Annotated in this window: 55 protein-coding genes, 1 tRNA gene and 2 rRNA genes (2 of these 58 cut by a window edge); 36 read left to right on the top strand and 22 right to left on the bottom strand. The window is 67.8% G+C overall.

Features of this window, described 5'->3' with window-relative positions:
• From PIB44_RS01730 to PIB44_RS01775, 10 genes are all read left to right on the top strand, one after another.
• Positions 1 to 2396 (top strand): 23S ribosomal RNA (locus tag PIB44_RS01730) (it extends 385 nt beyond the left edge of the window).
• Between the two features lie 82 nt (positions 2397 to 2478).
• A 5S ribosomal RNA gene (rrf, locus tag PIB44_RS01735) occupies positions 2479 to 2593 on the top strand.
• Positions 2594 to 2650: 57 nt separating this feature from the next.
• Positions 2651 to 2727, top strand: a tRNA-Met gene (locus PIB44_RS01740).
• A 185-nt stretch (positions 2728 to 2912) separates the two neighbouring features.
• Positions 2913 to 3173 (top strand): hypothetical protein, encoded by a 261-nt coding sequence (locus PIB44_RS01745; RefSeq protein ID WP_278070215.1) that lies wholly within the window; start codon positions 2913 to 2915, stop codon positions 3171 to 3173.
• Positions 3174 to 3194: 21 nt separating this feature from the next.
• On the top strand, positions 3195 to 4436 hold the full coding sequence (locus PIB44_RS01750) for a putative DNA modification/repair radical SAM protein (protein ID WP_278070216.1): 1242 nt from the start codon (positions 3195 to 3197) through the stop codon (positions 4434 to 4436).
• Complete coding sequence (locus PIB44_RS01755; RefSeq protein WP_278070217.1) at positions 4436 to 5887, top strand: UdgX family uracil-DNA binding protein; 1452 nt, start codon at positions 4436 to 4438, stop codon at positions 5885 to 5887. Before PIB44_RS01750 ends, PIB44_RS01755 begins: the two co-directional genes overlap by 1 nt.
• A gap of 50 nt (positions 5888 to 5937) precedes the next feature.
• The gene (locus PIB44_RS01760) at positions 5938 to 6966 is read left to right on the top strand and encodes an Ldh family oxidoreductase (protein ID WP_278070218.1); all 1029 of its coding nucleotides are present in this window, start codon (positions 5938 to 5940) and stop codon (positions 6964 to 6966) included.
• Positions 6967 to 7094: 128 nt separating this feature from the next.
• Positions 7095 to 8024: a dihydrodipicolinate synthase family protein gene (locus PIB44_RS01765; protein WP_278070219.1), complete on the top strand. Its 930-nt coding sequence runs from the start codon at positions 7095 to 7097 to the stop codon at positions 8022 to 8024.
• A gap of 12 nt (positions 8025 to 8036) precedes the next feature.
• Positions 8037 to 9035 (top strand): 4-hydroxyproline epimerase, encoded by a 999-nt coding sequence (locus PIB44_RS01770; RefSeq protein WP_278070220.1) that lies wholly within the window; start codon positions 8037 to 8039, stop codon positions 9033 to 9035.
• Positions 9036 to 9119: 84 nt separating this feature from the next.
• Positions 9120 to 9788 (top strand): GntR family transcriptional regulator, encoded by a 669-nt coding sequence (locus PIB44_RS01775; protein ID WP_278070221.1) that lies wholly within the window; start codon positions 9120 to 9122, stop codon positions 9786 to 9788.
• Positions 9789 to 9812: 24 nt separating this feature from the next.
• Here PIB44_RS01775 and PIB44_RS01780 read toward each other — a convergent pair whose 3' ends face one another.
• A complete protein-coding gene (locus tag PIB44_RS01780) occupies positions 9813 to 10691 on the bottom strand; it encodes a sulfite exporter TauE/SafE family protein (protein WP_278070222.1) in 879 nt (292 codons plus the stop codon).
• Positions 10692 to 10789: 98 nt separating this feature from the next.
• Between PIB44_RS01780 and PIB44_RS01785 the strand changes: the two genes are divergently transcribed.
• The 8 genes from PIB44_RS01785 (at position 10790) to mnhG (ending at position 19589) form a co-directional block, all read left to right on the top strand.
• The gene (locus PIB44_RS01785; RefSeq protein WP_278070223.1) at positions 10790 to 11959 is read left to right on the top strand and encodes a M24 family metallopeptidase; all 1170 of its coding nucleotides are present in this window, start codon (positions 10790 to 10792) and stop codon (positions 11957 to 11959) included.
• Positions 11956 to 13206, top strand: coding sequence for an NAD(P)/FAD-dependent oxidoreductase (locus PIB44_RS01790; RefSeq protein WP_278070224.1), 1251 nt, complete (start codon positions 11956 to 11958; stop codon positions 13204 to 13206). Before PIB44_RS01785 ends, PIB44_RS01790 begins: the two co-directional genes overlap by 4 nt.
• Before the next feature lie 295 nt (positions 13207 to 13501).
• Positions 13502 to 16456 carry a monovalent cation/H+ antiporter subunit A gene (locus PIB44_RS01795; protein WP_134582136.1) on the top strand — a complete coding sequence of 985 codons (2955 nt, stop codon included), beginning with the start codon at positions 13502 to 13504 and terminating at the stop codon, positions 16454 to 16456.
• Positions 16453 to 16797, top strand: coding sequence for a Na+/H+ antiporter subunit C (locus PIB44_RS01800; protein ID WP_278070225.1), 345 nt, complete (start codon positions 16453 to 16455; stop codon positions 16795 to 16797). The genes PIB44_RS01795 and PIB44_RS01800 overlap by 4 nt, the downstream gene beginning before the upstream one ends.
• The gene (locus tag PIB44_RS01805) at positions 16794 to 18389 is read left to right on the top strand and encodes a monovalent cation/H+ antiporter subunit D (RefSeq protein ID WP_278070226.1); all 1596 of its coding nucleotides are present in this window, start codon (positions 16794 to 16796) and stop codon (positions 18387 to 18389) included. The genes PIB44_RS01800 and PIB44_RS01805 overlap by 4 nt, the downstream gene beginning before the upstream one ends.
• Positions 18386 to 18883 carry a Na+/H+ antiporter subunit E gene (locus tag PIB44_RS01810; RefSeq protein ID WP_134582139.1) on the top strand — a complete coding sequence of 166 codons (498 nt, stop codon included), beginning with the start codon at positions 18386 to 18388 and terminating at the stop codon, positions 18881 to 18883. The genes PIB44_RS01805 and PIB44_RS01810 overlap by 4 nt, the downstream gene beginning before the upstream one ends.
• Entirely contained in the window at positions 18880 to 19161 is a 282-nt protein-coding gene (locus tag PIB44_RS01815; RefSeq protein ID WP_134582140.1) for a K+/H+ antiporter subunit F, read from the top strand. The genes PIB44_RS01810 and PIB44_RS01815 overlap by 4 nt, the downstream gene beginning before the upstream one ends.
• A complete protein-coding gene (gene mnhG, locus PIB44_RS01820; RefSeq protein ID WP_278070227.1) occupies positions 19158 to 19589 on the top strand; it encodes a monovalent cation/H(+) antiporter subunit G in 432 nt (143 codons plus the stop codon). Before PIB44_RS01815 ends, mnhG begins: the two co-directional genes overlap by 4 nt.
• On the opposite strand, the gene PIB44_RS01825 is transcribed toward mnhG, so the two are convergent.
• The 5 genes from PIB44_RS01825 to chvI all read right to left on the bottom strand — a co-directional run bounded on the left by PIB44_RS01825 (position 19549) and on the right by chvI (position 23062).
• The gene (locus PIB44_RS01825) at positions 19549 to 19845 is read right to left on the bottom strand and encodes an HPr family phosphocarrier protein (RefSeq protein ID WP_029972442.1); all 297 of its coding nucleotides are present in this window, start codon (positions 19843 to 19845) and stop codon (positions 19549 to 19551) included. The two genes, mnhG and PIB44_RS01825, sit on opposite strands and share 41 nt — an antisense overlap.
• On the bottom strand, positions 19842 to 20246 hold the full coding sequence (locus tag PIB44_RS01830; RefSeq protein ID WP_025976949.1) for a PTS sugar transporter subunit IIA: 405 nt from the start codon (positions 20244 to 20246) through the stop codon (positions 19842 to 19844). The genes PIB44_RS01825 and PIB44_RS01830 overlap by 4 nt, the downstream gene beginning before the upstream one ends.
• A 77-nt stretch (positions 20247 to 20323) precedes the next feature.
• Complete coding sequence (locus tag PIB44_RS01835; protein WP_278070228.1) at positions 20324 to 20779, bottom strand: HPr kinase/phosphorylase; 456 nt, start codon at positions 20777 to 20779, stop codon at positions 20324 to 20326.
• The gene (gene chvG, locus PIB44_RS01840; protein WP_025976947.1) at positions 20776 to 22386 is read right to left on the bottom strand and encodes a two-component sensor histidine kinase ChvG; all 1611 of its coding nucleotides are present in this window, start codon (positions 22384 to 22386) and stop codon (positions 20776 to 20778) included. The genes PIB44_RS01835 and chvG overlap by 4 nt, the downstream gene beginning before the upstream one ends.
• Positions 22355 to 23062: a two-component response regulator ChvI gene (chvI, locus tag PIB44_RS01845; protein WP_134582144.1), complete on the bottom strand. Its 708-nt coding sequence runs from the start codon at positions 23060 to 23062 to the stop codon at positions 22355 to 22357. The genes chvG and chvI overlap by 32 nt, the downstream gene beginning before the upstream one ends.
• Positions 23063 to 23271: 209 nt before the next feature.
• Between chvI and PIB44_RS01850 the strand changes: the two genes are divergently transcribed.
• Complete coding sequence (locus PIB44_RS01850; RefSeq protein WP_278070229.1) at positions 23272 to 24996, top strand: hypothetical protein; 1725 nt, start codon at positions 23272 to 23274, stop codon at positions 24994 to 24996.
• Positions 24997 to 25009: 13 nt separating this feature from the next.
• On the opposite strand, the gene PIB44_RS01855 is transcribed toward PIB44_RS01850, so the two are convergent.
• From PIB44_RS01855 to nepR, 10 genes are all read right to left on the bottom strand, one after another.
• Positions 25010 to 25354, bottom strand: a complete 345-nt coding sequence (locus PIB44_RS01855; protein ID WP_278070230.1) for a TFIIB-type zinc ribbon-containing protein — start codon at positions 25352 to 25354, stop codon at positions 25010 to 25012.
• Positions 25355 to 25499: 145 nt separating this feature from the next.
• Positions 25500 to 26723, bottom strand: a complete 1224-nt coding sequence (locus PIB44_RS01860) for a BaiN/RdsA family NAD(P)/FAD-dependent oxidoreductase (protein ID WP_278070231.1) — start codon at positions 26721 to 26723, stop codon at positions 25500 to 25502.
• A 38-nt stretch (positions 26724 to 26761) separates the two neighbouring features.
• Positions 26762 to 27070 (bottom strand): GNAT family N-acetyltransferase, encoded by a 309-nt coding sequence (locus tag PIB44_RS01865; RefSeq protein WP_278070232.1) that lies wholly within the window; start codon positions 27068 to 27070, stop codon positions 26762 to 26764.
• Between the two features lie 27 nt (positions 27071 to 27097).
• Positions 27098 to 29992 carry a DNA polymerase I gene (gene polA, locus PIB44_RS01870; protein ID WP_278070233.1) on the bottom strand — a complete coding sequence of 965 codons (2895 nt, stop codon included), beginning with the start codon at positions 29990 to 29992 and terminating at the stop codon, positions 27098 to 27100.
• Positions 29993 to 30176: 184 nt separating this feature from the next.
• Positions 30177 to 31232: a GTPase ObgE gene (obgE, locus tag PIB44_RS01875; RefSeq protein ID WP_134582148.1), complete on the bottom strand. Its 1056-nt coding sequence runs from the start codon at positions 31230 to 31232 to the stop codon at positions 30177 to 30179.
• Positions 31233 to 31280: 48 nt separating this feature from the next.
• Positions 31281 to 32399 carry an alanine dehydrogenase gene (ald, locus tag PIB44_RS01880; RefSeq protein ID WP_278070234.1) on the bottom strand — a complete coding sequence of 373 codons (1119 nt, stop codon included), beginning with the start codon at positions 32397 to 32399 and terminating at the stop codon, positions 31281 to 31283.
• Positions 32400 to 32538: 139 nt separating this feature from the next.
• The gene (locus PIB44_RS01885; protein WP_025976938.1) at positions 32539 to 32676 is read right to left on the bottom strand and encodes an entericidin A/B family lipoprotein; all 138 of its coding nucleotides are present in this window, start codon (positions 32674 to 32676) and stop codon (positions 32539 to 32541) included.
• A 47-nt stretch (positions 32677 to 32723) separates the two neighbouring features.
• The gene (phyK, locus tag PIB44_RS01890) at positions 32724 to 34487 is read right to left on the bottom strand and encodes a sensor histidine kinase PhyK (protein WP_278070235.1); all 1764 of its coding nucleotides are present in this window, start codon (positions 34485 to 34487) and stop codon (positions 32724 to 32726) included.
• Positions 34488 to 34489: 2 nt separating this feature from the next.
• Positions 34490 to 35098: a sigma-70 family RNA polymerase sigma factor gene (locus PIB44_RS01895; protein ID WP_003169827.1), complete on the bottom strand. Its 609-nt coding sequence runs from the start codon at positions 35096 to 35098 to the stop codon at positions 34490 to 34492.
• On the bottom strand, positions 35095 to 35301 hold the full coding sequence (nepR, locus tag PIB44_RS01900) for an anti-sigma T factor NepR (RefSeq protein WP_025976935.1): 207 nt from the start codon (positions 35299 to 35301) through the stop codon (positions 35095 to 35097). Before nepR ends, PIB44_RS01895 begins: the two co-directional genes overlap by 4 nt.
• Before the next feature lie 198 nt (positions 35302 to 35499).
• Between nepR and phyR the strand changes: the two genes are divergently transcribed.
• Positions 35500 to 36291, top strand: a complete 792-nt coding sequence (phyR, locus tag PIB44_RS01905; RefSeq protein WP_134582151.1) for an anti-anti sigma factor/receiver protein PhyR — start codon at positions 35500 to 35502, stop codon at positions 36289 to 36291.
• 67 nt (positions 36292 to 36358) lie between these two features.
• Here phyR and PIB44_RS01910 read toward each other — a convergent pair whose 3' ends face one another.
• Positions 36359 to 36664 carry a hypothetical protein gene (locus tag PIB44_RS01910; protein ID WP_253122818.1) on the bottom strand — a complete coding sequence of 102 codons (306 nt, stop codon included), beginning with the start codon at positions 36662 to 36664 and terminating at the stop codon, positions 36359 to 36361.
• Positions 36665 to 36984: 320 nt separating this feature from the next.
• Here PIB44_RS01910 and PIB44_RS01915 point away from each other — a divergent pair, with 320 nt between their 5' ends.
• Together PIB44_RS01915 and PIB44_RS01920 are read left to right on the top strand one after the other, a co-directional pair.
• Positions 36985 to 38022 (top strand): NADP-dependent oxidoreductase, encoded by a 1038-nt coding sequence (locus PIB44_RS01915; protein WP_278070236.1) that lies wholly within the window; start codon positions 36985 to 36987, stop codon positions 38020 to 38022.
• A 17-nt stretch (positions 38023 to 38039) separates the two neighbouring features.
• Entirely contained in the window at positions 38040 to 38447 is a 408-nt protein-coding gene (locus PIB44_RS01920) for a MaoC family dehydratase (RefSeq protein WP_278070237.1), read from the top strand.
• Positions 38448 to 38548: 101 nt separating this feature from the next.
• Here PIB44_RS01920 and PIB44_RS01925 read toward each other — a convergent pair whose 3' ends face one another.
• Positions 38549 to 39337 (bottom strand): SapC family protein, encoded by a 789-nt coding sequence (locus PIB44_RS01925; RefSeq protein WP_278070238.1) that lies wholly within the window; start codon positions 39335 to 39337, stop codon positions 38549 to 38551.
• 151 nt (positions 39338 to 39488) lie between these two features.
• Here PIB44_RS01925 and PIB44_RS01930 point away from each other — a divergent pair, with 151 nt between their 5' ends.
• The 3 genes from PIB44_RS01930 to PIB44_RS01940 are packed head-to-tail and all read left to right on the top strand — an operon-like array spanning position 39489 to position 41720.
• Complete coding sequence (locus tag PIB44_RS01930; protein WP_025976929.1) at positions 39489 to 39983, top strand: Fur family transcriptional regulator; 495 nt, start codon at positions 39489 to 39491, stop codon at positions 39981 to 39983.
• 5 nt (positions 39984 to 39988) lie between these two features.
• Positions 39989 to 40876 (top strand): alpha/beta fold hydrolase, encoded by an 888-nt coding sequence (locus PIB44_RS01935; protein WP_278070949.1) that lies wholly within the window; start codon positions 39989 to 39991, stop codon positions 40874 to 40876.
• A 34-nt stretch (positions 40877 to 40910) separates the two neighbouring features.
• Positions 40911 to 41720 carry a hypothetical protein gene (locus PIB44_RS01940; protein ID WP_278070239.1) on the top strand — a complete coding sequence of 270 codons (810 nt, stop codon included), beginning with the start codon at positions 40911 to 40913 and terminating at the stop codon, positions 41718 to 41720.
• A gap of 4 nt (positions 41721 to 41724) precedes the next feature.
• On the opposite strand, the gene PIB44_RS01945 is transcribed toward PIB44_RS01940, so the two are convergent.
• Complete coding sequence (locus PIB44_RS01945) at positions 41725 to 42888, bottom strand: kynureninase/PvdN C-terminal domain-containing protein (RefSeq protein WP_278070240.1); 1164 nt, start codon at positions 42886 to 42888, stop codon at positions 41725 to 41727.
• Positions 42889 to 43011: 123 nt separating this feature from the next.
• Entirely contained in the window at positions 43012 to 45864 is a 2853-nt protein-coding gene (gene secA, locus PIB44_RS01950; RefSeq protein WP_025976925.1) for a preprotein translocase subunit SecA, read from the bottom strand.
• A gap of 276 nt (positions 45865 to 46140) precedes the next feature.
• Here secA and PIB44_RS01955 point away from each other — a divergent pair, with 276 nt between their 5' ends.
• The 4 genes from PIB44_RS01955 to PIB44_RS01970 are packed head-to-tail and all read left to right on the top strand — an operon-like array spanning position 46141 to position 49062.
• Positions 46141 to 47064: a peptidylprolyl isomerase gene (locus PIB44_RS01955; RefSeq protein ID WP_278070241.1), complete on the top strand. Its 924-nt coding sequence runs from the start codon at positions 46141 to 46143 to the stop codon at positions 47062 to 47064.
• Entirely contained in the window at positions 47061 to 48446 is a 1386-nt protein-coding gene (gene argJ / locus PIB44_RS01960) for a bifunctional glutamate N-acetyltransferase/amino-acid acetyltransferase ArgJ (protein WP_134582157.1), read from the top strand. Before PIB44_RS01955 ends, argJ begins: the two co-directional genes overlap by 4 nt.
• On the top strand, positions 48443 to 48859 hold the full coding sequence (locus PIB44_RS01965) for a (deoxy)nucleoside triphosphate pyrophosphohydrolase (protein ID WP_278070242.1): 417 nt from the start codon (positions 48443 to 48445) through the stop codon (positions 48857 to 48859). Before argJ ends, PIB44_RS01965 begins: the two co-directional genes overlap by 4 nt.
• A gap of 26 nt (positions 48860 to 48885) precedes the next feature.
• Entirely contained in the window at positions 48886 to 49062 is a 177-nt protein-coding gene (locus PIB44_RS01970) for a Flp family type IVb pilin (RefSeq protein WP_253122823.1), read from the top strand.
• A gap of 12 nt (positions 49063 to 49074) precedes the next feature.
• Here the strand turns inward: PIB44_RS01970 and PIB44_RS01975 are convergent, their stop codons facing one another.
• A complete protein-coding gene (locus PIB44_RS01975) occupies positions 49075 to 49962 on the bottom strand; it encodes a methyltransferase domain-containing protein (RefSeq protein ID WP_278070243.1) in 888 nt (295 codons plus the stop codon).
• Here PIB44_RS01975 and PIB44_RS01980 point away from each other — a divergent pair.
• The 5 genes from PIB44_RS01980 to PIB44_RS02000 all read left to right on the top strand — a co-directional run bounded on the left by PIB44_RS01980 (position 49961) and on the right by PIB44_RS02000 (position 52968).
• Entirely contained in the window at positions 49961 to 50767 is an 807-nt protein-coding gene (locus PIB44_RS01980) for a ComFC family protein (RefSeq protein WP_278070244.1), read from the top strand. The genes PIB44_RS01975 and PIB44_RS01980 overlap by 2 nt on opposite strands.
• A gap of 35 nt (positions 50768 to 50802) precedes the next feature.
• Positions 50803 to 51060 carry a glutaredoxin 3 gene (gene grxC / locus PIB44_RS01985; protein WP_025976919.1) on the top strand — a complete coding sequence of 86 codons (258 nt, stop codon included), beginning with the start codon at positions 50803 to 50805 and terminating at the stop codon, positions 51058 to 51060.
• Positions 51061 to 51900 carry a carbon-nitrogen hydrolase family protein gene (locus PIB44_RS01990; protein WP_278070245.1) on the top strand — a complete coding sequence of 280 codons (840 nt, stop codon included), beginning with the start codon at positions 51061 to 51063 and terminating at the stop codon, positions 51898 to 51900.
• Positions 51897 to 52346, top strand: coding sequence for a DUF1178 family protein (locus tag PIB44_RS01995; protein ID WP_278070246.1), 450 nt, complete (start codon positions 51897 to 51899; stop codon positions 52344 to 52346). Before PIB44_RS01990 ends, PIB44_RS01995 begins: the two co-directional genes overlap by 4 nt.
• Before the next feature lie 88 nt (positions 52347 to 52434).
• Complete coding sequence (locus PIB44_RS02000) at positions 52435 to 52968, top strand: GNAT family N-acetyltransferase (RefSeq protein WP_278070247.1); 534 nt, start codon at positions 52435 to 52437, stop codon at positions 52966 to 52968.
• Positions 52969 to 52972: 4 nt separating this feature from the next.
• On the opposite strand, the gene ubiG is transcribed toward PIB44_RS02000, so the two are convergent.
• A complete protein-coding gene (gene ubiG, locus PIB44_RS02005; protein ID WP_278070950.1) occupies positions 52973 to 53791 on the bottom strand; it encodes a bifunctional 2-polyprenyl-6-hydroxyphenol methylase/3-demethylubiquinol 3-O-methyltransferase UbiG in 819 nt (272 codons plus the stop codon).
• Between the two features lie 57 nt (positions 53792 to 53848).
• Here ubiG and PIB44_RS02010 point away from each other — a divergent pair, with 57 nt between their 5' ends.
• Positions 53849 to 55138 carry an aspartate kinase gene (locus PIB44_RS02010; protein WP_278070248.1) on the top strand — a complete coding sequence of 430 codons (1290 nt, stop codon included), beginning with the start codon at positions 53849 to 53851 and terminating at the stop codon, positions 55136 to 55138.
• A gap of 55 nt (positions 55139 to 55193) precedes the next feature.
• Positions 55194 to 55242, top strand: partial view of a phosphoenolpyruvate--protein phosphotransferase gene (ptsP, locus tag PIB44_RS02015; protein WP_278070249.1) — the 5' portion only. Its footprint extends 2231 nt past the window's final position; 49 of the gene's 2280 nt are visible here — the first part of the coding sequence; the start codon lies at positions 55194 to 55196; the stop codon falls past the right edge of the window.

Here is a 55242-nt window from a genome sequence, read left to right on the forward strand (position 1 = left end):
AGCAAGAGACTCGAGTAGGGCGGGACACGTGAAATCCTGTCTGAACATGGGGGGACCACCCTCCAAGCCTAAGTACTCCTCTACGACCGATAGTGAACAAGTACCGTGAGGGAAAGGTGAAAAGCACCCCGACAAGGGGAGTGAAACAGATCCTGAAATCGGAAGCCTACAAGCAGTCGGAGCCGCCAAGCGCGGTGACGGCGTACCTTTTGTATAATGGGTCAGCGACTTCATATGTCGAGCAAGCTTAAGCCGTTAGGTGTAGGCGCAGCGAAAGCGAGTCTGAATAGGGCGCTAAGTTCGACGTATGACGACCCGAAACCAGGTGATCTATCCATGAGCAGGATGAAGGTAAGGTAACACTTACTGGAGGTCCGAACCCGTGAATGTTGAAAAATTCTGGGATGACTTGTGGATAGGGGTGAAAGGCCAATCAAACCTGGACATAGCTGGTTCTCCGCGAAATCTATTTAGGTAGAGCGTCCGACGAATACCCTGGGGGGTAGAGCACTGGATGGTTGCGGGCTGCGCGAGCGGTACCAATACTAACCAAACTCCGAATACCCAGGAGTACTATCGGGCAGACACACGGCGGGTGCTAACGTCCGTCGTGAAAAGGGAAACAACCCTAACCATCATCTAAGGCCCCCAAGTCATGGCTAAGTGGGAAACGATGTGGGATTGCTTTGACAATCAGGAGGTTGGCTTAGAAGCAGCCATCCTTTAAAGAAAGCGTAACAGCTCACTGATCAAGCGATCCTGCGCGGAAAATGTAACGGGGCTAAAGCCATGCGCCGAAGATATGGGTTTGCAGTTTACTGCAAGCGGTAGCGGAGCGTTCCGTAAGCCTGTGAAGGTCAACCGTGAGGTTGGCTGGAGGTATCGGAAGTGAGAATGCTGACATGAGTAACGATAAACAGTGTGAGAAACACTGTCGCCGAAAGACCAAGGGTTCCTGCGTAAAGCTAATCTGCGCAGGGTTAGTCGGCCCCTAAGGCGAGGCTGAAAAGCGTAGTCGATGGGAAGCAGGTAAATATTCCTGCACCAGCTGGAAGTGACGGATGGCATAAGTCGTCGGGGCTTATTGGATTGTTCCCGGCGGTGGCGTCGTCCCTGGAAATAACTCCAGCAGAGACCGTACCCGAAACCGACACAGGTGGTCAGGTAGAGCATACCAAGGCGCTTGAGAGAACTGTGCTGAAGGAACTCGGCAAATTGCACGCGTAACTTCGGAATAAGCGTGACTCACCCTGGGCAACCAGGACTGAGTGGCACAAGCCAGGGGGTAGCGACTGTTTAGCAAAAACATAGGGCTCTGCGAAGCATCAATGCGACGTATAGGGTCTGACGCCTGCCCGGTGCCTGAAGGTTAAAGGGAGGAGTGAAAGCTCCGAACTGAAGCCCAGGTAAACGGCGGCCGTAACTATAACGGTCCTAAGGTAGCGAAATTCCTTGTCGGGTAAGTTCCGACCTGCACGAATGGCGTAACGACTTCCCCACTGTCTCCAGCACAGGCTCAGTGAAATTGAATTCCCCGTGAAGATGCGGGGTTCCCGCGGTCAGACGGAAAGACCCTATGAACCTTTACTATAGCTTCGCCTTGGCGTTAGCGACCGTATGTGTAGGATAGGTGGGAGGCTATGAAACCGGGGCGCCAGCTCTGGTGGAGCCATCCTTGAAATACCACCCTTACTGTCGTTGACGTCTAACCGAGGGCCGTTATCCGGTCCCGGGACATGGCGTGGTGGGTAGTTTGACTGGGGCGGTCGCCTCCCAAAGTGTAACGGAGGCGCGCGATGGTTAGCTCAGACCGGTCGGAAATCGGTCGTCGAGTGCAATGGCATAAGCTAGCCTGACTGCGAGACTGACAAGTCGAGCAGAGACGAAAGTCGGCCATAGTGATCCGGTGGTCCCGCGTGGAAGGGCCATCGCTCAACGGATAAAAGGTACTCTAGGGATAACAGGCTGATTTTGCCCAAGAGTCCATATCGACGGCAAAGTTTGGCACCTCGATGTCGGCTCATCACATCCTGGGGCTGGAGCAGGTCCCAAGGGTACGGCTGTTCGCCGTTTAAAGTGGTACGTGAGCTGGGTTCAGAACGTCGTGAGACAGTTTGGTCCCTATCTGCCGTGGGTGTTCGAAGCTTGAGAGGATCTGTCCCTAGTACGAGAGGACCGGGATGGACATACCTCTGGTGGACCTGTCGTGGCGCCAGCCGCGCAGCAGGGTAGCTAAGTATGGAATAGATAACCGCTGAAAGCATCTAAGCGGGAAACTAACCTCAAAACAAGGCTTCGCTGAGGATCGTGGAAGACTACCACGTTGATAGGCCAGGTGTGGAAGCGCGGTGACGTGTGAAGCTTACTGGTACTAATAATCCGATCGGCTTGATCGTTTCTCAGCAAAACTCATTCGATTTTTACGTGTCGAAAACAAAAAACGATATCTTCTCATTTCATTCGTGTGTGTCGGGTTGACCTGGTGGCTCTGTCGGAGGTTCCCCACCCGATCCCATTCCGAACTCGGTCGTTAAGCCCTCCAGAGCCGATGGTACTTCGTCTTAAGGCGCGGGAGAGTAGGTCGCCGCCGGGTCTACCCGACACACATGAATGATATCTCGAACCCTTCTTCCTTTACACGCCGCCTTGCCGCGGGATGGAGCAGCCCGGTAGCTCGTCAGGCTCATAACCTGAAGGTCGCAGGTTCAAATCCTGCTCCCGCACCCAAATACAAAACCCCCGAAGCTCATGCTCCGGGGGTTTTTGCTGATCTATGCCCTCTCTCGACCCGACAGGCTCGATCACAGGGGAGCGCCGCAGAGCTATTCGGGCGTCGGTGGGACGTCCGCTTGGTTTAGCAGTGCAGAACGACCATTCCTGGCGCTGTGGCATCATTCGTTCTGGCGACGGGCATGGAGGCGATCGCTGCGACGGTGTTGCGCGGAGACCGCGTGGCGACGGATTGGGTTCTGACGGCCGAAGGTTGGATCGATTTCGGCTCTGAGGTCGGCCAAGCGAGCGAGTTTTGGGCCCTGCCGCGTTCGACGGCTCGTCGGGCGAAGCCGGTCAGCCAGAGCGGGGCCGAGCTTTTTCAACCATCCTTGCGCGGCGACGCTGCGACGAGTCTTGCGTTCGACCAAAAAAGCGCTGCGGTGACGCTGGACCTGCTCTGATGTGGAACATATCATGAACTCATGGCTCAGATCGATCTTCGACGAAAGCTGGCGGTTCTGGCGGACGCCGCCAAATACGACGCCTCTTGCGCCTCGTCCGGCACCACGAAGCGCAACTCCCTGGGCGGGCGCGGGATCGGCTCGACCGAGGGCATGGGCATTTGTCACGCCTATACGCCCGACGGTCGGTGCGTCAGCCTGTTGAAGATTCTGCTGACCAACTTCTGCATCTACGACTGCGCCTATTGCATCAACCGGGTGTCGTCGAATGTCGAGCGGGCGCGCTTCACGGTGCAGGAGGTCGTCGACCTGACCCTGGCCTTCTACAAGCGCAACTATATCGAAGGGTTGTTCCTATCGTCCGGCGTGATCCGCAACGGCGACTATACGATGGAGCAGCTGGTCGAGGTCGCGCGGCGCCTGCGCGAGGATCATTACTTTCGCGGCTATATCCACCTGAAGCTGATCCCAGAGGCGGACGCGCGGCTGGTGGAGCTGGCGGGCCTCTATGCCGACCGACTGTCCGCCAATATCGAGCTGCCCCGCGACGAGGCCTTGGGCCGTCTGGCCCCCGAGAAGGACGCGCGGACGATCCGCAAGGCGATGGGGCAGGTGCGGCTGAAGCTGGAAGAGGCCAAGCCGGAAAAGCGGGACCGTAAGCGCCCGCCGGCCTTCGCCCCGGCGGGGCAATCGACCCAGTTGATCGTCGGCGCCGACGGCGCGCCGGACACGGAGATCATGGCCCGCAGCGCCGCCCTTTACGGCGGCTATGGCCTGCGCCGGGTCTATTATTCGGCCTTCAGCCCCATTCCCGACGGCTCGAGCCTGCTGCCCCCGACCAAGCCGCCGCTGATGCGTGAACACAGGCTCTATCAGGCCGACTGGCTGATGCGTTTCTACGGCTTCACTGCGCCCGAGATCGGGGAGGGGACCGACGAGGGCATGCTGGATCTGGCCGTCGATCCCAAGCTGGCCTGGGCGCTGCGGCGCCGCGAAGCCTTCCCTGTCGACGTGAACCGGGCGGCGCGCGAGACCCTGCTGCGGGTGCCGGGGCTCGGGGTGAAGGCGGTAGACCGTATCCTGTCCGTGCGGCGCCATCGCACTTTGCGGCTGGAGGACGTGGGTCGGCTGACGCGGTCGATCGAGGCGGTGCGGCCGTGGATCACGGCGCTGGACTGGACGCCCGGCGGTCTGACGGACGCGGCCGACCTGCGCGCGCGCCTGGCGCCACAGCGCAAGCCCGAGCAGTTGAGCCTGTTTTGATGCGCACGGCGGTCCTGGCCGATCCGCTGGACTTCGACGGCTGGCGCGAGGCGGCGCGGCGGCTGCGATTGGCGGGGGTTGAGCCGAGCCGGGTGAAGTTCGCCGTGGGCGCGACTGCGGGCGGCCTGTTCGATGAGGGCGGCGCCCTGCCTGAGGTCGAAGGCGCTTTCACCGCGCCGCGCGCGTTCTTGGAAACGGCGGCGCAACTGATCCAGCATCGGTCCGAGGATCGCTTCGACCTGATGTATCGCCTGCTGTGGCGGCTGAAGGATCAGCCGAACCTGATGGCCGTCCTGTCCGACCGCGACGTGGCCGAGGCGGCGGATCGGGTGAAGGCGGTGCGCCGCGCCGCCCACAAGATGAAGGCCTTCGTGCGCTTTCGACAGGCGCAAGACGAGGCGGGCGAGCGCTGGGTCGCGTGGTTCGAGCCCGCCCATCGGGTGCTGCAGGCGACGGCGCCCTTCTTCGCGCGCCGGTACAGCGCGATGCGGTGGTCGATCCTGACGCCGGACGGGGCGGCGCACTGGGACGGAACGCTTCTGACCTTCGGCCCGCCCGCCGATCAGTCCCAGGCGCCCGCCGAGGACGCGGTGGAGGATTTCTGGCGCACCTACTACGCCTCGACCTTCAATCCGGCGCGGCTGCGGCCTCAGGCGATGCGGTCGGAAATGCCCAAGCGTTACTGGAAGAACCTGCCCGAGGCGGCATTGATCCCGGAACTCACCGCCGCCGCGTCGGTTCGCACGGAGGCTATGGTGAACCAGGCCGCGCACACGCCCAATGACAGGTTCCAGCGCGTTCGCGCGCCGTCGGTGGATCGCGCGGCGACGGATGATCTGGTCCCCGAAGGCCTGGACGAGCTGGCGCGCGGCGTTCAGGGATGCCGCCGCTGTCCGCTGTGGCGCGACGCCACCCAGGGCGTTTGCGGCGAAGGACCGAAACGCGCGGCCTTGATGGTCGTGGGAGAACAGCCGGGCGATCAGGAAGACCTGGCCGGTCGGCCCTTCGTCGGCCCCGCCGGGCGTCTTCTGGATGCGGCGTTCCAAGAGGCGGGACTGGATCGCGGCGACCTCTACCTCACCAATGCGGTCAAGCATTTCAAGCACGAGCCGCGCGGCAAGCGTCGGCTGCACAAGACGCCCAATGCGGGGGAGGTGCAGGCCTGCCGCTGGTGGCTGGATCATGAACGGCGCCTCGTCAGGCCGGAGCTGATCCTGGCTCTGGGCGCGACGGCGGGGCTGGCGGTGCTGGGACGAAAGCCCGCCGTCCAGGCCGAACGCGGCCGCGTGCTCACGACCGAGGACGGCGCGCGGGTGCTGCTGACGGTGCACCCGTCCTACCTGCTGCGCCTGCCCGATCCGGCGTTGCGCGCCGAGGAACGAAGGCGTTTTCTGGCTGACCTGTCCGTCGCCCGAGACGCGCTTAAGAGAACGGACGCTAAACGGGCTTGAAGTTTTTGCCCGCGCCCATATCGTATACGATTGTGTTGCGGGAGAGCGATATGAGCGTGTTTGAGGCCCAGGAAACGGTCGCCTTGTCGATTGACGAGGTGTTCGCCCTGTCGCGACGGGTGCTGACGGGGGCGGGGCTGTCCGTTCCGCATGCCGAGGCGGTGGCGCGCGCCATCACGGCGGGCGAGCGGGACGAGTGCGCCTCGCACGGGCTCTATCGTCTCCCCGGCTGCGTGATGACCATTCGCTCGGGCAAGATGTCGCTGGACGCCGAGCCGGTCATCACCGACGCCTCGCCCGCCCTGGTGCGCGTCGACGCCCGTTACGCCTATTCCCTGCTAGCCTTTGAACGAGCCGCTCCGCTGTTGGCGCAGAAGGCCAAGGAGGTCGGGGTGGCGGCGCTGGTCATCAACAACTGCTTCCATTTTTCGGCCCTGTGGCCCGAGATCGAACACCTGACCGGCATGGGCGTAGCGGCCCTGGCCATGACCCCCAGCCATTCGTGGGTGGCGCCGGCGGGCGGCAAGCGCGGCCTTCTGGGCACCAATCCGATCGCCTTCGGCTGGCCGCGTCCGGGGCCGCACCCCTATGTCTTCGACTTCGCCACCAGCGCCATCGCGCGCGGCGACATGGCGCTGCACGACATCGCCGGCAAGCCGATCCCCGAGGGCTGGGGCGTCGACGCCGAGGGGCGGCCGACGACCAATGCGCGCGCGGCTCTGGACGGCGCCATGCTGACCTTCGGCGGGCACAAGGGCTCGGCCCTGTCGACCATGATCGAACTGATGGCAGGCCCGTTGATCGGCGATCTGACCAGCCGCGAATCTATGGCCTTTGATGACGGCGCCAAGGCGGCGCCGATGCATGGCGAATTGATCCTGGCGTTTGATCCCGACCTGATGGGCGGCGGCGATCCCGAAGCCAACGCGGCGCGGGCCGAGGCTCTGTTCGCCGCCTTCGCCGACCAGGGCGCGCGCCTGCCGTCGCAGCGCCGGTACGAGGCCCGCGCGCGCAGTCTGGCCAACGGCGTGCGCACGCCCAAAGTCCTGTACGACCAGATCATGGCCCTTGGGTTCTGACCGCGGCGGCAGGCCGAGCAGGCGTGGGAGCGGATTTTTTAAAGGTCCTCCAGGGCCTTGATCGGTCACGGCTTCCAGCCTAATCATATACTGTATACGAAATAAGCAAGCTCGGGAGGGAGCAGCACATGGCGGGAATGAAGTTGGATTGGACCGGGGTGATTCCGGCGGCCACCACGCAGTTCAATGAGAGCCTGGGGGTCGATTTCGACTCCACCCAAAAGGTTCTGGACGGCCTGATCCGTGATGGCGTCGACGCCATCATCGTCATGGGCACCGTGGGCGAGAACAACTCGCTGGAGCCTGAAGAAAAGCGCGCTGTCCTGAAGGCGGCGGTCGAGGTCGTGGACGGCCGCGTGCCGATCATCACCGGGGTCAGCGAACTGACCACGGCGCGGGCCGAGGCCTACGCCAAGGACGCCGAAGACATCGGGGTGGACGCCCTGATGGTGCTGCCGGCCATGGTCTATGTGCCGACGCCGGCGGAGCTCGAGGCGCACTTCCGCGCCGTGGCCGCCGCCAGCGCCCTGCCGAACATGCTGTACAACAACCCGCTGATGTATCGTCAGACGCTGAACAACGACGATCTGCGCCGTCTGTCAGACGTGCCGAACATCGTCGCCCTGAAGGAAAGCGCCCCGGACTCGCGCCGCATCACCGACATCTTCAACGAGCTGGGCGACCGCTACTCGGTCATGGTCGGCCTGGACGACGTGGCGCTGGAAGGCATGATCCTGGGCGCCAAGGGCTGGGTCTCGGGTCTGACCAACGCCTTCCCGGAAGAGTCGGTGGCCCTGGTCAAGGCGGTTCAGGCCGGCGACATCGCCCGCGCCCTTGAGATCTATCGCTGGTTCATGCCGCTGCTTCACCTGGATTCGGTTGCGGATCTGGTCCAGTCGATCAAACTGTCCGAGATGATCATGGGTCGCGGTCACGAACGGGTCCGCATGCCGCGCATGCCGCTGGCCGGCGCCCGCCGCGCCGAGGTCATCGCCATGGTCGAAAAGGCGGCGGAAACGCGCCCGATCGGCTCGGGCAAGGCCATCAAGATCACCTGATCCGGAGCCCAGATGCGCGACGTCTTTTTCTGCATCGACGGTCATACCGCCGGCAACCCGGTTCGCCTGGTCGCCGGCGGCGCGCCCCTGTTGTCAGGGGCCAGCATGGCCGAGCGGCGGCTCGACTTCCTGAGCCGCTACGACTGGATCCGCACCTCCTTGTGTTTCGAGCCGCGCGGCCACGACATGATGAGCGGCGGCTTCCTGTATCCGCCGACCCTGCCGGACGCGGACGCGGGCATCCTGTTCATCGAGACCAGCGGCTGCCTGCCCATGTGCGGCCACGGGACGATCGGCATGATCACCTTCGGGCTGGAGCATGGCCTGATCCGGCCGCGCACGCCGGGGCGGCTGAAGATCGAGGTCCCTGCCGGCGTTCTGGACATCGCCTATGAGACTGAGGGCGATAAGGTGACCTCGGTGCGCATCCGCAACGTGCCGGCCTATCTGGCGGCGCAAGGCATCGAGATCGACGTGCCGGGCCTCGGCTCGCTGAGCGTGGACGTGTCCTACGGCGGCAACTACTACGCCATCGTCGAACCGCAGGGCGCCTACACGGGCCTGGACGACCTGGGCGCCAGCCGCATCATCGAACTGAGCGGTCTGGTGCGCGAACGGGTGCGGGCGGCCTTCCATCCGGTGCACCCGGACGAGCCTTCGATCAACGGCGTCAGCCACGTGCTGTGGGCCGACAAGCCCAAGGGCGACGGCGCCGACGGCCGCAACGCCGTCTTCTATGGCGACAAGGCCATCGACCGCAGCCCCTGCGGCACCGGCACCTCGGCGCGGCTGGCCCATCTGCACGCCAAGGGACGGCTGAAGGTCGGCGACGCCTTCGTCCACGAAAGCTACATCTGCAGCCGGTTCATCGGCCGGGTCGAAGCTGAAACGACCGTGGGCGACCACAAGGCCATCGTGCCCTCGATCGAGGGTTCGGCGGTCGCCACAGGCTTCAACACCATCTGGATCGACCGCAAGGATCCCTTCTGGGCCGGCTTCCAGGTCGTCTGAGCGACTGGCCGTCGTAATTGCGCACGGCGCACGTTATGGCTGGGCCGGGCGACCGGCCCAGCCTTTTTCGACTCGATGAACCGCATGGCCGCATCTCCGTTTGAAGTCCGCACCCTGTCCGACCGCCTGATGGAGGTCGTGCGCGACATGATCCTGTCGGGGGCGATCGCGCCTGACGTGCCGATCCGGCAGGACGCCCTGGCGGCCGACCTGAACGTCTCAAAGATTCCTCTGCGCGAAGCGCTTGTGCGGCTGGAGCAGGACGGACTTGTGGTGTCGCACCCCAACCGGGGCTTTTTCGCGCGCGGCATGAGCGCGGCCGAGGTCGAGGAGATCTTCGAACTTCGCCTCAAGCTGGAGCCGGACGCGGCGGCCGAGGCCTGCCTCGTCGCGGATGAGGCCCGGCAGGACGAGGCTCTGCAGGTGCTGGCGCAATTGAATGCGGCGGCGGCTGGGGGGATGCCGACGGTCGGCCCTCTGAACCGCGCCTTCCACATGGCTCTGGTGCAGCCGGGCAAGCGCGCCCTGACCGCGGAAATCACCACCCGCCTCCACGTCATGGCCGACCGCTATGTGCGCAAGCATCTTGAGCACAAGGGGCGCCATCTGACGGCCGAAGCCGAGCACCAGGACATCCTTCAGGCCTGGCTGGCCCGCGACGCCGATAAGGTGCGCCGTCTGGTGGCCGACCACCTGCAGCACACCTTGTCCGACCTGCGCGAGGAGTTCGCGCAGGTCGACGGGCAAGGCTGATCTACAACCTTGCCCGGCGCAGCCTCAGCCCTGTTCGGCCGGGACAGGCTGCTGACGGGCCTTCAGGGCGGTCATCAACAGATTGACGGCCGCGTAGAGCACCACCACCACCACGCCCCAGCGCAGCACCGTCAGCGGCAGGGAGGTGATGACGAAGGCGGCCAGCAGCACCGCCGGTATCCCCCCGATGGCCATCCCCAGCACCAGCCGCAGATCGATGCGTTCGCTCTTGATGAAGTGCAGGCTCGACACCGGCATCAGGAAGGCGCAAGCGCCCATCATGATCGGGAAGGCCGCCGTGGGGTTCATGCCCATCAGGCTGAGCATGATCAGCGAAGGCGCATAAAGGCCGATGCCGAAGCTCATCAGGGCGCCCATCAGCACATGGGCCAGGACGGCGATCAGGAACAGGTTGCCTGTCAGGGCGACCGCCTCTCCGCCCGCGGGCATCAGGTTCAGATTGGTCATGGCGTAAAGGGCGGCGGCGATCAGCAGGGCCGCGCCGACCACGATCTGAACCGCGCGCACCGGCAGACGCAGCACGATGGGCGCGCCGATGACAGCCCCCAGGATGGAGGCGCCGATGCAGGCGATCAGCAGCACCGGATCGACCTGGATCAGCTTCATGAAGACCAGCCCCTGCATGACCGTCGGCAGGCAGTGGCCGGCGTTCAGCACCGCCGGAAGAAAGCTGTCGGGCACCAGTTTGCGGAACCGCAGCCAGGCCGTGGTCGGCGCAAAGGAGCCGATGCCCAGCGCATCGAAGAAGTTGGCGACCGCGCCGATGGCTATGCCTTCGGCCTTGGGTTTCAACGCCCCGCGCGCCTTGGCGGTGCGGACCAGTTGGACGGCGTAAAAGGCGGCCAGCAGCGCCAGCGCCGTCAGCAGAACGGCTATAATCATGATGTTTCCCTCCCCCGAGGTCCTCGCCGCCCTTTACGAGCGATCCGAGGAATGAAAGAAAACATGACTAGAAATCAGATACAATATACATTCGAGCCATGACCTTTCTTCCGCCCAGCGCCCCGCCCATCACCGTCGCCGAACGACAGGACCGCGTCGCCGCCCTGGCCGCGCGATTGAGAGCCGATGGGCTGGCGGCCCTGCTGGTCGGGCCCACGGCGTCGCTGCGTTATTATACGGGACTGGACTGGCATCCGTCCGAGCGGCTGACCGGCGCGCTGATCCATGCTGACGGCCGGGTCCAGTACATCTGTCCCCGGTTTGAGCTGGACAAGGTGGCCGGGCTGACGGCGGGCGCCGTCGCGGGCGACATCCTGACCTGGGAAGAGGAAGAAAGCCCCTACGCCCTGGCGGCGGCCAGCCTTCCCGAGGGCGGCGTGCTGGCGATCGACGATCAGGCGGCGGCCTTCATCTGGCTGGGCCTCAGCCGCGTTCTGGGGGCCGAGCGCGTCACGGACGGCGGCCCGCTGATCGTCGCCCAGCGCAGCATCAAATCGGCGGCCGAGATCGCCCTTCTGACCCGCGCCAAGGCCATCACTCTGGAGGTCCAGCGCCGCACCCGTCACTGGCTGAAAGCGGGCGTCCTCACGTCCGAGGTCAAGGCCTTCATCGACGCCGAGCACCGCGCCCTTGGCGGTGAGGGCGGGTCTTGGTTCTGCCTGGTCTCCTTCGGCGACGACACCTGCCTGCCGCACGGCGGCGAGGGCGACCGCGCCCTGGCGGCGGATGATGTGGTGCTGATCGACACCGGGACCCTGGTGGACGGCTATCACTCGGACATCACCCGCACCTATGTCTTCGGCCAGCCGACGGAGGACTTCCGCCGCGTCTGGGCGCATGAGCAGGAAGCGCAGGCCCGCGCCTTCGCCGCCGCGGCCGTGGGCGCCCCCTGCGCCAGCGTGGACGCCGCCGCGCGGGATTATCTGACCGGCCTCGGGTATGGCCCCGACTACCGCCTGCCGGGCCTGCCGCACCGCACCGGCCACGGCATCGGTCTGGACATTCACGAAGCGCCCAATCTGGTGCGCAGCGATGTTACGCCGCTGGCGCCCGGCATGTGCTTCTCGAACGAGCCGATGCTGGTCATTCCCGGCCGGTATGGCGTGCGCCTCGAAGACCATTTCTATATGACCGAGGCCGGGCCGGTCTGGTTCACCGAGCCGTCGCATAGTCTGGACGACCCGTTCGGAGAGGACGCGGCGGCATGACGACAGCCCGGCGCTGGGCCGTCGTCGGCGGGGGGCTGGTGGGGGCGGCGACGGCGCTTCGCCTTCAGGCGGCCGGTTTTGAGACGACGCTGATCGACCGGGGCGACTCGCGACGCGGCGCCTCCTTCGGCAACATCGGCCACATCGCCGCCGAGCAATGCGAGCCCATGCCCTCGCCTGCGACCCTCAAGGGCGCCGTGGGGCGGCTGTTCGCCTTTGGCGGGCCGCTGGACTTCCGCGCGCGCGATGCGTGCTTGTGGGGGCCGTGGGCGCTGCGGTTCCTGGCCGCGTCGCGTCCGGCGGCGGTCGCTCACGGCGCCGAGGTCCTGGCGCATCTGCTGGACGATCCGGTCGGCGCCTGGATGCGTCTGGCCGCTCTGGCCCAGGCGCCCGAGAGCCTGATCCGGGCGACGGGCCACTCGGTGGTCTGGTCCACGCCCGAAGCGGCCCGGCGCGGGCTGGCCGGTTGGAGCGCCGCGCGCACCGGCGGGGCGCGCTTCCGCGTGATGGAGGCGGAGGAACTGGCCGCCTATGACGCCGTCCTGCGTCAGCGTCCGGCGGGCGGCATCCGGTTCACCGGCACGGGTCAGGTCAGCGAGCCGCAGGCGGTGCGCGACGCCCTACGGGCCGCCTTCGCCGCCAAAGGCGGGCAGACGGTCCACGCCGATGCCGCCGCCATCCGGCACGTGGCCAACGCCGCCGAGGTCGCCCTGTCGGACGGAACAGTCATCGACGCCGATCGCGTCGTGGTCGCGGCCGGGGCCTGGTCGGAGCGCCTGATGCGGCCTCTGGGCGTGCGGGCGGCTCTGATCGGCGAGCGGGGCTATTCGGTGCAGTCGGCCCAGCACGACTGGCCGGACGACCTGCCTCTGACCGTGTTCGAGGACCGGGCCCTGGCGGTCGCCCGCTTCGACGGGGGCCTGCGCGCCTCCAGCCATGTCGAGTTCGGCGCCCCGTCCGCCCGGCCCGATCCGCGCAAGTGGCGCAGCATCGAGGCGCATCTGCGCGACCTGGGCGTGGCCTTCTCGGCCCAGCCTGACCGGTGGTGCGGCCCTCGGCCGACTCTGCCGGACTATCTGCCCGCCATCGGACGGCTGAACGCTCACCCTCAGGTGCACTACGCCTTCGGTCACCAGCATCTGGGCCTGACGACGGCGGCGCGGACGGCGGAGATCATCGAGCAGATGGCGCTGGGCCGCCCCGCGCCTGCCTGGACCGAGGCTCTTAAGATCGAGCGCTTCGGCTGAGATTCCGAGGGCGCCGATGGCGTGGCGAAGGGGCGAGACCGGGCCGTACCGTACAGCCCCGCAGGCGTTCGTCGCCCTGGCTCGAGTCTGTTCCTGGTTGAGGCGATCCACGGCTAAACCGGCCGTGAGGTCGCGGCGCTGCGGCAAGGCGATGGCCGAACCGCTCCTGCTACGGTCACAATCGCGCCAACTCGTCGCTTTGACGCAAGGGCGTCATTTCCCTTAGGAAAAAGTCTGGCAAAACGAAAAGGCGCGATCCGCAGTCTTTCGGGCGCCGTCCCACAACCTATCGGAGATGATCGACACGCCCGTGCCCGCCAGCTTCCTCCTGCTCGTCATTCTCGTCCTGCCCTTCATCGGGGCCATGATCGCCTCGGGGCTGCCGCGTCACGCGCGGACCTCTGCGGCCATTCTGTCGTGGATCATCGCCCTGATCAGCGTCGGCTGTCTGGCGGTGCTCTGGCCGCGGTTCCAGGACGGGGAGGTGTTGAAGCTGACGCTGGCGTGGCTGCCGTCCCTGGGGGTGAACCTCACGATTCGCCTGGACGGCCTGTCATGGGTGTTCAGCGCCCTGATCCTGGGGATCGGCGCGCTCGTGGTGCTTTATGCGCGCTACTACATGTCGCCGAAGGATCCGGTGCCGCGCTTCTTCTCCTTCCTGCTGGCCTTCATGGGCGCGATGCAGGGCGTGGTGCTGTCGGGCAATCTGATCCAGCTGGTGGTCTTCTGGGAGCTGACCAGCCTCTTTTCCTTCCTGTTGATAGGTTATTGGCACCAGAACGCCTCGGCGCGCGAGGGCGCCCGGATGGCGCTGACCATCACGGCCACCGGCGGGGTGGCCCTGCTGGTCGGCATGATCCTGATCGGCCGCATCGTCGGCAGCTATGAGCTGGACGCCGTCATCGCCGCGCGCGACGTCATCCTGGCCAGCCCGATCTACCCGGTCGCCCTGGGGCTGATCCTGATCGGGGCCCTGACCAAGAGCGCCCAGTTCCCGTTCCACATCTGGCTGCCGCGCGCGATGGCGGCCCCGACGCCGGTCAGCGCCTATCTGCACTCGGCGACGATGGTGAAGGCGGGCGTCTTCCTGCTGATGCGGTTCTGGCCCGTCTTCGGCGAGACCGAGATGTGGTATTTCGTGGTCGGCGGCCTGGGCCTGACGACCCTGCTGGTCGGCGCCTGGTGCGCCATCTTCCAGCACGACCTGAAGGGCCTGCTGGCCTATTCGACCATCAGCCATTTGGGCCTGATCTGCCTGCTGCTGGGGCTGGGGTCTGACCTGGGCGCCATCGCGGCCATCTTCCACACTATCAACCACGCCACCTTCAAGGCCTCGCTGTTCATGGCGGCGGGCATCATTGACCACGAGGCCGGGTCGCGCGACATGCGCAAGCTCAGCGGCTTGATCCGCTTCATGCCGATCACCGCCACCCTGGCCATGGTCGCCGCCGCCGCCATGGCGGGCGTGCCCCTGTTGAACGGTTTCCTGTCCAAGGAGATGTTCCTGGCCGAGGCCCTGGCCAGCACTCAGACCTCGGCGCTGAACCAGGCCCTGCCGGTGCTGGCGACCCTGGCGAGCGCCTTCAGCGTCTTGTATTCGCTGCGCTTCATCCACACGACCTTCTTCGGGCCGCCATCGACTGAGCTGGACCGCGTCCCGCACGAGCCGCCCGGCTGGATGCGGCGTCCGGTCGAGGTGCTGGTGGCCCTGTGTCTACTGGTCGGGGTCTTCCCGGCGGTCACCGTCGGCCCCTTCCTGCGCAGCGCGGCCGTGACCATGCTCGGCTTCGACCTGCCCTATTACAGCCTGGCCCTGTGGCACGGCTTCAACCTGCCGCTGCTGCTCAGCGTCATCGCCATGGCGGGCGGCATCGGCCTCTATGTCGTCTTCGGCAAGGCCCTGAACGCCAATCCGCGCGGCGGTCCCTGGGGCATGAAGCGGCTGAACGGCGGCTATCTGTTCGAGCGCTCCCAGGTCATGTTGATGGACCTGTCGCAATGGATCGTGCGCCACCTGGGCGCGCAGCGCCTGCAGCCGCAGCTGCGCCTGATCCTGCTGACGGCCTTGCTGTCGGGGGCCGTGGCGGCGGCGGGCGGCTTCGTGTTGACCTGGCCCGAGTTCCGCGTGCCCCAGGCGCACAACCTGGCCTTCGCCGCCCTGTGGCTGGCGGGGGGCGCCTGCGCCCTGGCCGCCGCCTGGCAGGCCAAATACCATCGCTTGGCGGCCGTCATCCTGATGGGCGGGGCGGGGCTGGCCAGCTGTCTGACCTTCGTCTGGCTGTCGGCGCCGGATCTGGCCCTGACGCAGCTGGTGGTCGAGGTGGTGACGACGGTGCTGCTGCTGCTGGGCTTGCGTTGGCTGCCCAAGCGGCTGGCTGAAATCCATGTCCCTGAGTCGGAGCGGCGCCGCGCGCTTTGGCGCCGTCGTCTGGACCGGGGCATCGCCATCTTCGCCGGGGCGGGCGTGGCGCTGATCTCCTGGGCCGTCATGGTGCGTCCGCCGGTCGAGGGCGTGTCGCGCTTCTTTATCGAGAAGGCCTATGAGGAGGCCGGCGGCCGCAACGTCGTCAACGTCATTCTGGTCGACTTCCGCGCCTTCGACACTTTCGGCGAGATCACCGTCCTGGGCGTCGTCGGCCTGACGGTGCTGGCCTTGCTGCGCCGCTTCCGGCCGGCCAGCGACAGCCTGTCCCAGCCGATACAAAAGCGCGTTCAGGATGCGTCTGACCGCGCCCGCGAGGGCCGCAGCGAGGGCGACACCCTCAGCGACACCATGATGATTCCCGGCGTGGTGATGCGCTGGCTCTTCCCCTTCATCATCCTGTTGGCGGTGCACCTGTTCCTACGCGGGCATGACCTGCCGGGCGGGGGCTTCGCGGCGGGGGTGGCGCTGTCGATCGCCTTCATCCTGCAATATATGGCGTCCGGCGCCCGCTGGGTGGAGGAACGGCTGGAGATCCGCCCCATCATCTGGATCGGCGTCGGCCTGCTGATTGCGGCGGCCAGCGGCGCCGTGGGATGGATCTTCGACCAGCCCTTCCTGACCTCCTATTTCCAATACGCCGACCTGCCGCTGCTGGGCCGCGTCCCTCTGGCCAGCGCCGTCCTGTTCGATCTGGGCGTCGTGGTCCTGGTCGTGGGCGCCACCGTGCTGATCCTGGTCGCCCTGGCGCACCAGTCGCTGCGCCGCGCGCGCATTGAGGAGGCCGAGGCCGAAGCGGACGCCGAGCAGAAGGGAGGGGCGCAATGACCCAGATCGTCGTGGCCCTGGCCATCGGCGTGCTGACCGCCTCGGGGGTGTGGCTGATGCTGCGCCCGCGCACCTTCCAGGTGATCATCGGCCTGTCGCTGGTCTCCTATGCGGTCAATCTGTTCATCTTCTCCATGGGTCGGCTGCGTTCCGGCGCGGCGGCCTTCACCCGCGAGGGCGCCGAGGACCCGGCCCTCTACGCCGACCCGACGCCCCAGGCCCTGGTGCTGACGGCCATCGTCATCAGCTTCGCCCTGACGGCCCTGTTCCTGGTGGTGCTGCTCGCCTCGCGCGGCGAGACCGGCAGCGACCATGTCGACGGCCAGGAGGCGTCCGAATGACTGATTGGCAGGAACATCTGATCATCGGGCCGATCGTGCTGCCGATGGTCATCGCGGCGGCCATGCTGCTGTTCGACGAGCGCCGCCGCCTGCTGAAGGGCGGCCTGAGCCTGTTCGCCATGGCCGCCATCCTGGCCATGGCCCTGGCCCTGCTGCACGAAAGCGCGACCGGGGCGGCGGGCGGGGGCGACACCGCCCGCGTCTACCAACTGGGCGACTGGCCGGCGCCGTTCGGCATCGTCCTGGTGGCCGATCGTCTGTCGACGCTGATGGTGGCCCTGACCAGCGTGCTGGGCGCCTGCTCCATGATCTTCGCGCTGGCGCGGTGGGACCGGGCCGGGCCCCGTTTCCACGCCCTGTTCCTGCTGCTGGTCATGGGCGTCAACGGGGCCTTCCTGACCGGCGACCTGTTCAACCTGTTTGTCTTCTTCGAGATCATGCTGGCGGCCTCCTATGGCCTGGCCCTGCATGGTTCGGGCGAGGCGCGGATCCGCGCGGGCCTGGCCTACATCGCCGTCAACCTGACGGCGTCCATGCTCTTCCTGATCGGGGTCAGCCTGATCTACGGCGTGACCGGCACCCTCAACATGGCCGATCTGGCCGTGCGTATTCCCCAGATCGCCGCGGCCGACCGCGGGCTGTTCCACGTCGGGGCGGCGATCCTGGGCGTGGCCTTCCTGACCAAGTGCGCCATGTGGCCGTTGGGGTTCTGGCTGACCACCACCTATTCGGCGGCCAGCGCCCCGGCGGCGGCCGTCTTCGCCATTCTGTCCAAGGTCGGCGCCTATGTGATCATCCGCCTCAGCTTCCTGCTGTTCGCGCCCGACAGCGGCGCCTCGGCCGGGTTCGGCCAGTTGTGGATCCTGCTGGGCGGGTTGGCGACCATCGGCTTCGGCACGGCAGGCATGATCGCGGCGCGCGACCTGTCGATCGCGGCGGCCTATGCCGTCATCGTCTCTTCGGGCACGGTGCTGGCGGCGGTCGGGACGGGCAACGTCGATGTCCTGGGCGGGGCGGTCTTCTATCTGGTCGGCTCGACCCTGGCCTGCGGCGCCCTTTTCATGCTGGCCGAGGTCCTGAACAGGGGCCAGGACCTGGGCGCCCGCTCGGGCCGCGCCGTCTTCGACGATGAATATTTCGACCCCTTTGACGACGAAGAGCGCAATGAGCCAGGTCTGGTCATTCCCGCGGCGGTGGCGGCTTTGGGCGGAGCCTTCCTGATCTCGACCCTGATGATCGCGGGCCTGCCGCCGCTGGCGGGCTTCATCGGCAAGCTGGCCATGATGGAGGCCCTGTCGGGCCTGGGCGGCTGGGCCGGCTATGGGGTGATCATAGCCCTGTCGCTCGCCTCGCTGGGCGCCCTGATCGGTCTGACGCGGCTGGGCATGGCGGCGCTGTGGGCGCGAGACGACGACGCCGAACCGGCGATCGTGGTCGGCGCCGCCGAGGGCGTGGCCATTGCGGGCCTGCTGGCGGCCTGCCTGTTTTTGGCGATCTTCGGCGAGGCGGGCTTCGCCTATGCCGACCACACGGCCGATTGGCTGGTGCGGCCTGACGCCTATGTCCGCGCAGTGCTGGGAGGCGGCGCATGATCCGGGCGGTTCTGCCTCACCCCATACTGTCGCTGGGACTGTTCGGGGCCTCCCTGCTGCTCAGCGGCTCGACGGCGGCGCCGTCGCTCGCCCTGGCCCTGCTGATGGCCTTGGCGGCGCCGCAGATCATGCGCGTTCTGGATGTTGAGCCGGTGCGGCTTAAAAAGCCGCTGACCCTGCTGAGCTTCGCCGCAGTCGTCGCCTGGGACATCGTTCGCTCGAACTGGGAGGTGGCTCTGGTGGTGCTGGGGCTGAACGCCTCGCGCGACAGCCGCGTCTCGGGCTTCGTCCATATTCCGCTGGAGATGCGCGACCGCTATGGCCTGGCGGTCCTGGCGGTGGTCATCACCAGCACGCCGGGCACCATCTGGGTCGAATATGAGGACGCGACCGGCGTGCTTCTGCTGCATATCCTCGATCTGCAGGACGGCGACGACTGGGCGGAGCGCATCAAGAACCGTTATGAACGCCGCCTGATGGAGATCTTCGAATGAGCGGCGCCGTCTTCTACTGGGCGCTGGTCCTGGCGCAGTTGTTCCTGGCGGCCGCCGGCCTGATCGGCGTGTGGCGCATCGCCAAGGGCCCGCGCGCCCAGGACCGCATCCTGGGCCTCGACACGCTTTACCAGGCGGGCATGTTGTTGGTCGTCGCCTTCGGGGTGCGGACGGGAACCCAGCAGTATTTTTATGCGGCGGTGATCATCGGCATGCTGGGCTTCACCTCCTCGGTCGCCCTGGCCAAATTCTTGATGCGCGGCGAGGTGATCGAATGAGCGGTTTTCCGGCCAACGTCCCGGCCTGGGCGGCCCTGCTGGCGGCGGGGCTGGTGCTGTTCGGCGCCGGGCTGACCTTCATCGGCGCGCTTGGCCTTGTGCGGCTGCAGACCTTCTACGAGCGGGTTCACGCCCCGACGCTGGGGGCGACGCTGGGCATGTTCCTGGTCTTGTGCGGCTCGGTGATCTATTTCACGGGGGCCGAGGGGCGCTTCATGCCGGTCGAACTGCTGGCGGCGATCTTCTTCACGGCGACGACGCCGGTGACGCTGATCATCCTGGCTCGCGCCGCCCTGTTCCGCGACCGGACGGATCGATCCGGCGACGGCGTGCGCGTGCCGCTGGAGGGCGAGTGCGCGGGCGTCGTCCGCACGCCTCCTGACCTGGTTACTGGTCCTCGTCGAAACGACGCGCCACAAGGTCGGTAAGGGCGGCCACGGCCTGGGGCGCGTCGCGCCCTTCGGCCTTCACCTCGACATCGCAGCCGATCCCGGCGCCCAGCATCAGCAGGCCCATGATCGAGCGCGCGTCCACGCTAACCCCGTCGCGCGTGACGTGAATCTCGGATTCGAACTCCGAGGCCAGTTTGACGAACTTGGCCGAGGCGCGAGCATGCAGGCCGCGCTGATTGCAGATGTTCAGGGTCGCCGTGGCGATGGCGGCTGGATCGGCGGCGTCGCTCATTTCTCGCCTGCCAGCACCCAGGAAGCGACCGAGATGTATTTGCGCCCGGCGTCCTGAGCATGGGCCACGCAGGCCTCCAGGCTTTCGCGGCCGCGCACGCTGGCCAGCTTGATCAGCATGGGCAGGTTCAGCCCGGCGATCACCTCGGCGCCGGTCTGCTCCATGACCGAGATGGCCAGATTGGAGGGGGTGCCGCCGAACATGTCGGTCAGCAGGATGACGCCCTCGCCCTCATTGACGGCTGCGGCGGCGTCGACGATGTCGCGGCGGCGCCGCTCCATGTCGTCCTCGGGGCCGATGCAGATGGCGGCGACGCCGCGTTGCGGTCCCACCACATGCTCCATCGCCGACAGGAATTCAGAGGCCAGGCCCCCGTGGGTGACGATCACCAGCCCGATCATATAGGCTTCACCAAAGACATCCCCAGCCCGCCTTCGCGAGCGACAAGCCTTGTTTCATAGGGCAATCGCGGCCCGGATCAAAGAGCGGGCGGCGCCATCTCCGAAACAGCGTTAAGGGCGGCCGCCGCGACGGCCGCCGCCGAGGCCGGCCGCGGATCCAGATCGAGCTGAGGCAGGAGCACGCCCTCGATGACCCGCCACGTCGGCTGGGGCAGGCGCTCGACCGGCTCGCGCGTCAGGCGCAGGGCCAGGGCAAGCCGGGTCGAGGGGCGAAAAGGCCGGCTGACGATGCCGACGCCGCGCACCTCCATCCGCCCGGCGATGGTGTCGGGAACAGAGGCGTAAAGCGCGCCGCGACAGGCGAAGACCTCCACCCAGTCGTCGCCGACCAGCCGCCATCCGTTCTGCATCAGCCGCAGCGCCAGGTCGCTCTTGCCTGCGCCGGACGGCCCCTGGATCAGCACGCCGCGCCATCCCTTCGACGTGCGGGCGGCGACGACGCTGGCGTGGACAGGCTGGCGGGCAGGGGTCATGCGCGCTTGCCGACGGCGGGCAGGCTGACTTCAAAGCGGGCGCCCAGAACGGACCCGTCTTCGCCCTTGCGGTTCTCGGCGCGGACCCGGCCGCCGTGGGCGTCGACGATCTGGCGGACGATGGACAGGCCCAGGCCTGAGTTGGCGCCGAAGGCCGTGCCCTTGGGCCGCGAGGTGTAGAAGCGCTCGAACACCGTCTCCAGGTTTTCAGCCGGGATGCCCGGGCCGTCGTCGTCGATGCGGATGCGCAGCGGCAGGTCGGCCGGGCTGTCGTCGCGGTACAGGCTCACACGGACCTCGCCGCCGGCGGGGCTGAACGAGCGGGCGTTGTCGATCAGGTTGCGGAACACCTGGCCCAGAGGCACGTCGCGGCCCATGACGCGGGCGTTGTCGGTCGCCGTGACGAGCCGAACCGCCGGTTCGTCCGGCTTCCGACCGGCCTCATAGACGCCGATGATGTCGCCCAGCAGATCGTTCAGGTCGATGGCGCGCGGCCGGTCGCGTGACAGTTCGGCGTCCAGGCGCGAGGCGTTGGAGATGTCGGTGATCAGCCGATCCAGACGCCGGACGTCCTGCTGCAGCAGATTGGTCAGACGCGCGCGCTGCTCATCCGTCTTGACCAGCGGCAGGGTCTCCAGAGCCGAGCGGATCGACGTCAGCGGGTTCTTGATCTCGTGGCTGACGTCGGCGGCGAAGCGTTCGATGGCGTCCATCCGGGTCGACAGGGTGTCGGTCATCGACTCCAGGGCGCGGGCCAGATCGCCGATCTCGTCCTTGCGGTCTTCCAGATCCGGCAGGGAGATGGCGCGGGCGCGTTGCAGGCGCACCTGGTCCGCCGCCGCCGACAGCCGCATGACCGGCCGGGCCACGAACAGGTGCAGCACCAGGGACGCCAGCAGGTTCACCGCCAGGGCCACCAGGGCGAAGGGCATCAGAGCCCGCCGCTGGGCGTCCAGGGTGGCGTTGACGTCGCCGGCCTCCAGCGTCAGCACGCCCAGAACCTGTTGCACATGGCGGACGGGCAGGGAGACGGAGACGACCCGCTCGCCTTCCTCGTTTCGGCGCAGGGAGGCCTGGGGCGCGCCGGTCAGAGCCCTCTCGACTTCGGCTGACAGCTCGGCGTTGGCCCGGGCCAGACGCGCGGTCTCGCGCGGCGATGGTTCGGCGGGGGCCAGAGCCGTTCCCGCCGGGTGGGCGGGCGGCAGGGGCGCGCCTGGAATGGTGTCGCTGACCCGGAAGGAGTCGGACACCTCGATCCCGTCGATGTCGAACAGGCGGGCGCGCTGCCCAGCCGGAATGAAGTTGTCGCGCAGCCACAGGGCGGCGGCGCGGTCGTCCAGCATGGGATAGGGGTCGCCTTGGGTGATCCCCAGTTCGCCCAGAACGTTGGCCAGAAGCTCGGCCTGAACGCCGAGGGATTCCTGACGCGCCTCGATCAGCCCTCGCCGCCATTCGTTCAGCAGCAAGGCGCCGCCGAACAGGATCAGCAGGCTGAGAAGATTGAGAGCCAGGATGAACCCGCCCAGGCGCGATCCGCCGAAGCGGAATCGGCGCCGCGCCCGGACGGTTTCAGGTTCAGCTCTCGCGGTAGCGGTATCCGACGCCATACAGGGTCTCGATAGCGTCGAACTCAGGGTCGACCATGCGGAACTTCTTTCGCATCCGTTTCACATGGCTGTCGATGGTGCGGTCGTCGACATAGACCTGATCGTCATAGGCGGCGTCCATCAGATTGTCGCGGCTCTTCACGAAGCCGGGGCGCTGGGCCAGGGCCTGAAGCAGCAGGAACTCGGTGACGGTCAGCTTCACCGGCTTGCCGTCCCAGGTCGATTCGTGGCGCGCCGGGTCCATCGACAGCTTGCCGCGCTTGATCGCCTTGCCGGCCTCAGCGGCGGCCGGGTCGATCGGGTCCAGGCCTTCGACGCCGGCGCGGCGCAGCAGGGCCTTCACGCGTTCGATCAGCAGACGCTGGCTGAACGGCTTGTGGATGTAGTCGTCGGCGCCCAGGTTGAAGCCGAGGATCTCGTCGATCTCCTCGTCCTTGGACGTCAGCATGATGACCGGCAGGCTGGAGGTCTGGCGCAGGCGGCGCAGCACTTCCATGCCGTCCATGCGCGGCATCTTCACGTCCAGGATCGCCAGGTCCGGCGGGGTGGTCTCCAGCGCTTCCAGGCCCGAGGCGCCGTCGTGATAGGCGGTCACCGTGTGGCCATGGCTTTCCAGAGCCAGGGAGACGGAGGCGACGATATTCTCGTCGTCGTCGACCAGAGTGATGTTGGCCAAGGGCTTCTCCTTAGTGCGGGCGGGGAACGTCCGGTCCGCCGTCGTCTGCACAACGCACGGCAAGCGTAACTGTTCTACTCGATCGCGGTGACTTTACGTTCACACAAAATGGAGCGCGTCGTCGCGGCTTTCAACCGCTGGAGGCGAAAGCGAAACCCGAACTTAAGCTTGGGGCCGCAGGATAAGCGTCTGTGCTTGCGAAGGGCGTCATGGCCGGACCTGTTCATTACGAAATCTACATCCGCCGCACGGCGCCGGCCGACTGGTCCCTGCATCAGGCGGTGGAGGATCGTCGTCAGGCCGTCGACGCCGCCGAGGCGCTGTTGCGCGACCGTGAGGCGGTCGCCGTGCGCGTCACCAAGGAGACGCTGGACCCCGACACGATGGAGTTCGCCAGCGTCATCATCCTGACGCGCGGCGCGCCGGAACTGTCGCGCAAGCGTCCGCCCGCCGTCGACCACCGCGGCCCGGCCTGTCGCGGCGTCGGCGACCTGTACGCCCCCCATGCGCGCGAGACCCTTGGCCGCGTGTTGGAGGACTGGCTGAACCGGCAGGGCGCGACCGCCTTCGAACTGCTGCACCGGCCCGACCTGGCCGAGCGGCTGGAGGCGTCGGGGGTCGAGCTTCAGCACGCGATTCAGAAGATCGCCGTGCCCGAGGCGCAGGCCATCCCCGGCCAGTCGGTGCACGACCTGATGCGCCACTATCAGCGCCTGGCCGAACAGGCGATCGAGCGGCTGCTGACCGCCGGGCGCAAGAAGCAATTTCCCAGCTTTGAGGATCGGCCGGTCGCGACGACGGCCCTGGCGCTTCAGGGCGCGGCGGACCGGGCCTTCATCATGGGCGGAGCGGTGGCGGGCGCCCTGCGCGGCCTGCCCGGCGCGCGGGCGCGGGTCGAGCGGCTGATGGATATCTGCGATCAGGCTCCGGCCGAAGGCGCGCCGCGCGCCCTGGTGCTGGTGCCGGTGGAGCAGATTCTGTGCGAGCTTCTGGGCTCCCGTCACGGTCTGACCCAGGTGCTGGGTCCGGGGCTGGATCAGGGCGCCAGCCTGGCGGCGGTGGTGCGCATGGCCGCCCCGCGCGAGGTGGACGCCGTCCTGGCGCAGGATGCGCGCCTCAGCCTGCTGGCCCCGCCGATCGAGGGGCCGGTGCGGCGTCTGGGCGAGCGGCTGGCGGCGGGCGAGTTTCCCCTGCTGGCCGCCTCGCTTGCGCGCATGGTGCTGCGCGAACTGATGAGCCAGCGCCGCCTGCGCCCCGGCGACGCGGTCGGCGAGATCGAGATCCTGCGCGTCCTGGCGATGGCGCTGACGGCCACGGCGGGGCGTCTGCTGACGCTGGAAGAGGTGCAGACCGCCTTTATCGAGCGGTCCAAGGCGCTGGTCGCGGCCGACTTCGTCGCCGCCTATGTCAAGGATTGCGCCAGCGTCCTGTCCGAGGCGGAGCGGCTGACGCGCCTATGCGAAAACGTCACCGGCGGCGCCAACAAGCGGGCGGCCGCGCGCTGGCTGGACGCCTGCGTCGTCTCCCTGCGCTTTGAGACCGAGATGCGGACCCGCATGCCGGGCGCGACGCCGCCCGGGCAGCGGCTGATGGCCCTGGCCGAGCTTCAGCGCGGCGTGCGCAAGGCCGGATTGTCCGAGCGTGAGACGCAAGGGGTGGTCGAAGCCCTCGGCGCCGTTGGCGGCGCGATCGAGGCCGACGCCCGGCTGACGGCGCAACTGGCCCGCGCGCCGGCCCCGGTCCCGCAGAAGCTGGCGGTGCTGCTGCGTCTGGCGGCGGGCGAGACGGGCCCCAGCGGGCCGGTCGCCGAGCGCGCCCGCGCCGAGGCGGTGCGCCTGATGCGCGCGCCCGACGCGCGCGCCGCCCTTAGCGCCGAGCCGCAGGCGCTTCAGGCTCTGCGCCCTTTGATGCAGGCGGCGGGGCTGGCGGCCTGACCGCCCTGTGGCTTCAGTCAAAGATGTCGAAGATATCCAGACGCTTCTTCTTCTTGCGGTACTGATAGTCGTCGTCGCGGCGGCGGTCGTGGTCATAGCGGTCGTCGCGTTGACGCGGCGGCTCGCGATAGGTCGGCTGGCCGCCCCAGGGTTGTTGGGACGGTTGCGGCGGCGGCGCATAGGCCTGGGGCGCGGGCGTGGCGGCGCGCCCCTCGTCACCGGCGGCGGCCATCAGCTTCTCCAGTTCGCCGCGATCCAGCCAGACGCCGCGACAGGTCGGACACATGTCGAACTGTACGCCATGGCGGTCCAGCGTCTGCATCGGCGCATTGTCGTTCGGGCACATCAACAGGGGCATCGTCATCCTCTTTCGTCGTTGAAGGCGGTCCGACATCACGCCGCCGAAGCGCCGCCAGAGGGGCCCGTCCCGCTACGTCAAAGAGGTAGGGCGCGTCCGCGCGCGCGACAACGCGCCGCGTCGCCGCAGGCTCTATTTCACCGGCTCAGCAGCTCTGACCCGCGGCCCAGCCCGACGACCAGGCCCACTGGAAGTTGTAGCCGCCCAGCCAGCCGGTCACGTCGGCGACCTCGCCGATGAAGAACAGGCCGGGGACGGTCTTGGCCTCCATCGTCTGTTGGTCCAGGGCGGCGGTGTCGACCCCGCCCAGCGTCACTTCGGCGGTGCGATAGCCTTCGGATCCGACCGGCTTGACCGTCCAGGCGTTGACCGCCTCAGCCAGGGCCCGCAGCTTCTTGTCGCCGACTTCCGCCAGTTTGCCCGACAGGTTTTCGCGCGCGCACAGGGCCTCGGCCAGACGGCGCGGCACGACGTGGCCGACGGCCGTGTGGACCGCCTGCTTGCCGTTCTCGGTCTTGGCGGCCAGAATTTCAGCCGCCGCTTCGCGGTCGGGGGCCAGGTCCACGGTGATCGCCTCGCCCTCTCGCCAGTAGGAGCTGATCTGCAGGATGGACGGCCCCGACAGGCCGCGATGGGTGAACAGCAGGCCTTCGCGGAAGACGGTCTCCTTGGCCGGACGGCCCGCGCCCGCATCCTTGGGCGCCTTGTGGCGCACCACGGCGTCCACCGACACGCCGGCCAGCGGCTTGAGCTGCTCCAGCAGTCCCGGCTCGAACGTCAGGGGAACGAGCGCGGGCCGGGTGTCGGTGACGCGCAGGCCGAGGCGCCGTGCGACCTCATAGCCCCAGCCGGTGGCCCCCATCTTGGGAATGGACTTGCCGCCGCTGGCCACGACCAGCGACGCCGCCGTCACGCGCGAGCCGTCGTCCAGATCGACCTGAAACCGCTCGCCCGCGCGCTCCACCGTCTTGACGCCGACGCCCAGCGACAGGGCGACGCCCGCCGCCTTCATCTCGTCCGTCAGCATGCGGATGATCTGCTTGGCGCTGTCGTCGCAGAACAGCTGGCCCAGGGTCTTCTCGTGCCAGGCGATGCCGTGGCGGTCGACCATCTTGATGAAGTCGTGCTGGGTGAAGCGCCGCAGGGCCGACAGGGCGAAGCGCGGGTTCTCGCCCAGGAAATTGGCGCCGCTCGTCCCCAGATTGGTGAAGTTGCAGCGGCCGCCGCCCGAGATGCGGATCTTTTCGCCCGGGGCGCGGGCGTGGTCGATCACGCGCACGCGACGGCCGCGCTTGCCTGCCTCGATGGCGCACATCATGCCGGCCGCGCCGGCGCCGACGATCAGGACGTCTATGTCTGAAGACTTCATCGCCCCGCCCTAGCAGGGGATCGCGCGCGAAGCGACCGTCAGAGGCCCAGCATGGCTCGATAGGTCGGATGCACCTGATCGGCGTATTCCGGGTGCTTCTTCAGATAGCTGGAGAAGAAGGTGCACGTCGGCAGGATCAGCAGGCCCTTGTCCTTCAGATCGGCCAAGACGTGTTTGGCCATGCGGCTGGCGATGCCGCGCCCTTCCAGCGGGACCGGCACGAGGGTCTCGGTGATCAGCCGCCCGCCCGCGACCGGGTTGTAGATGACCACGGCGGTCTCGCCGTCGACCTCCAGCTCGTAACGCTTGGCGTCTTCGTTGTCGCGGATTTCGGGGTCCAGGCTCATGTCGTGATCCTTACTTGAAGAAGGGGTTTAGTGCGCGCCGTCCCAGTTCGGGGCTGCCTTGGCCTCGACGTCCAGGGGCACGCTGAGATCGACGACAGGCAGGGCGGCGCCTTCCATGATGCGGCGGATGACGGCGATGGCGCGGTCGGCCTCGGCCTCGGGGGCCTCGAACACCAGTTCGTCGTGGACCTGCAGCAGCATGCGGGTTTGCAGACCCGCCTCGGCCAGGGCGCCGGGCATGCGGATCATGGCGCGGCGGATGATGTCGGCGGCGGCGCCCTGGATCGGGGCGTTGATGGCCGCGCGCTCGCCGAACTGGCGCTCGGCGCCGGACTTGGAGTGGATGGCCGGGATGTGGATGCGCCGCCCGAAGACGGTGGTGACGAAGCCCTGCTCCTTCACCAGCGCCTTGGTCCTGTCCATGTAGGCGCGGATGCCGGGGAAGCGCTCGAAATAGGTCTTGATGTAGGCGCCGGCCTCGCCCTGGTCGATGCCCAGCTGGGCGGCCAGGCCGAAGGCGCTGATGCCGTAGATGATGCCGAAGTTGATGGCCTTGGCCCGGCGGCGCGTCTCGCTGGGCATGCCCTCGACCGGCACGCCGAACATCTCGGACGCGGTCGCCGCATGGATGTCGAGGCCGCTCTTGAAGGCGCGCTTCAGCTCGGGGATGTCGCCGATGTGGGCCAGAAGGCGCAGCTCGATCTGGCTGTAGTCGGCGCTGATCAGCACATTGCCCGGCGAGGCGATGAAGGCCTGGCGGATCTGCCGGCCGGTCTCGGTGCGGATCGGGATGTTCTGCAGGTTGGGATCGGACGAGGCCAGGCGCCCCGTCGTCGCCGCCGCCAACTGATAGGAGGTGTGGACCCGGTTCGTCTGCGGGTCCATCGCCGCCACCAGGGCGTCGGTATAGGTGCCCTTCAGCTTGGACAGCTGGCGCCAGTCCAGGATGGTGCGGGGCAGGGCCTGCGTCTGGGCCAACTCCTCCAGCACGCTGGCGTCGGTGCCCCACTGGCCGCTGGCGGTCTTCTTGCCGCCCGGCAGGTTCATCTCGCCGAACAGGATCTCGCCGATCTGGCGCGGGCTGCCGACGTTGAACGGGCGGCCGGCCAGTTTGTGCGCCTCTTCCTCCAGCTCGGCCATGCGCTGGCCGAAGGTCGAGGACAGGGAGCGCAGACGATCCGGATCGACGCGAACGCCGGCCCGCTCCATGTCGGCCAGAACGGCGGGCATGCCGCGCTCCAGCGCCTCATAGACGCTCGACAACCCCTCGGCCGCCAGGCGCGGCTTCAGCAGGCGATGCAGGCGCAGGGTCACGTCGGCGTCCTCGGCGGCGTAACAGACGGCCGACTTCATCTCCACGTGCTTGAAGCTCTTTTGGCTCTTGCCGGTCCCGGCCACGCTCTTGAAGGTCATCGGCTCGTGGCCGAGGTGCAGCCGCGCCAGCTCGTCCATGCCGTGGCCGTGCAGGCCCCCCTCCAGCACGTAGGAGATCAGCATCACGTCGTCGATCGGGGCGACGCGCACGCCGCGCCGGGCCATGACGGCGAGGTCGTATTTGATGTTCTGGCCGACCTTCAGCACCGATGGGTCTTCCAGCAGCGCCTTCAGCCGGGCCAGGGCCGTCGGCTTGTCGATCTGCTGCAGGGGCGGGCGCGCGTCGCCGCCGTCGCCGAAGTCCAAGCCGCCGTCGCCGGTCGGCTCATGTTCGTGCGTCAGGGGGATGTAGCACGCGTCGTTGGGCCCCACGGCCAGAGACACCCCGCACAGCCCGGCGTGGGTCGAGGACAGGGCGTCCGTCTCGGTGTCGAAGCCGACGACGCCCGCCGCCTTGGCCCGCGCGATCCAGCGGTCGAGGTCTTCCAGGGTCTGCACGCATTCATAGCGATCATGATCGATCGCCTGGGGCTCGGCCGGGGCGGCGACTTCGGTCTGGCCATAGCGCGGCGTAGCCACCGGGACGCTTGGCTGGCGCGCGAAGGTCGAGCCTTCCTTCTGCGGCGCCTTGCCGTCGCCGACGCGGCGGGCCAGCGAGCGGAACTCCATCATCTCCAGGAAGGCGGACAGGGTCTCGGGGTCCGGGTCGCGGATGACGAAATCGTCGATCGGTTCGGGAATCGGCGCGTCGCAGGTCAGCTTGACCAGTTCGCGCGACAGGCGGATCTGATCGGCGAAGTTGATCAGGGTCTCGCGGCGCTTGGGCTGCTTGATCTCGCCGGCCCGGGCCAGGAGCGTATCGAGGTCGCCGTACTCGTGGATCAACTGGGCCGCCGTCTTGGGGCCGATGCCGGGCGCGCCGGGCACGTTGTCGACGCTGTCGCCGATCAGGGCCTGGACCTCGACCACCTTGTCGGGCGTGACGCCGAATTTTTCAAACACGGCTTCTTCGTCCAGGCGGCGATCTTTCATCGGGTCGTACATGACCACGCCGCCCCCGATCAGCTGCATCAGATCCTTGTCGGAGCTGACGATCACCGCCTCGCCGCCCGCGTCGCGCGCCTGGCAGGCGTAGGTGGCGATCAGGTCATCGGCCTCGTAGCCGGCCATCTCGACGCAGTGGACGCCGAAGGCCTTGGTGGCCTCGCGCACCAGGGGGAACTGCGGGACCAGATCCTCGGGCGCCGGGGGACGGTGGGCCTTGTACTGGTCATAGAGATCGTTGCGGAAGGTCTTCTCCGAATGGTCGAAGACGGCGACCAGGTGCGTCGGCCCATCCTCGCCCTTCATGTCGCGGATCAGCTTCCACAGCATGTTGCAGTAGCCCTGCACCGCCCCCACGGGCAGGCCGTCCGACTTGCGGGTCAGCGGCGGCAGGGCGTGGTAGGCGCGGAAGATGTATGCCGAGGCGTCGATCATCCACAGCCGCAAGGGCGGCCCGTCTTGAGTGAGGGGGCGGGCGGGGATTTCGGCGGTCGCGTCGGTCATGGCGCGAACATAGGGGGCGGAAGGCGCGGCGTCATCCGCGCTTCTTTCCTCCCCACGCCGTGGGGAGGGGGACCGCGGAGCGGTGGAGGGGCTTTGCCACAGCCGAACCAAGCAGCCCCTCCGTCACGGACGCTATCGCGTCCGCGCCACCTCCCCATTTGCATGGGGAGGAGAGCTCCCGCGCTTACGGCTGCCAGCCGCCCGGCGTTTCGGGAATGACGTCCGCGCCCTCGTCGGTGACCTCGCCGCGGGTCAGTTTGACCTCGGCCCAGGCGGCGCGCAGCAGTTCGGTCACGCCCTCGCCTGAGACGCCGGACACCAGCATCGGGCGACGGCCCGCGACCGCCTCCAGAGCCGCCGCCTTCTCCTCACGAGCCTCGGGCGTCAGGGCGTCGATCTTGTTCAGGGCCAGGATCTCGGTCTTGTCGGCCAGGCCTTCGCCATAGGCCTCCAGCTCGCCGCGGATGATGCGGTAAGCCTCGACCACATCGTCCTGCGTGCCGTCGATCAGGTGGATCAGGCTGGCCGAGCGCTCGACGTGGCCCAGGAAGCGGGTGCCCAGGCCTGCGCCCTCGCTGGCGCCTTCGATCAGGCCGGGGATGTCTGCGATGACGAAGCGTTCCGACGGGCTCAGGTCCACCATGCCCAGGTTCGGCGTCAGGGTGGTGAAGGGATAGTCCGCCACCTTGGGCCGCGCCGCCGAGACGGCCGACAGGAAGGTCGACTTGCCGGCGTTGGGCAGGCCGGCCAGGCCGATGTCAGCGATCAGCTTCAGCCGCAGCCAGATCCAGCGCTCCTGGCCTTCCTGGCCGGGGTTGGCGTGGCGCGGCGCCTGGTTGACCGGCCCCTTGAAGCGGGTGTTGCCCCAGCCGCCGTTGCCGCCGGACAGCAGCTTCACCTTCATGCCCGGCTCGTCCAGGTCGACGAGCACGGTCTCCTTGTCCTCGTCCAGCACCTGGGTGCCGACGGGGACGCGCAGGACCACGTCCTCGCCCTTGGCGCCGTGCATCTGGCGGCCCTGGCCGTGGTGGCCGGTCTGGGCCTTGAAATGCTGCTGGTAGCGGAAGTCGATCAGGGTGTTCAGCCCATCGGCCGCCTCGACCCAGACGTCGCCGCCCTTGCCGCCGTCGCCGCCGTCCGGGCCGCCGTTGGGAATGAACTTTTCACGACGGAACGAGACGGAGCCCGCGCCGCCGTTGCCGGAGCGAATATAGATCTTGGCCTGGTCGAGGAACTTCATGGGCGCCTTATGGCCCAGAAGCGCGGCGAATTACAGGCGGGTGCGATCTTAGCCGCGCGCCCAGACGCCGAAGGGGTCGCGCCACGACAGGCCCAGCGCCTTGCCGACGGCCGGATGGGTGATCTCGCCCTTCAGCACGTTCAGACCGCGAGCCAGGTGCGGATCGGCGCGTAAGGCCTCCAATCCCCGGTCCGCCAGGGCCAGGCCATAGGGCAGGGTAGCGTTGTTCAGGGCTTCGGAGCTGGTGCGCGGCACGGCGCCGGGCATATTGCCGACGCAGTAGTGGATGACGCCGTCGACCACATAGGTCGGATCATCGTGGGTCGTCGGGCGCGAGGTCTCGAAACAGCCGCCCTGGTCGATGGCGACGTCGATCAGCACGCTGTCCTTCTTCATCGACGACAACTGGTCCCGGCGCACGAGGGTCGGAGCTTCTGCGCCCGGCGTCAGAACGGCGCCGATCACCACATCGGCCTTGGGCAGTTCCTCCTCGATGGCGTGCAGCGAGGAATAGCGGGTGATGACGCGCCCGCCGGTCACTTCGTCGATATGACGCATCCGGGGGATGGAGCGCTCCAGCACCACCACCTCGGCGCCCAGACCGACGGCCATGCGCGCGGCGTTCAGCCCCACGACGCCGCCGCCCAGCACCAGCACCCGCGCGGGCGCCACGCCGGGCACGCCGCAGAACAACAGCCCCATCCCGACCTTGTGCTTCAACAGGGTCTCGGCCGCCGAAAAGACCGCGATCCGTCCGGCCACCTCGGACATGGGCGCCAGCAGAGGCAGCCCTCCATTGGCGTCCGTCACCGTCTCATAGGCGATGGCGGCGCAGCCCGAGGCCAGCAGGGCCTTCGTCTGTTCGGGATCGGGCGCCAGATGCAGATAGGCGAACAGGATGTGGTCCGGCTTCAGCAGGGGGAACTCGGCGGGCTGAAGCTCCTTGACCTTCACGATCATGTCGCTGTCGGCGAAGACGGCCGCGGCGGCGGGGGCGATGCGTGCGCCCGCCTTCTCGTAGTCGGCGTCCGTAAAGCCCGCGCCCAGGCCGGCTCCGGTCTCCATCAGGACGGTATGGCCGTGGGCGACGTATTCACCGGCGGCGGCCGGCGTCAGGCCGACGCGATGTTCATTCGTCTTGGTTTCTCGGGGGGAGCCGACGCGCATTTTTCTTTCACTGTCCTGACCCCTGCGTGGGGCGCGCGGACGCTAAACAAGCAGGCCGTGCGGCGCCAGCGAAAAATAAAACCCCGCGGACACAAATGTCCGCGGGGCGAAAACTCCGGCCTGATGAGGGCTGAAGCGCTTAGTTCTTGGCGTCGCGAGCGGCGCCTTCGACCGCCTGGCCAGCGGCCTGGGTGTCCTTGCCGACGCCCTGAATGGTGTTGCAGGCGGCGGTGGTCAAAGCGGCGGCGGCGACGGCCAGAATGATGATCTTGCGCATAGGAGGCTCCTGTTGGTTCGGGCTCCGCGCCCGTCCTGCATACAACGCTACGCTTGGGGCGGGGTTCCGCTAAGACGAAAGGCTGCGACCTCTCGCACCTGGGCTGCGTCGCGGGCTTCGGGCGTGACAAAGGTCAGCCGCGCGATTGAGCCGCCGCCCGGCGCGGGAATGATCCGGGCCTCGCCGCGCAGTTGCTTGGCGAAGGCCATCATCAGAGTGCGGCCGACGCCCGCCTCGACGGCGTCGTCCAGTCCGGGGCCGTCGTCCTCGACCTCCAGCACGCTGGTGTCGCCATCGACCTTGAAGCGCACCTTCAGCTCGCCGCCGCGGCCGGCGAAGGCGTGTTTCTGGGCGTTGGACACGGCCTCGACCAGCCACAGGGCCAGGGGCGCCAACTTGTCCGGGTCGATGATCAGCGGGTCGGCTTCGATGGACGTCGTCACCAGGGGGCCGCGCACCGCTTCCCCGGCGATCAACTGGCCGACCAGTTCGCGCAGGAAGGTGTCGGCGTCGGCCTCGCGAATGTCCTCGCTCTGGTAGAGGACGCGATAGATCTGGGCCAGGGCGGTGATGCGCTGTCGCGTGTCGCCCAGCGCCGCCCGCGCGCCCAGATCGGTCACCGCCCGTTGCTGCATGGACAGCAGGGACGAGATGATCTGCAGATTGTTTTTCACCCGGTGGTGGATTTCACGCAGCAGGGCGTCCTTCTCCTCCAGCGCATCCAGAATATCCCTGTCGCGACGGGTGATGGTCTCGCCCAACTGGCCCAGGGTGCGGGCCAGGGTGCGGATTTCGGCCGGGGCGTGCTCGGCCTGGAGCGGGCGAATGGAGAAACGTCCTCGGGCATAGATGGCGGCCACCCGTTCCAGATAATCCAGCCAGCGCACCACGATCCGCTCGGACAGCAGCATGACGGCGGCAAAGGCGGTCAGCCACGCCGCTAGCGGTAGCAACAGCGTGCCGAACGGGTTCAGCCGCGCCCAGGACAGCAGTCCCGGCGCCGGCGCCGACAGCAGGACGAAAACATCCTGCCCAGCCAGAGGCGCGCCTCCATAGACATGGCGTCGTCCCTGGGCGTCGCGCGCTTCAAACATGACGACGGCGTCGGCGCGCGCCCGGTCGGTCCAGCCGTTCGCCTCGGCCGCGCGTTTCAGCGCGAACGGCCGCGGATCAGTGGCGATCAGAATGTTTCCGGCGCCATCCGTCAGCGCCGCCTCCGACCCGGCGGGCAAGGCGGGATCGCGGATGTCCGGCTGGAGCACGCTCAGCGGCACCGTGGCCGCCATCGCGCCTTGAAAGGCGCCCATCGGGCGTTCCCAACGGACGGCGACGATCAGGGATTCGCCGTCGGCCGAACGCTGCATCACCACGTCTTCGCCGCGCTTCAGGCGCTGGTGCCAGGTATCCGGCGACACGTTTTGTTTCGTCTGCCCCTCGCTCTCGCTGCGCGAGGCGCAGACCGGCGCGCCCGTGGCGCTGTAGCGCGCCAGGCTGGTGATCCCCTCCATCCGCGCAGCGAGGGCGGTAAGGCGAGCCTCGCAAAAGAAGCCGCCCCCTTCCGGCGTGAGAGCCTGCAGCAGCACCACGGTCGAGCTGATCCGGGCCTTGGCGTCCGAGGCGCTGCGTTCGGCCGCCAGCTGCAGGTCGAGCCGACGCTCCTGCTCCTGCTTGCGGAACTCGGCCTCGGTCTGGATCACGCCGAGCAGCAGTATGGGCAGCAGGCCCAGGGCCATGGCCAAGCCCAGGCGGAATCGGATGCCCTGGACGCGACGGCGCCCGAGCTTGCGGCCCAGAACCCGGCCGACACGCACCGCTATTTGCGCCCGGCGCCGCTTAATCTGTCCGCGTCGGCCAGGATCGAGCGCATGGCGTCGCCCGCCGATTGGCCGTCGCGCGCATAACCGCCGCGCTCCAGCGTGGCCTGCAGGGCCTTGCGCGCGCGCGACACCCGGCTCTTCACCGTGCCGACGGCGCATTGGCAGATTTCCGCAGCTTCTTCATAGGCGAAGCCGCCCGCGCCCACCAGGATCAGCGCCTCGCGCTGTTCTTCCGGCAGTGACTTCAGCGCCTGACGCAGTTCGTCCAGCGCCACCGGCGCCTCGGGGTCGTCTACGGCGATCAAGGTGCGTTCGGCGGCTTCCTGGTCCAGCTGGGTCTGACGCCACGAGCGGCGCTTTTCGGAATAAAACTGGTTGCGCAGGATCATGAAAGTCCAGGCCTTCATGTTGGTGCCCATCTGATAGCTGGCGCGGGCGTCCCACGCCTTCATCATGGCTTCCTGAGCCAGGTCGTCGGCGGCCGTCGGGTCGCCGGTCAAGGTCCGGGCGAAGGCCCGCAGATGAGGGATTAGGGTGACGAGTTCAGCCTTGAACGCGTTGTCGTCTGATGACGAGGGCCGGGCGGCGGGGGTCGTGGTGGTCACTGCCCCTCCTTGGCGGATGCGCCCTGATCGGCGCGGCGAAGGATTTCCAGAAATTCGTCCGGCACGGGCTCGTTGACGACTTCGTCGAACATATGGCGCAGCTTAACGCCGATGGCCTGTTGACGCAGACGGACCTCTTCGAGATCGCGTTCGTCCGAGTTGGACCCGCTGATACGCGCGGGGGTGTCCTTAGGTTCAATCATGGAGTTTCCGGCCGCCGCCCAAGCCTTGTGAAGTCGTTCATAGAGACGCAAAACGCCGCCTCTCCAATAGAGTTCCTACGCCGTTGCTATTTTATGCTCAAGCTGGACGAAGCCCACGGAACCGTGGCGTCTCTGATACGTTAAGGTCCGTCTAAGCCCGTCTCGTCAGTGGAGGCGGGCGCAGTCGGGGATCTACATATGAGCCTTTTGGCCAGACTTGCGCCGCATCTGCCCTATGTTCGCCGTTACGCGCGCGCCCTTACCGGCGATCAAAGCACGGGCGACAACTATGTCCGCGTCGCGCTTGAAGCCCTGGCGGCGGGCGAGCGTCAACTGCCCGCCGACATGACGCCGCGGGTGGCGCTCTACCATGTCTTCCACACCATCTGGTCGAGCACCGGGGCCCAGCTGGAAAGCGGCGGCGTCTCCGAAGCCGACGACGCTTCGCGTCGGCTGATGCGCATCGCGCCCCAGTCGCGACAAGCGTTCCTGTTGACCGCGCTGGAAGGCTTTACGCCGTCCGAGGCCGCCCAGATTTTGGCCGTCGATCCGCGCACGGTCGAGCGCCTGATCTCTGAAGCTCAGTCCGACATCGACGCCGAGTTGGCCACCGACGTGTTGATCATCGAGGACGAGGCCATCATCTCGGCCGACATCGAAAGCCTGGTGAAGGAGCTGGGCCACCGCGTCACCGGCACCGCCACCACCCACGACGAGGCTGTGGACGCCGTTTCGCGTCACGCGCCGGGACTGGTTCTGGCGGATATCCAACTGGCGGACGGCTCTTCGGGCATTGACGCGGTCAAGGACATCCTGCGCAAGTTCGATGTTCCGGTCATCTTCATCACCGCCTTCCCGGAGCGGCTGCTGACCGGGGAACGGCCCGAACCCACCTTCCTGATCACCAAGCCCTTCCAGCCGGAAACGGTGAAGGCGGCGATCAGCCAGGCGCTGTTCTTCCATCCCTCGCGCCAGAAGGCGGCCGCCTGATCCACGGCGGCGCCCCCGACGCCTTTTCAGGGGCTCCGCTGCTGCGGAGCCCCTTTTTGGTGCAAGATCAGGCGGCGGGAGAGGCGTCGACCGGCGGCGGCGCCGCTTCCGGGCCGGCGCTGCGGGCGGTGCGGTCGGCATCCACGACCGGCGGCGGTTCAGGCGTCATGCTGGCCTCCTCGGAGGTTCGACGCAGGCCGGCGTTGTTGACGGCCCATATGCCCAACAGCAACACGGCGGCCGCCCCCGCCGATACGATCAGCAGCATCAGGATGCGACGCCCGCCGCGGCCCTGGCGCACATATTGGGCCTCCACGGGGTGGTGAGTCTCTACGGCGTCGGCCGAGTGCGAATGCGGGTCTTGATGGCTCATGGGCTCGCCTCCTTGTCGCGGTTTGAGAACCTGTAGGGCGAACGTCGCCGTCGCTCGGCCGTTCCTTCGACGCCGGGACGCGAGCCCCTCGCCCGGGTCGGGAACCGAGTCGCAAGTCCGTCGTTATTCGATCGCCGAGGGCTATTCCCCCGGGCCGACCTGACCGTCGGTCTTCGCCCTCGCCTCATTCTCGATGATGCGACTCCTGGCGGATCCTCAAAAAGGGTCCGCCTCTTTTTTGCTGGGCGGTCACGCGTCTGCGTTCGGCGGCTTGCTCTGCCCGCGGGAGGCGCCACTATGGGTCCTGAAAGAAAACCCTGATGAGAGACAGACTGATGAGCTTGCGCAACCGGCAGTGGATCCTGCGTCGCCGCCCGCAGGGGCTGATTCAGGATGGGGATCTGGAACTGGTCGAAAGCGTCGTGCCTGATCTGAAGGACGGAGAGGTCCTGGTCCGCACGATCTATCTTTCGATCGACCCGACGAACCGCACGTGGATGAACGATTCCGAAGGCTATCTGCCGCCGGTGGGTCTGGGCGACGTCATGCGCGGGCTGACGCTGGGGGTGGTCGAGCAGTCGCGCGGCGAGCGGTTCAAGGAAGGCGATCTGGTCACGCCTCTGTCCGGCGCCTGGGCCGACTACGCTGTCGTGCCCGAGGCGGGGCTGCGGCCCGTCCATCGTGCGCCGGGCCTGCCGCTGACCGCCAACCTGTCCGTGTTGGGCATGACCGGGATGACGGCCTATTTCGGCGTCACCGACGTGCTGAAGGCCAAGGCGGGCGAGACCCTGGTGATCTCGGCGGCGGCCGGGGCGGTCGGCTCCATCGCCGGCCAGGTGGCCAAGCAGCGCGGCTGCCGCGTCATCGGCATCGCCGGCGGCGCCGAGAAATGTCGCTGGCTGACCGAGGAGCTCGGCTTCGACGGCGCCGTCGACTACAAGAACGAGGATGTCGGCGACGCCCTGGACCGGCTGGCTCCCGACGGCATCGACCTCAATTTCGAGAACGTCGGCGGCGACATCATGATCGCCGTGTGGAACCGGCTCAAGGTGCACGGCCGCATGGCCGTCTGCGGCCTGATCTCGGCCTATAACGCCACGCGGATGCCGCCTTCGCCCAATTTCTCGCGCATCATCACCCACCGTCTGAACGTGAAGGGCTTCCTGGTCCTCGACTACGCGCACCGCGCCAAGGAGATGATCGCCGAAATGGGGCCTTGGCTGGCCGACGGGAAAATTCAGTGGAAGGTCCACGTCGATGATGGTCTGGAAGGGGCGGTCGGCTCGCTGAATCGCTTGTTCACCGGCGACCATGACGGCAAGCTGATGGTCCGGGTGTCGGAGGAACCGGCGGCCTGAGCGAGGAACGACCGCGCATGACCGAACCTCTGCACGTCCATTTCGAGGATCTTGAGATCGGCCAGGTCATTCCTCTGGGCGCCTGCGCCGTCGATGCGGCGGCGCTGGACCTGTTCGCCGAACGCTTCCTGCCGGGGTGGGACGTCGCCTATGGCGCGCCCGAAGCGATGGTCTACGCCCTGTGGAGCCGCCTGTCCGCCGATCGCATGGGCGGCTGGGCGGGGTCCAAGACCCTAGGGGTCGACGGGCTGCGCTTCCTACGCAATCCGCCGGCGGGCGAACTGCTGCGCGGCCGGCTGACGGTGATGGGCAAGGACCCGGTCGGCGACGAGAAGGGCGTGGTCATCGCCCAGCAGGACATGCTGGACGAGGCCGGGCGGCTGGTCTTCTCCTGCCTGACCCGCGCCCTCGTGGCCCGCCGCTAAACCCATCTCCTGACAAGAAACGCCCCGCCAGCAATCTGACGGGGCGTCTTCATTTCATTGTTCATCGGGCCGTCGCGCGAACGCGCGTCGGCCCGATTTAATCAAGCGTTGGCGGCGACCGGTTGCTGGGCGGCGCGGGTCAGGGCCATGGCGATCAGGCGGTCCCAGCCCAGCAGCGACACCAGGTGGGCGTAGATCTGGCCCAGGGCGCCGTTGTCGCGCAGTTCGGCCAGCTTCTCGACCGGCAGGGCCTTCAGCTTGTCTTCCGATACGGCGAAATATTCGGCGATCTTTTGCGGCGCGCCGGCGGTGCCGTCGGCGTTGCGCGGGGTGAAGGTGGCTTCACGCACCTCGAACAGGTCCAGTTCCGTCAGCAGGTTGATGAAGGACTCGGTGCGCACGCGCTCCTGCTCGAAGTTGTTGCAGAACTCCATGCCGAAGTTGACGTAGCCGCTGGGCTGGCCGTTTTCGAACAGCGGCGTCTCGCCGCCTTCGACCACGAAGGGAGCGGCGCGGTCGATGCACAGCACCATGCGCTTCTGCTCTTCGTCATTGGCGAAGACGAAGGGATAGCGGCGGACATAGGCCGGGATATAGGCGTCGGGCCGGAAGTCGCCGTTCTCGATGAACAGGTTCTCGCCCTGGTTCAGGCCCATGGCGGCGACGGGCTGCTTGGCGTCGCCGACGAAGATGACCGGATAGGACAGGGCGGCCGGGGCGAACTCCGTCACCGTCAGCGGCACGACGTGGGTCTGGGCCACGAAGGCGTAGGGTTTGTCCGCGGGCGTCACGCCCAGCTTGCCGTGCACGTCGGCCGACAGCGGCTCCGGCTGGGAATAGAACAGGACAGTGCCCGACAGGGGGCTGTTCGCTTGGGTGGCGTCGGTCATGAAATAGGGTCTTCTGAACAGAAAGGACGGCTCTTCTAGCCCATGCCCGAGGCCGCCGCAAACGCCGCGGTTTGGCCACAATGGGGCCTGATCGGGCCTGCGGCGCGCGGTCCCGGTTGCGGCGCGGCTCAGGACCCCCTAGCTCTAGCTCATGGGCGACGCCTGCGATCATGATCACATCGACAGCCGACCCGGCGCCGCCGAGGTCGAACGGGCGATCGCCGCCGTCGAGGCGCGCTTTTCGGCCGACGGCGACCGCATGACCGCTCCGCGCCGCCGCGTGCTTGAACTGCTGCTGTCGGCCGCCGAGCCGGTCAAGGCCTATGACCTGATCGCCCGTTATGGCCTCGATGGTCAGGCCGCCAAGCCGCCGACCGTCTATCGCGCCCTCGAATTCCTTGAAAAGCGTGGGCTGGCCCACCGCATCGCCTCCATCAGCGCCTATGTCGCCTGCACGGCCGACGCCTGCGCGCCGGGCGGCCATGCGGCGGCCTTCCTGATCTGCGACTGCTGCGGCGCGACCGAAGAGGTGGCGGTCCCCGGCGCCGATGTGATCGCCCAGGCGGCCGCGAACGCGGGCTACGCGATCGACCGCACCACGATCGAGGGCCACGGCCGGTGCGGCGCCTGCCGCATCGCGGCCTGATCCGGATGGACGCCCTGGCCCTGTCGGCCCCGCGCCGGATCAGCGTGCCGATCGACAATCGCTGGGGCGCGGGCGACATGGCCGTGCTGGACTTCGGCGATCCCAAGCGGCCGGTCGACCTGATCTTCGTCCACGCCAACGGCTTCAACGCCCTGACCTACCGCTCCCTGCTGCAGCCGCTGTCCGGCGCCCTGCGCATCTGGGCGCCGGATCTGCGCGGTCATGGCCGCACGCGTCTGCCCGCTCTCCCCGACGGCCGCCGCAGCTGGAAGGATCATCGCGACGACCTGATCTGCCTTCTGGAGGCGATCGACGGCCCGCCTGTCGCCCTAGCCGGCCATTCCATCGGCGGGACCAGCGGCCTGATGGCCGCCGCCGAGCGCCCGGATCGGGTCTCGCGTCTGTTGCTGCTGGACCCTGTCGTCTGGCGCCGCGAGATGGTGTGGGCGATGAACCTGCCGCTCGCGGGCCTGCTGTCCCAGCGCTTCCCCATCGTCGCCAACACCCTGCGCCGCCGCGCCCTGTTCGACAGTCGTGAACAGGCCATGAGCGCCTATCGCGGGCGCGGCGCCTTCAAGGGCTGGCCGGACATGATGCTGGCCGACTATCTGGCTGATGGTCTGGTCGAGACCGATTGCGGGCTGGAGCTGGCCTGCGCCCCGGCGTGGGAGGCCTCCAACTACGCCGCCCAGGCGCACGACCCCTGGCGGGCCCTGGCGAGCTATCCAGGCGCTGTGAGAATCCTCAAGGCGGAGACAGGCGCCCTGTGCGCCGTCGCCCCGTCGTCGCGCCGCCCGAATGTCGAGGCCGAGACCGTGGCGGGGGGCGGTCACCTGTTCCCCATGACCCATGCCGAGCTGACGCGCGACGCTCTGCTGGACCTGGCGATCTGACAGCCGCGCCATTCGGTGCTAGGCCTTGGCGGCGATGACCTCCGCCGCCCTGACCTCATCCTCTGACACGGACTGGCCGCGCCTGCTGCTGGGGACGCTGATCGGCGCCGTGCTAGGTCTGCTGTTGCTCGGCGTGGTTGTGGCGGCCTGGTGGCTGGGCGTGGCGCGGCACGATCTGCAGCGCCTGACCGCGTCTCAGGGGTTGGAGGCGCGGCTGGAGCAGGCGGCGGGTCCCGCGGCCTTCGGCCTCACACCCGTCTATGTCTACGACCCGGACGGCGCGGGGCGGGACTGGCTGGCGCAGACGGCTCCGCTGTGGGAGGCGCAGGGGCATGAGATCCGCGCCATCCCGGTCGGCGCCGATGAGGCGCTGGAGAGGGATCTGGCCCGCCTGGCCCATCGCTGGGCCGAGCCGCCGCGCCGACCGCTGATCCTGTGGCGCGAGGGCGAGGATCTGGTTCTGTGCCGTTGCGACAGCCCCCGCGCGCGAACCCAGGCGCGTCAGGCGCTCGAGGCCTCGTCGTCTGACGCAGAACCCGCGCTGACCGCCCCGGCTGCGCCGCCGACCGCGCGCCGACCGCCCCTGCCGCCGACGCCGAAATATCCGACGCTGGGCCCGCCGCCCAGGACCGAGGCGAGCGCGCCGCCGCCGCCAGCCGCCGCCGCTCCAGCGCCGCGCGCGACCCCGACGCCGCGGCTGCCGGGCGATCCGGCCCCGGCTACTGCCGCACCGGCCGCGCGGGCGACGCCGCCTGCCTCAGCCCCGGCGCCGCGCGGCGAGCGTCAGCCGCGCCGCACCGATCCGCCTGAGGCCCGCCGCGACGCCGACAGCCTGTTCTTCTAAAGGTTTAGTCCAGCCGGGCGCAGGCGTGGATCAGCCGCTCGACGTCTTCCTGGCTCTGATACAGGCTGAAGCCGAAGCGGATGACGTCGTCGCGCACATCGGCGATGACGTTCATCTCCTGCAGGGCCGCCTTCCAGCGGGGAGCGTCGGCGTGGCGCAGGGCCAGGAAGCGGGCGCGGGGCGCCTCGCCGTGGACCGGATTCAGAATCTCGGCCTGTGACAGGCCGCCCGCTTCTGCGCCTTCAATCGCCGCCTGGAACCGCGCCTGCAGGCCGCGCGCGTGGTCGGCGATCATCGCTGTGGTCAGGCCGTGCTGGTCCAGCATCGCGCGCACCGCGTTGAAGCGGTAAAGGGCGCTGGCGTCGAAGGTGGCGCCCCAGAAGCGGCCGCCGTCGGTGCGGTACTGAACCCCGCCGGGCGGGCCTTCCAGATGGCCGAACTCGGCGAACCAGCCGGTCACGACGGGGCGCGGCCCGAAGCCGGGCGGGGCGTGCAGGAAGCAGGCGCCTTCGCCCGCCATGGCGTATTTATAGCCGCCGGCGAGATAAAAAATCTTGTCCGCCACGGCCGACAGGTCGGTCGGCGTGGCCATGAAGCCGTGGTAACCGTCCACCACGACCCACGGTCCGGCCGGGTCGGCCAGGTCCGCCAGTTCGGCGATCCGCTCGAACAGGCCGCCGGTGCGGAAGAAGACCTGGCTGACGAAGATCAGGTCGTGCCCGCCCGCCCGCGCCGCCGCGACGAACCGCTCGGCGAAGGTCTCGAACGGGGCCAGGGGCACGCGGGTGACGACGGCCTGACCGGCCTCTTCCCAGCGTTCCGACTGGCGGCGGAAGGAGTGGAACTCGCCGTCGGTGGCCAGGATGCGCACCGGCGCCGTGTCGACCGCCGAGACGATGCGCAGCAGGATGTCATGGGTGTTCGGCGCGAAGATCAGGCTGTCGGGCGAGGGCAGGCCCAGCTCGCGCGCGACGTGGCCTTGAGCCTCGGGGATGACCTCGCCGAAGATCAGGTCCCATTTGCGATCAGCGAAACGGTTGGCCTCGGCCCAGGCGCGGACCTGGCCGTCGAAGCTGGCGTCGGGCCACAGGTGGTGGCTGTGGGCGGCGAAATGCAGGCGTTCGGGGTCGAGGCCGAGCGCGCGAGAGAACAGGGGCTTGTAGTTCATGAGGGTACGCTAACCCGCATGGCGGCCGGCGTCACCGGGCAAAGAAAAAGGCGGGCCGCCTTCGCGAACCCGCCTCTCTCAACCCAGTCTTTCGGCGCTCAATCCGCGCGCGTCAGCGCGCCTTTAAACCAAACTACCGTGGCAGTGCTTGAACTTGCGGCCCGAGCCGCAGGGGCAGTCGGCGTTGCGGCTGGTGCGCTCCCAGTCGGCGGGCAGGGCTTCGACCGGCAGTTTCGAACGATCATCGCCGGTCAGCATGCCTTCCGGGTTCTGGGCCATCGGGTTGGCCATTTCGTTCTCGCCGGTGCCGGGGTTCAGGTGGATTTCCTGGAACTCAGGCATTTCCATCGGCGGCGGCGCCTGAAACTGGAACTCGACCGTCATCAGCCAGCGCGTGACGTTGTGGCGCAGGTCGTGCAGCAGGGTCTCGAACAAGTTGAAGGCTTCGGTCTTGTATTCGTTCAGCGGGTCGCGCTGGCCGTAGCCGCGGAGGCCGATGACGCCGCGCAGGTGGTCCAGGTGGACCAGATGCTCGCGCCACTGCATGTCGATCATCTGCAGCATGAACTGCTTTTCGAGGCCGCGCGTCTGATCGGCGCCGATCAGCTCCAGACGTTCGGCGGCGCGGGCGTCGGCGGCGACGGTGATGCGCTCTTCGATCTCTTCGTTGGAGACGCCTTCTTCGGCCGCCCAGTCATGCAGCGGCAGTTCCAGGCCCAGCGTTGAGCGGACCTTTTCGTCCAGGCCGTCGATATCCCACTGCTCGGCATAGGCCTTGGGCGGCATATAGCGTTCGACCAGGTCGTTGATCACGTCGCTGCGGAAGTCGGCGACCAGTTCCGACAGATCGGTGGAGTCCATGAACTCCTGGCGCTGTTCGAAGACGGCCTTGCGCTGATCGTTCACGACGTCGTCGTACTTCAGCACGTTCTTACGCATGTCGTAGTTGCGGGCTTCGACGCGCTTCTGGGCCGTTTCGACGGCGCGGTTCAGCCACGGATGGCTGATGGCCTCGCCTTCGGCCACGCCGAACTGGCGCATGATGGCGTCCAGGCGGTCGCCGGCGAAGATGCGCAGCAGGTCGTCTTCACACGACAGGTAGAATTTCGAGGTGCCGGGGTCGCCCTGACGGCCGGTCCGGCCGCGCAGCTGGTTGTCGATCCGGCGGCTTTCGTGGCGCTCGGTGCCCAGGACGAACAGGCCGCCGGCGGCCAGAGCCTTCTCCCTGGCGACAGCGATCTCGGCCTTGAACTCGGTTTCCTTGGCGGCCAGCGCCTCGGGCGGGACCTCCATCGCCATGTTGCGCTGTTCCTGGACCCAGCGCTGGATCCGCATGTCCAGGTTGCCGCCCAGCTGGATGTCGGTGCCGCGGCCGGCCATGTTGGTGGCGATGGTCACCGCGTGCGGCAGGCCGGCCTCGGCGACGATATAGGCTTCCTGTTCGTGCTGGCGCGCGTTCAGGACATTGTGCGGGATGCCGCGGCCGGTGACGTACTCGATGTCATAGGCCAGGTCGCCGACCTTCTGGGCTTCCTTCTCACGGCCTTCGTATTCGGGCTTCAGCTTGCGCGAAACCTCGACCTGATAGTCGTAGTCCTTCAGCAGGTCGGACAGTTCTTCGGACTTCTCGATCGACACCGTGCCGACCAGGATCGGCTGGCCGCGCACATAGCAGTCGGCGATCTGAGCGGCGATGGCGCGGTTCTTCTCGGCGAAGGTGCGGTAGACCTCGTCGTCGTAATCCTTGCGCAGGATCGGACGGTTGGTCGGCACTTCCAGGACGTCCATCTTGTAGATGTCGAGGAACTCCTGCGCCTCGGTCGCCGCCGTGCCGGTCATGCCGGACAGCTTTTCGTAGAGGCGGAAGTAGTTCTGGATGGTCACCGAGGCCAGGGTCTGGTTCTCGGGCATGATCTTGACGTCTTCCTTGGCCTCGATGGCCTGGTGAAGACCTTCGGACAGGCGGCGGCCGGTCATCATGCGGCCGGTGAATTCGTCGATCAGGACGATCTCGCCGTCCTTGATGATGTAGTCCTTGTCGCGCTGATAAAGGGTGTTGGCGCGCAGGGCCTGGTTGGTGTGGTGGACCAGGCTGACGTTGGCCGGATCATACAGATCGACGGTGTCCTCGGCGAAGTGGCCGCCCTGTTCCAGCATCTGCTCCATACGCTCCGAGCCCAGCTCGGTCAGCAGGGCCTGACGCTGCTTCTCGTCGAGGTCGTAGGTGGCCTTGTCCTTGACCAGTTCCTTCACCAGGGCGTCGACGATCTTGTACAGGTCCGAGCGGTCCTCGGTCGGGCCCGAGATGATCAGCGGCGTGCGCGCCTCGTCGATCAGGATGGAGTCCACTTCGTCGACGATGGCGAAGTGGTGGCCGCGCTGCACCATCTCGCGTCGGTCGTAGACCAGATTGTCGCGCAGATAGTCGAAGCCGAACTCGTTGTTGGTGCCGTAAGTGATGTCGGCCTGATAGGCCATCTGGCGCTGACCCTGCGACAGGCCGTTGACGATCACGCCGACCTCCAGGCCCAGGAAGCGATAGACCTTGCCCATCTGCTCCGCGTCGCGGCGGGCCAGGTAGTCATTGACGGTGACGACGTGGACGCCCTTGCCCGCCAGCGCGTTCAGATAGACCGGGGCCACGGCCACCAGGGTCTTGCCTTCGCCGGTCCGCATCTCGGCGATGCCGCCTTCGTGCAGGATCATGCCGCCGGCCATCTGCACGTCGTACTGACGCTGGCCCAGCACGCGCTTGGAGGCTTCGCGCACGACGGCGAAGGCCTCGTTCTGCAGCTTGTCCAGGCTCTCGCCGGCCTCGATGCGATCCCGGAAAGTCTGCGTCATCATGCGCAGCTCGTCGTCAGAGAAGGCCTCGAACTTAGGTTCTAGGGCGTTGATCTTCTGGACCTGGGCCTGGAAGGCCTTGACCTTGCGGTCGTTGGAGGAACCGAGAAGTTTCTTGGCGAAGCCGAGCATGGGCGATCCGGGTCAGGCGGTCGAGCGGCTGAAGGCTCTGAGAAAGACAGGTTTCGCCCGGTCGGGAGGCCGCGATCACGCCAGCCCCAGGCCTTCCCTGCAGTCAGGGCGCGCGAAGGGCCGCGCATACGATCGAAAATCCCTCGACTTGGGCGCAGGCGGGACTTAAGCACCGCCCTTACCCCTGTCAACGCGAGGGCCTTTTTAAGGCGGCGCCGCGCAGGCGCGAACGGTCGCCCCGGCGACCTGTCCCCAGACCCTTGCCCGGAGCGTCCGATGCGAGCGCGGCGTCCCCTCACCAGCCTGTTTCTGGTCGCCGCCGTCGGGCTGGCGATGGGCGTGGCCGCCTGCGGGCGCGGCGGCGACGAGGCTGCGCCGGAAAAGAACGACCGGGTGGTGGCCAGGGTCAACGACCGCGCCGTCTGGGCCTCGGACGTGCGGCGCGAGGCGGTGGCTCAGGGGCTGATCGGCGAGGACGACCCGCTGGATGTCTCCTCCGAACTGTTTCGCCGGGTGATGGACGAGGTGGTGGATCAGAAGCTTCTGGCCGCCGAGGCCGAGCGTCGCGGCCTGGATTCCAGCCCGGCCGCCCAGCGTCGCCTGCAGGCCGTGCGCGAACGCATCCTGGGCGACATGCTGGTGGAAAAGGTGGTGGCCGGCGCCGTGTCCGAACAGGCGGTTGAACGCCTCTACGCCGAACAGCAGCGTCTGGCGCGCGCCACCGAAGAGGTCCGCGTGCGTCTGATCCTGGCGCCCACCAGGGAGCAGGCCGACGCCGTTCTGGGCGTGCTGGGGCAGGGTGCGGCGTTCGAGGCCGTGGCCGCTCAACGCTCCATCGACGACGCCACCCGCTATTCCGGCGGCGATCTGGGCTATTCGACGCTCGACGTTCTGCCGGGGGCCTATGCGACGGCCCTGCAGGGCAAGACGCCGGGCCAGGTCGTCGGTCCGATCCAGACCGAGACCGGCTGGGCCGTGCTCAAGGTCGAGGATCGACGCGTCGAGACGCCGCCGACGCTGGAGCAGGCCCGTCCCCAGATCGTCCGCTATCTGACCTATGAAGGCGTGCGCCAATTGCTCGAGCAACTTCGCGGCAAGGCCGAGGTGGAAATCACCCTGAACGACGCAAAGGCGTCTTCGCCTGCCTCCACGCCCGCCGATAAAGTCACCGTTCCTCCCGCCGCCGGAAACGCCACATGAGCCAGCCGCCCAAGTCCGCCTCGACCGGCAAGAAGATCGAAACCGTCATCGAGAAGGCTCTGGACCCCCTGGCCTCGGCCCTGAAGCGCGCGGCCCAGTCGGCCGGGTCGACGCCGACCAAGGCCTCTGCGCCCGGCAAGCCGGGACTGATGATCTCGCCGCTGGCCGTGCCCTTTCCGGCCATCGCGCCGATCGGCGGGGTCGAGATCGCGACCGCGCGCGCGGGCTTCTACAAGCATGAGCGCGACGATCTGGTGGTCTTTCACTTTCCCGAAGGCGCGTCGTGCGCCGGCGTCTTCACCCGGCACAAGGTCGGCTCGGCGCCGGTCGACTGGTGCAAGCGCCAACTGGACGCCGACAAGGGCGGCGAAGAGGTTCGGGCGCTGATCGTCAACGCCGGTTGCGCCAACGCCTTCACCGGCAAGGCGGGCGCGGATGCGGCGCGTCGCACGGCCTCGGAGTTCGCCAAGCGCTTCGGTTGCCGCCAGCGCGACGTCATGCTGGCCTCGACCGGCGTGATCGGCGTGGTGCTGGACGACAAGAAGATCACCGCCCGCCTGCCCGAGGTTCAGGCCGGTCTGAAGGCCGACAACTGGGCCAGGGCCGGCCTGGGCATCATGACCACGGACACCTTCCCCAAGGGCTCCTACGCCGAGTGCGAGATCGAGGGCGTCAAGGTGAAGATCGCCGGCATCGCCAAGGGCTCGGGCATGATCGCGCCGGACATGGCCACCATGCTGGCCTTCATCGTCACTGACGCCGACATCGCCCCGCCGGTGCTGAAGGCCCTGCTGAACCTGCACGTCCGCACCACCTTCAATAGCGTGACGGTAGACGGCGACACCTCGACCAACGATACGGCCCTGCTGTTCGCCACGGGCGCGTCCGGCGCGCCGCGCATCGGCCGCGTCGGCGACCGCCGCCTGAAGGAGTTCTCGGCGGCGCTGGACGCCGTCATGCTCGATCTGGCTCACCAGCTGGTCAAGGACGGCGAGGGCGCGACCAAGTTCGTCAAGGTCACGGTGGACGGCGCCGCCAGCCCCGCCTCGGCCCGCAAACTGGCCAAGTCGATCGCCGACAGCCCCCTGGTCAAGACCGCCATCGCCGGCGAGGACGCCAACTGGGGCCGCATCGTCATGGCGGTGGGCAAGACGGAGGAGGCTGTCGACCGCGACCGTCTGGCCATCCGTTTCGGTCCCCACGTCGCCGCGGTCGACGGCGCGCCGTCGCCTGACTACGACGAGGCGGTCATGAGCGCCTATATGAAGAACGACGAGATCGACATCACCGTCCATGTCGGCTCGGGGCGCGCCTCGGCCACCGTGTGGACGTGCGACCTGACCAAACGCTACATCGAGATCAACGGAGACTACCGCTCGTGAGCGAGACGCCTGCCGTTCCTACCGTCCTGGTCGTCGCTGTCGCCCTGATCGATCCGGACGGCCGGGTGCTGATCGCCAAACGCCCCGAGGGCAAGCAGTTGGCGGGCCTGTGGGAATTTCCCGGCGGCAAGGTCGAGCCGGGCGAGCGGCCCGAGACGGCCCTGATCCGCGAGCTGAAGGAAGAACTGGGCATCGACGTGAAGGAGGCCTGCCTGGCCCCCTTCGTGTTTACCAGTCACGCTTACGAATCGTTTCACCTGTTGATGCCACTGTATCTGTGCCGGCGCTGGTCCGGCGTGGTCGAGGCGCGCGAGCATGCGGGCCTGGCCTGGGTGAAGCCGAACAAGCTGTCGGCCTATCCCATGCCTCCGGCCGATGAACCGCTGATCGCCTGGCTGCGCGATCTGCTCTGACGGGCCGACGACAGGGGAGGCCAGGCGTGAAGGGTTTCATTCACCGGCTGCTCCGCGATGAAGGCGGTGCCACCGCCGTCGAATACGGCCTGATCTGCGGCCTGATCGGCATGGTCGTCCTGGCCGCGCTGGGCGCCTTCTCCGGGCGGATGGAGGCGGTCTACGGCAAGGTCAGCCAGTTCGTGCTCGCCGCCGGGGGCTGACGCTCAGCCTTCCTAGCCGGTCTGCTCCCTGACGCCCAGGGCATCGGCCAGACGCGTCTTGGCCGAGCCGCGTTTGGCGGGCTTCTGCTGGCTCTCATGCGGCGCCCATCCGGCCAGATGCACCATCTCGAAGGTGGCGGGGATGCGGCCGTCGGCCTCGGCGTGGCGCTCGGCGTAGAGCTGGGCCGCGCGGGCCAGAACGGCGCGGCTCAGCGGCCGGATCGGCCCGGCCAGCACATTGGTCTCGCCCATCGCCCGCAGGTCGCGCATCAGGGCGAAGGGGTCGCCGTAACGCACCGTCACCCGGTCCACATCGGTCACCGGCAGGGCGAACCCGGCCCGTTGCAGCAGCGCCGCCCCGTCGAAGCCGTCGGCGAAGGGCGATACGCGCGCCTGCGCTCCGCCGTTGACCTCCAGCTCCGCTTCGGTCAGCACCCCGCGAAGTTCCTTCAGCGTCGCCGCGCCGAACAGGCTGGCGACGAACAGGCCGTCCGGTTTCAGCGCGCGCCGAATCTGGCTCAGCGCGCCCGGCAGGTCGTTGGCCCAGTGCAGGCCCAGCAGGTTGACGATCAGATCGGCTGAGCCGTCCTCCAGCCCCAGCGGCCCGGCGCCCGGCGCGGCGCGCTCGGCCGTCGAGCCGACGGCGCGGACCTCAGCCACCCGTTCGCGCGCCGGGCTGTCGGCCAGGGCGCGGGCGAAGACGCCGGGGTGGGGCGACAGGTCGACGGGCGTCTGAAACTCGCGCAGGATCACCTCCAGGCTGTTCACCGCATTGTCGGCGGCGCGCAGGTGCAGGAAGTCGGCGCCCCCGAAGCGTCGCTCGGCGCGGGTCAGGCGCGCGGCGCGTCGGGCGGCGTCGAAGATGATCGGGGGACCAGAGGAAGGGGAGGGGGCGCTCATGTCGGTTCAGGATGGGGGCTGGCGAGGTCGATTGAAAGGCGTCGGGGGGCCTTTAGCATCCGGCGCGCGCGATGCGGGGCGGGGCCTGCTGGATATTTTGTTGCCGCCGCTGGCTCACGACAGCCGCGAGGCGGCGGCGTCGGCCGGCCTTTCGCCCGACGCCTGGAGCCGGGTCGCCTTTCTGGAGGCGCCGGTGTGCGACGGCTGCGGCGCCGCGTTTGAATGCGACGGCGGCGACTTCGCGGCGGATCGGTGCGCGGCCTGCATCGCCAGCCCCTACGCCTTCAATCGGGCGCGGGCGGCCTGCGTCTATGACGACGCGTCGCGCGGGATCATCCTGAAGTTCAAGCACGGCGACCAGCAGCAGTTCGCCCCCCTGTTCGCCCGCTGGATCAGCCGCTCGGCCGCGCCCCTGATCGAGACGGCGGACGCCGTAGTCCCTGTGCCCCTGCATCGCGCCCGCCTGCTGTCGCGTCGCTTCAATCAGGCCGCCGAGATCGCCCGGCCGCTGGCCCGCGCGGCGCGGCTCGACTACCTGCCCGACGCTTTGATCCGCGCCCTGCCGACGGCCAGCCAGGGCGGCAAGTCCGCGCGCGGGCGGCGGCTGAACGTCAAGGCGGCCTTCGCTGTGACCGAGGCCGGACGGCGACGCATCAAGGGACGGCGCCTGCTCCTGGTCGACGACGTGCTGACGACGGGGGCCACCGCAGAGGCCTGCGCGCGGGTCATGATGGAGGCCGGAGCGCGCGCCGTCGACCTGGCCGTCATCGCGAGGGTGAAAAACGCGCGAGAACCGCCTAAATGAAAGAGAACCTTCCCCTCAGCCTTTAGGAGTCTCCCTTGGCCGAAGTCGTTCTCTACACCAAACCCGGCTGCCCCTACTGCATCCGCGCCATGGCTCTGCTGGACAGCAAGGGCGCGGCCTATACCAACATCGTCGCCTCCAACGACCCTGAGAAGAAGGCCGAGATGGTCCAGCGCTCGGGCGGCGCCGCCACCTTCCCGCAGATCTTCATCGACGGGAAACACGTCGGCGGCTCGGACGACATCCACGCCCTGGACCGCAAGGGCGAGCTGGACGCCTTGCTGGCGGCCTAGGTGACCGACACGCTCGACATTGCGCTGATCCAGACGCGGACGCCGGCGACGGCGGCCGCAGGGCTGGCGCATGTCGAGCCCCTGATCCGTCAGGCGGCGGCCGGGGGCGCGCAGCTGATCCTGACGCCTGAGGGGACCAATTTCCTCGAACAGCGCCGGGCCTTCCGCGACGCCGCCCTGTCGGACGAAGGCGCCGATCCGGCTGTGCTGGGGCTGCAGGCGCTGGCCGCCGAACTGGGCGTCTGGCTTCTGGTCGGCTCGGCCATTGTCCGTTCGGGCGTGGCGGACGACCCGCGCGCCGCCAATCGCTCGCTGCTGATCGACCCCGGCGGGACGATCACGGCGCGCTATGACAAGCTGCACGTCTTCGATGTCGACCTGCCGAACGGCGAGACCTATCGCGAAAGCGCCTCGGTGCGGCCCGGCGAGGCGGCTGCGGTCGCCGATACGCCCTGGGGCGGTCTGGGCCTGACCATCTGTTACGACCTGCGGTTTCCGCACCTGTATCGCGCCCTGGCCAAGGCGGGCGCGAGCCTGATCGCCGTTCCCGCCGCCTTCACCCGCCCGACCGGCGAGGCGCATTGGGAGACGCTGCTGCGCGCCCGCGCCATCGAGACGGGCGCCTTCATCCTGGCCCCGGCCCAGGGCGGCGCGCATGAGGACGGCCGCCAGACCTGGGGCCGCTCCCTGGTCGTCGGGCCGTGGGGCGAGGTCATCGCCCGGCTCGACCACGACGAACCGGCCGTGCTTCACGCTCGGTTGGACCTTTCCTCTGTGGAGCGGGCGCGCGCCTCCGTGCCGGCCCTGCGCCACGACCGCGACTTCGACCTGCCCCTATGATCCGTTACGCCCTTTGCTGCGACCACGACCACGGCTTCGAGGCCTGGTTCGGCTCTTCGTCCGACTATGACGATCAGGCGGCGCGCGGCCTGGTCGAATGCCCCTTCTGCGGTTCGACAGCCGTGAGAAAGCAGATCATGGCCCCGGCCGTCTCGGGTACGAAAAAGACCGCGCCGTCGACCGACGCCCTGAAACCTGAAGCTCTGAAGCAGATGCAGTCGATGATGATGCAGGCGGCGCAGCAGGTGCGCGCCCACGTCGAGCAGAACTTCGACTACGTCGGCGACGCCTTCGCCCGGGAGGCCCGCGACATCCACGAAGGCCGCAGCGAAAAACGCGAGATCTACGGCGAGGCCACCCCCGCCGAGGTCAAGAAGCTGAGGGACGACGGCGTGCCCTGCGCCCCCCTGCCCAGCTTGCCGCCCGACCCCAAGAAGGCGAATTAGTCGCAGTCTTTCGCTGGCGACGCACGGTGCGCGGTCGCCTATGTCGGGCGCGGAGGGGTTTGACGCCAACGGATGAATGGAGCGTGCAATGGCGATTCAACAGGGCGAAGCTGAACGCCCGCTATCCGAACTGAACTGGCGGGCCATGACGCCGGACGACCTCGACGGCGTGGTCGCGGTGGCCCAACTGTCCTTCCCCGATCATCCCGAAGAGCGCGCCTGTTTCGCCAACCGGCTGGAGCTCTATCCTCAGGGCTGCTTCGTTCTGGCGGCGCCGGACGGAGCGATCATGGGCTATCTGGTCGCCTATCCGTGGAAGGTGAATGCGGCCCCGGCGCTGAACGTGCTGATCGACGCCATCCCGACCGACGCCGAGGTGGTCTATCTGCACGACCTGGCCCTGCACCCCGATACGCGCGGCGGCGGCCACACCCGCCCCATCATCGAGCGTCTGGCTGATCAGGCCCGGGCGGACGGCTGGCCGTCGGTGGCGCTGGTCGCGGTCAACGACGCATCAAGCTTCTGGTCGCGCAACGGTTTCGAGGTTCAGAACCCGCCCGGCATGGCCGCGAAGCTGGCCAGCTACGGCGACGACGCCCGCTACATGGTCCGGCCGCTCTGAGCGGTCAGGCGTCCCGCGTCGCCATCATCATATAGTTGACGCCCACGTCGTCGCCCTCGCTCCAGCGGTCGTTCAGCGGGTCGTAGGCCAGGCCGTAGGGGCCGGTGACGCTCAGGGGCTCCCCGTCCAGCATGGCGCGCAGTTCCTCGGGCTTGAGGAACTGGCGCCAGTCGTGGGTGCCCGCCGGCACCCAGCGCAGCACATATTCCGCCGCGACCTTGCCCAGCAGCAGCCCCTTCAGCGTGCGGTTCAGGGTGGCGACGATCATCAGGCCGCCGGGCTTGATCAGCCTGGAGCAGGCGCGGATGAAGGCTTCCGGATCGGCGACGTGCTCGATGACCTCCATGGTCAGGACGACATCGAACGGTCCGGCGCCCGCTTCGACCATCTGCTCCACCGTGGCGGCGCGATAGGCGATGTCCAGCCCGACCTGTTCGGCGTGGGCGCGGGCGGTGCCGATGTTCTCGGACGAGGCGTCGATGGCGGTGACGTCAAAGCCCATGCGCCGCATCGGCTCGGCGATCAGCCCGCCGCCGCAGCCGATGTCGATCAGGCTGAGGCCGTCGAACGGCGCGCGCGCTTTTACGTCGCGCTGGAAATGCTCCGCCGCCCGATCCCGCACGAATTTCAGCCGCGCCGGATTGAAGCGATGCAGGGGGGCGAAGGGGCCTTTGGGGTCCCACCACTGCGCCGCCTGGGCCGAAAAGCGCGCCACATCGGCAGGATCGATGCTCGGCCCTTCGGCACGATCGGTAGCAAAGGGTGAAAAACCCTCATCGCTTTGGGGTTTGCGCGGATCAAGGCTGTCGTTAGAAGCGGGCATGGGCTCAGGCATGGACCGCCTTCGCCCGCCATGCAAGCAGGGGGATCAGGCGCAGGGATGACGCGGGCCGACACGAACCGGTTGGTGATGAAGTTCGGCGGCACCTCCATGGCCGACCTGGAACGCATCCGTCGCGCGGCGCGCATCGTCGCCGCCGAGGCCTCCAGAGGCAAGGGCGTGGCCGTGGTCGTCTCGGCCATGGCGGGCAAGACCAATGAGCTGGTGGCCTGGACCGACGGCGTGGGCGCGGCGGCGCCGGGCTTGTACGCCGACAGCGCCCTGTCGGACGACGAATATGACGTGGTGGTCGCCTCGGGCGAACAGGTGACCTCGGGCCTTCTGGCCCTGACCCTGCGCAACATGGGCTTCAAGGCCCGCAGCTGGATGGGCTGGCAGATTCCGATCCTGACCGACGACGCCCACGGCCGCGCCCGCATAGAGGACGTGCAGGGCGACGTGCTGGGCGCCGCCGTCGACGCGGGCGAGATCGCCATCGTGCCGGGCTTTCAGGGCGTGACCCGCGACGGCCGCATCACCACCCTGGGCCGGGGCGGCTCGGACACCTCGGCGGTGGCGGTGGCGGCGGCGCTGGGCGCGCCGTGCGACATCTACACCGATGTGGACGGCGTCTATACGACCGACCCGCGCATCCAGAGCCGCGCGCGGCGTCTGGAGAAGGTGTCCTACGAAGAAATGCTGGAGATGGCGTCGCTCGGCGCCAAGGTGCTGCAGACCCGCTCGGTCGAGCTGGCCATGCACAAGCGCGTGCCGGTGCGCGTCCTGTCCAGCTTTATCGAACCGGATGAAAACGGAAACCTGCCGCAACACGCCGGCACCCTGATTTGCGACGAGGATGAGATCGTGGAAAAGCGCATCGTTTCCGGCGTGACCATGAGCCGGGACGAAGCCCGGATCACGCTTTTGGGCCTGTCGGACCGGACGGACGCCCCGGCCGACGTCTTCACCCGCCTGGCCGAGGCCGAGGTCAATGTCGACATGATCGTGCAGAGCCAGGCCCGCACCGAAGGCGCGGTCAACCTGACCTTCACGACCGGCCGCCGCGACGCGCGCCGCGCCGCCGACCTGATGATGGCGGCCAAGGCCGAGATCGGCTTCGAGGAGCTGCGGGTCGACGACGACGTGGCCAAGGTGTCGGTGATCGGCGTCGGCATGAGAAGCCACGCGGGCGTGGCCCAGACCATGTTCCGCGCCCTGGCCGACAAGGGCGTGAAGTTCCAGGCTATCTCGACCTCTGAAATCAAGATCAGCGTTCTGATCGATTCGGATTATGCAGAGTTGGCGGTGCGTGCGCTGCACGCAGCCTACGGACTGGACGCGGAAAGCTAGGATAACGGACGCGCCGCCCTATCTGAACGGATCGGACGGTTAGGCGGGAGAGACCATGGTAAAGGGCGCAGCAGTGACGGCGAGGGGGCCACGCCTCCTGTTGC

Origin of the sequence: Brevundimonas sanguinis, assembly GCF_029636725.1 — a bacterium.
GTDB lineage: Bacteria > Pseudomonadota > Alphaproteobacteria > Caulobacterales > Caulobacteraceae > Brevundimonas > Brevundimonas sanguinis.

Bases quoted from the DNA above. Each gene is read 5' to 3' on its own strand.
- PIB44_RS01745 (WP_278070215.1), top strand. From the start codon at position 2,913: ATGGAGGCGATCGCTGCGACGGTGTTGCGCGGAGACCGCGTGGCGACG.
- PIB44_RS01750 (WP_278070216.1), top strand. From the start codon at position 3,195: ATGGCTCAGATCGATCTTCGACGAAAGCTGGCGGTTCTGGCGGACGCC.
- PIB44_RS01755 (WP_278070217.1), top strand. From the start codon at position 4,436: ATGCGCACGGCGGTCCTGGCCGATCCGCTGGACTTCGACGGCTGGCGC.
- PIB44_RS01760 (WP_278070218.1), top strand. From the start codon at position 5,938: ATGAGCGTGTTTGAGGCCCAGGAAACGGTCGCCTTGTCGATTGACGAG.
- PIB44_RS01765 (WP_278070219.1), top strand. From the start codon at position 7,095: ATGGCGGGAATGAAGTTGGATTGGACCGGGGTGATTCCGGCGGCCACC.
- PIB44_RS01770 (WP_278070220.1), top strand. From the start codon at position 8,037: ATGCGCGACGTCTTTTTCTGCATCGACGGTCATACCGCCGGCAACCCG.
- PIB44_RS01775 (WP_278070221.1), top strand. From the start codon at position 9,120: ATGGCCGCATCTCCGTTTGAAGTCCGCACCCTGTCCGACCGCCTGATG.
- PIB44_RS01780 (WP_278070222.1), bottom strand. From the start codon at position 10,691: ATGATTATAGCCGTTCTGCTGACGGCGCTGGCGCTGCTGGCCGCCTTT.
- PIB44_RS01785 (WP_278070223.1), top strand. From the start codon at position 10,790: ATGACCTTTCTTCCGCCCAGCGCCCCGCCCATCACCGTCGCCGAACGA.
- PIB44_RS01790 (WP_278070224.1), top strand. From the start codon at position 11,956: ATGACGACAGCCCGGCGCTGGGCCGTCGTCGGCGGGGGGCTGGTGGGG.
- PIB44_RS01795 (WP_134582136.1), top strand. From the start codon at position 13,502: ATGATCGACACGCCCGTGCCCGCCAGCTTCCTCCTGCTCGTCATTCTC.
- PIB44_RS01800 (WP_278070225.1), top strand. From the start codon at position 16,453: ATGACCCAGATCGTCGTGGCCCTGGCCATCGGCGTGCTGACCGCCTCG.
- PIB44_RS01805 (WP_278070226.1), top strand. From the start codon at position 16,794: ATGACTGATTGGCAGGAACATCTGATCATCGGGCCGATCGTGCTGCCG.
- PIB44_RS01810 (WP_134582139.1), top strand. From the start codon at position 18,386: ATGATCCGGGCGGTTCTGCCTCACCCCATACTGTCGCTGGGACTGTTC.
- PIB44_RS01815 (WP_134582140.1), top strand. From the start codon at position 18,880: ATGAGCGGCGCCGTCTTCTACTGGGCGCTGGTCCTGGCGCAGTTGTTC.
- mnhG (WP_278070227.1), top strand. From the start codon at position 19,158: ATGAGCGGTTTTCCGGCCAACGTCCCGGCCTGGGCGGCCCTGCTGGCG.
- PIB44_RS01825 (WP_029972442.1), bottom strand. From the start codon at position 19,845: ATGAGCGACGCCGCCGATCCAGCCGCCATCGCCACGGCGACCCTGAAC.
- PIB44_RS01830 (WP_025976949.1), bottom strand. From the start codon at position 20,246: ATGATCGGGCTGGTGATCGTCACCCACGGGGGCCTGGCCTCTGAATTC.
- PIB44_RS01835 (WP_278070228.1), bottom strand. From the start codon at position 20,779: ATGACCCCTGCCCGCCAGCCTGTCCACGCCAGCGTCGTCGCCGCCCGC.
- chvG (WP_025976947.1), bottom strand. From the start codon at position 22,386: ATGGCGTCGGATACCGCTACCGCGAGAGCTGAACCTGAAACCGTCCGG.
- PIB44_RS01850 (WP_278070229.1), top strand. From the start codon at position 23,272: ATGGCCGGACCTGTTCATTACGAAATCTACATCCGCCGCACGGCGCCG.
- PIB44_RS01855 (WP_278070230.1), bottom strand. From the start codon at position 25,354: ATGCCCCTGTTGATGTGCCCGAACGACAATGCGCCGATGCAGACGCTG.
- PIB44_RS01860 (WP_278070231.1), bottom strand. From the start codon at position 26,723: ATGAAGTCTTCAGACATAGACGTCCTGATCGTCGGCGCCGGCGCGGCC.
- PIB44_RS01865 (WP_278070232.1), bottom strand. From the start codon at position 27,070: ATGAGCCTGGACCCCGAAATCCGCGACAACGAAGACGCCAAGCGTTAC.
- polA (WP_278070233.1), bottom strand. From the start codon at position 29,992: ATGACCGACGCGACCGCCGAAATCCCCGCCCGCCCCCTCACTCAAGAC.
- obgE (WP_134582148.1), bottom strand. From the start codon at position 31,232: ATGAAGTTCCTCGACCAGGCCAAGATCTATATTCGCTCCGGCAACGGC.
- ald (WP_278070234.1), bottom strand. From the start codon at position 32,399: ATGCGCGTCGGCTCCCCCCGAGAAACCAAGACGAATGAACATCGCGTC.
- PIB44_RS01885 (WP_025976938.1), bottom strand. From the start codon at position 32,676: ATGCGCAAGATCATCATTCTGGCCGTCGCCGCCGCCGCTTTGACCACC.
- nepR (WP_025976935.1), bottom strand. From the start codon at position 35,301: ATGATTGAACCTAAGGACACCCCCGCGCGTATCAGCGGGTCCAACTCG.
- phyR (WP_134582151.1), top strand. From the start codon at position 35,500: ATGAGCCTTTTGGCCAGACTTGCGCCGCATCTGCCCTATGTTCGCCGT.
- PIB44_RS01910 (WP_253122818.1), bottom strand. From the start codon at position 36,664: ATGAGCCATCAAGACCCGCATTCGCACTCGGCCGACGCCGTAGAGACT.
- PIB44_RS01915 (WP_278070236.1), top strand. From the start codon at position 36,985: ATGAGAGACAGACTGATGAGCTTGCGCAACCGGCAGTGGATCCTGCGT.
- PIB44_RS01920 (WP_278070237.1), top strand. From the start codon at position 38,040: ATGACCGAACCTCTGCACGTCCATTTCGAGGATCTTGAGATCGGCCAG.
- PIB44_RS01925 (WP_278070238.1), bottom strand. From the start codon at position 39,337: ATGACCGACGCCACCCAAGCGAACAGCCCCCTGTCGGGCACTGTCCTG.
- PIB44_RS01930 (WP_025976929.1), top strand. From the start codon at position 39,489: ATGGGCGACGCCTGCGATCATGATCACATCGACAGCCGACCCGGCGCC.
- PIB44_RS01935 (WP_278070949.1), top strand. From the start codon at position 39,989: ATGGACGCCCTGGCCCTGTCGGCCCCGCGCCGGATCAGCGTGCCGATC.
- PIB44_RS01940 (WP_278070239.1), top strand. From the start codon at position 40,911: ATGACCTCCGCCGCCCTGACCTCATCCTCTGACACGGACTGGCCGCGC.
- PIB44_RS01945 (WP_278070240.1), bottom strand. From the start codon at position 42,888: ATGAACTACAAGCCCCTGTTCTCTCGCGCGCTCGGCCTCGACCCCGAA.
- secA (WP_025976925.1), bottom strand. From the start codon at position 45,864: ATGCTCGGCTTCGCCAAGAAACTTCTCGGTTCCTCCAACGACCGCAAG.
- PIB44_RS01955 (WP_278070241.1), top strand. From the start codon at position 46,141: ATGCGAGCGCGGCGTCCCCTCACCAGCCTGTTTCTGGTCGCCGCCGTC.
- argJ (WP_134582157.1), top strand. From the start codon at position 47,061: ATGAGCCAGCCGCCCAAGTCCGCCTCGACCGGCAAGAAGATCGAAACC.
- PIB44_RS01980 (WP_278070244.1), top strand. From the start codon at position 49,961: ATGTCGGTTCAGGATGGGGGCTGGCGAGGTCGATTGAAAGGCGTCGGG.
- PIB44_RS01975 (WP_278070243.1), bottom strand. From the start codon at position 49,962: ATGAGCGCCCCCTCCCCTTCCTCTGGTCCCCCGATCATCTTCGACGCC.
- PIB44_RS01995 (WP_278070246.1), top strand. From the start codon at position 51,897: ATGATCCGTTACGCCCTTTGCTGCGACCACGACCACGGCTTCGAGGCC.
- PIB44_RS02000 (WP_278070247.1), top strand. From the start codon at position 52,435: ATGGCGATTCAACAGGGCGAAGCTGAACGCCCGCTATCCGAACTGAAC.
- ubiG (WP_278070950.1), bottom strand. From the start codon at position 53,791: ATGCCCGCTTCTAACGACAGCCTTGATCCGCGCAAACCCCAAAGCGAT.
- PIB44_RS02010 (WP_278070248.1), top strand. From the start codon at position 53,849: ATGACGCGGGCCGACACGAACCGGTTGGTGATGAAGTTCGGCGGCACC.